The sequence below is a fragment of the Pseudoalteromonas sp. TB64 genome, from assembly GCF_000498095.1.
Lineage (GTDB): Bacteria > Pseudomonadota > Gammaproteobacteria > Enterobacterales > Alteromonadaceae > Pseudoalteromonas.
Map to the genome: position 1 here is coordinate 1 of NZ_AUTQ01000222.1, position 52,671 is coordinate 52,671.

Here is a 52,671-nt window from a genome sequence, read left to right on the forward strand (position 1 = left end):
AAAGAAAGTGAACGGTCTGTCAGCCATGAATGCATTTATCTGTATATCTGGGAAGATAAAAAAGCAGGTGGTGAGTTATACCTACATCTGCGCCGACACGGTAAGAAATATCACAAGCGCAGTCATGGTAAAACAAACCGAGGGCAAATAAAAAATCGCGTTAGCATTGAAGAACGTCCACAAATAGTTGATGAGAAAGGTCGTATCGGAGATTGGGAAATAGATACCGTTATAGGTAAAGGTCATCGAGGCGCCCTTGTTACCATTGTAGAGCGGGTCACCCAATTCACTGTATCAACTCAGGTGGCAGGCAAAACAGCACAAGCCGTCACTGCGGCGACGATAGAACTATTAAGGCCATATAGGTCAGCGCTTCATAGCATCACGGCTGACAATGGAAAAGAGTTCGCTTATCACGAGCAAATCACAGAGGCTTTAAGTGTACCTGTTTATTTTGCTCACCCTTATCACTCATGGGAGCGCGGATTGAATGAAAACACGAATGGATTACTACGCCAGTATTGGCCGAAGAGCACAGATTTTAAGACGGTAACACCAGCGCAAGTTATACCAGTACTTGAGCAACTTAATAATCGTCCGAGGAAGACACTAGGATTTGAAACGCCTGCAAAATTGATGCAGGATCACTTGGCGGCTAAAGCCGCCTAAACGTTATGCACTTCAGATTTGAATCCGCGTTACATATTTTTGTACTAATACAAAAAATAGCGGCACAAAGAAAATAACTAGCAAGGTCGCTGACAGCATTCCTCCCATAACAGATGTACCAATGGCATGTCTTGCATTAGCTCCTGCGCCGGTACTAATAACCAACGGTAATACGCCTAAAATAAAGGCCATTGAGGTCATAATAATCGGGCGTAAACGCATCCGACATGCTTGTATTGCAGCGTCCATTACATTTGCCCCTTTATCCATTAGCTCTTTTGCAAATTCGACAATTAAAATCGCATTTTTTGCAGATAACCCAATGGTGGTTAATAACCCGACCTGAAAATAGACATCATTTTCCAAGCCTCTAAAGTAAGTAGCAACTAAAGCCCCTAATACGCCCAGCGGAACAATTAAGATAACGGATATAGGAATACTCCAGCTTTCATACAATGCCGCTAAACATAAAAACACCATGAGTATTGATACACCATAAAGGATAGGAGCTTGATTTCCTGCTTCTAACTCCTGATACGACGTCCCCGTCCAACTAACAGTTGTATCTTGGCTTATCTGACTTGAAATTTTCTCGATTGCAGCCATTGCATCACCGGTACTGTAACCAGGTGCTGCTTCTCCCACTATTTCAAATGCTGTATTACCTTTATATCTGATTAATTGTGGTGAACCTTCTTCCCAATGAGATGAACTAAACGCATTAATAGGAACCATGTCGCCATCACCATTTCTTACATACCAGGCGTTAACATCATCAGGTGTCATGCGGTACTGCGCTTGCGCTTGAATATATACTTTTTTAGAACGCCCTCGGTCAATAAAGTTATTCACATACGACGATCCCCACGCAATGGATAACGTATTATTAATGTCGTCAAAACCGATACCCAGAGCTTTGGCTTTTTCGTAGTCAATATCGAGCACAAACTGTGCATTATCTTCAAGCCCATTAGCTCGTACTTTTTGTAATGCAGGGTCTTTATTTGCTTCTTCAAGTAACTGATTACGAATCTTTAATAGCTTTTCATGACCAATACCTGTCATATCTTCTAAATAAAAATCAAAGCCGGTTGCATTGCCAAGCTGGCGAATTGGCGGTGGATTAACCGCAAATACAGACCCTTTTTTGTAATCTTTAAAATGCGCCATAGTACGCTCAATAATTGCATCAACACTGTGCTCTGTATCAGTTCGTTCTGACCAATCTTTTAGGCCTATTAAAGCCATTGCTGCGTTTTGGCCCTTACCTGAAAAGTTAAAGCCTGATACCCCAAAAACAGTATCTACAGTCTCTTTTTCATTTTCTTGGTAGTAACGTGTTATGTCTTTCATCACTTCTGCTGTTTGCTTTAGCGTAGACCCATTTGGTAGTTGCACCATTACCGTAAAATTACCTTGATCTTCATCGGGTAAAAATGAGCTAGGTAATGATTGGTAAATAAAGCCACACGCTACTAATAGCAAAGCGTAAACAGATAATGAACGAAGTGGACGCTTTAATACCTTCCCTACCGATACGTTATAGTAGCCAGCTAACGTATCAAATCCTTTGTTGAAGGTTTTAAATACCCAGTATTCTTTGTGCTCATTCTTTGTTGTTGGTGCTTTAAGTAACGTAGCGCACAGCACTGGCGTTAAAATAAGAGCCACAATAACCGACAGCACCATTGCAGAAACAATCGTTACAGAAAACTGACGGTAAATAGCCCCTGTTGAGCCATCCATTAATGCCATAGGAATAAATACCACCGCTAACACTGTGGTAATACCCACTAAAGCACCTGTAATTTGGGTCATTGATTTACGTGTTGCGTCTTTTGCTGATAAACCTTCTTCGTGCATTAAACGCTCTACGTTTTCAACAACAACAATTGCATCATCAACAAGTAAACCTATGGCAAGTACTAGCCCGAACATGGTTAACGTATTTAAGCTAAATCCAGCGAGTGACATAACACCAAACGTACCAAGTAATACTACGGGTACTGCAATGGTAGGAATAAGTGTTGCGCGAAAGTTTTGTAAAAATAACAACATAACAAAAAACACTAAAACAATGGCTTCTATTAGGGTGTACACAACCTCTTCAATTGATAACTTAATGAACGGTGTTGTATCCATCGCTTTTGCTACTTTTAAGCCACTAGGAAAGCTTTTTGAAAGCTCTTCAAGTTTGGCATCAACGTTTGCTTGTGTATCAAGCGTGTTTGCGCCGGATGCAAGCGTTACACCAATACCCGATGTACCTTGCCCATTAAAGATAGGAATAACACTAAAGTCTTCACTCGAAAGCTCTATTTTAGCCACGTCTTGTAGGCGTACTTGCGAGCCATCGGCATTTACTCTCAAAAGAATATTTTTAAATCCGTCAACGCTTGTTAATAAGCTTTGCGCTTTAATAGTGGCATTAAATTGTTGCTCGTCTGTTGAGGGTGCCCCCCCTAATTGTCCCAATGTTACTTGTGAATTTTGCTTAGCAACTTCAGCGTAAACATCACTTGGGGTCATTTTTAAACTGTTAAGCTTGCCCGGATCTAACCAAATTCTCATCGCGTACGATGGGCCAAATACATTTACATCACCCACACCGCTCACACGACTAATCGGGTCTTTAACGTATGAATTTACGTAATCTTGAATATCGCCGGTACTCATGCTGTTATCAGGTGAATAAATAGCAATCATAGAAATAAAGCCTGAGGTGTTTTTACGTATAGATACACCTTGTGCTTGTACTTCTGATGGCAAACTATTTTCGACTTGTGATAAGCTATTTTGCACTTGAACTTGCGTGACACTGTCTTCAACTGCTTTTGCCGAAGCTCCAGGGTAAGAAGTGCTTATTTCAATTGCTGGTGGCGCAATTGTGGGATACTGGGCTATTGGCAATGAATTAATTGCAAAAATACCACTTAGCATGATCACAATAGCAATCACCCAAGCAAAAATAGGTCTATTAATAAAAAATGCAGACATATTAAACCTCAACTATTGGTCAGAAGTAGACGTTTGGTCAATCATCACAGCAGCACCATCTTTAAGCTTTAAAAAGCTATTAATGATCACTTTATCGCCGTCATTTAAACCTTGTTTTATTTCCCATTGGGTGCCTATTTCTTGGCCCAGTTCAACGTCTTTTTTAATCGCTTGATTATCTTCATTTACAACGTAAACATAAGGCGCACCGTTTTGGCTGCGAATAATAACGCTTTGCGGGAGTAACTTAATATTTTGCATTACCGGCCCCATAATTGTGGCTCGCACAAATATACCTGGCAGTAATTCTAAAGTGGGATTTGGCATAATTGCACGCAATGTTACGCTACTTGTTGATTGGTCAACCGTAATATCTAATGACTCAAGATAACCCTGTGTTGGATACGTACTGCCATCTTCAAGTTTAATTGTAACTGGAACTACGATATCGTCTTTTTTCTCTTGCCCTATAAGCTCTTTGCGTATTTTTTGCAGCGCTAATGATGACTGAGTCATATCAATATAAACTGAGTCAAATTGTTTAATAGTCGTTAAGTACGATGCTTGTTCTGCAGTTACCAGCGCCCCCTCTGATACAGTTGATATACCAATACGGCCTGAAATTGGCGCTTTAACTTGAGTATACGATAGTAAAATATTGTTATAATCTAAATTAGACTGAGCTACATTTACTTCTGCAGATGCTTGTTCATAACTTGCCTCTGCATCATCTAAATCTTGCTGGCTAACTACTTTATTTTTTGCCAATTCTTGATAACGAAGCAATGTTTTTTTAGCCACTTTTTGATCAGCTTGTGCTTTTTTGACACTCGCTTGTGCGTTATTTACATTTGCTAGGTAAACAGCCGGATCGATTTGATAAAGCACATCGCCTTCTTTTACTTCTTTACCGTCGGTAAATAATCGACTTTTAATAATGCCGCTTACTTGAGGACGTACCTCAGACTCTTTAATTGCAGATACACGACCAGGTAATTCAACCGACGGCTGATACGTAATCGACTTAAGCTCAATAACATCAACCTTAACAGCATCATTTTTATTATCTGGTAAGTTTTTAACCTCGCCACAGGCGCTTAGTGTTAAGACAATAATTAATAAGTTCGGTATTAAAAATAAGTTGCGAAATGCTTTCATCACTCTTTAATCTCTTTGCTTTAATTAGGAATACCTCATTATTGATACTAAAAGAGGGGCAAATATGGAGAAAAGATGGAGATTGTTTTATTTGATTCCGAAACCGCAAAATAAAATATAAACTAACGTTCATTTATAGGTTGTAGGTTAAAAGTTTATGCGCTTAACTATTTTTTCTAAGTTGTTTTTATCACTTTTTACTACCAGTTTGTTAATGGTAATTGGGATCTTACTATTTACCAATTACAGTTTTAATAAAGGATTTCAAAGCTATATAAACCAAACTGAGTTACAAAACCTATCAAAACTTACCAAGCCCATAGCAGAATTTTATGATGATAAAACAGGCTGGACACCCTTAACTTCAGACTTACAACATTGGAAGCAACTATTTACTAATATTGGTGAGCCACCGCCACCACGACCAATTATTAGTCTCGATATTAAACGCAGTTTTAAATATTCAAAAGAAGATGGTATTCGGCCTCCAAGCTATCGCGCTTTTGTACTTGATGTAAATGATAAATGGGTTATTGGCACGTTACCTCCAACTAACGATCCTACCTCTAATATTGCTAGAATTCCGATAATAAAAAACACAAAAATTATTGGTTGGTTAGCCATTGAGCAAACTAGTTATGTTGTTGGTCCATTGTCTGGCAGTTTTTATAATCAACAAAAACAAAACCTCTATTTAATAATAGGGTTAGCAAGTATATTTTCATTAATATGTGCTGTATTTTTAGTTCGTCATTTTTTAGCCCCATTAAAACAATTACACCAAGGTGCCCTTACATTAGCAAAAGGCGATTTTAATACCCAAATTGCAACCAAAGGCAAAGACGAAATTGCCGAGCTGGGCAACGCTTTTAACTCGCTTTCGATCAGTTTAAAACAACAAAAAAGTACCCGAGAACAGTGGATCACTGACATTTCTCATGAACTAAGAACCCCTATTGCCGTATTACGCAGTGAAATAGAAGCCATTCAAGATGGTATTCGTACACCTGAGCCTAAAAACATCGATTCAATGCACCAACAAGTTCTAAATTTGGGTAAGTTAGTAGAAGATTTATATGTACTTTCTAAATCCGAAGCCAATATCTATAGTATTAAATTAAAACCCACCAGCCTTAATGAATTAATAAGCAGCGTAATGTATAGCTTTGAAGCGCGTGCACAAGCAAAAGGATTAACATTAGAAAGTGACGACTTAATGCATCGTGAGGTAATTTTACTTTTAGATGAAGACTCAATTCGTCAATTACTCGTTAATATATTCGAAAATAGCATTCGTTATACCGACGGTCCTGGTGTGATTAAAGTAAGTATAAAAAATAAAAAAGAGACCGTTGAACTATGGATAGAAGACAGCTCGCCATCAGTACCCCTAGCTGAATTAGATAAGCTATTCGACCGCTTATACCGAGTTGATCAATCACGTAGCAGAGAGTTTGGTGGCTCCGGTTTAGGTTTATCTATTTGTAAAAATATTATTGAACAACATAATGGTAGTATTAGCGCAAAAGTTTCGTCATTAGGCGGTATAGCGATGATTATTAGCTTTAAAAAACAATATAATAAAGGTCACTAATATGAATTTTAAAGATAACACTCATACAGTACTGATTGTTGAAGATGAGCCTACACTTGGACAAATATTATCTGAATATTTACAGCAATCTGGATTTAATACGCACATAATTGCAGAAGGCTTAACCGTTATTGACTGGATTAAAGCGCATAAGCCAAACCTCGTGATATTAGATCTCATGCTACCTCATCGAGATGGACTAGATATATACAGAGAGCTTAGAACATTTAGTGATGTACCCGTCATTATGGCTACAGCAAAAGTAGAAGAAATTGATCGTTTACTCGGGTTGGAGTTAGGTGCTGATGATTATATTTGTAAGCCCTATAGTTCAAGAGAAGTCGTCGCCAGAGTTAAAAATATAGTCAGGCGAAATACCCCAAAATCACAAACTCAAAACTTAATAGTAAATGAAGACACGATGACTGCTCACTACTATCAAAAAGCATTACAACTTACGCCTGCAGAATTTAAGTTGCTTCACTTTTTATTTAATCATCAAGACAAAATATACAGCCGTAATCAGTTGATGGATAAAATATATCAAGACAGCCGCATTGTTACTGACAGAACAATAGACAGCCATATAAAAAACTTACGCCGAAAACTTCATTAAATAAATGATGAGTCCGAATGTATTAAATCTATTTATGGCATGGGCTATAAGTTTGAAAACTAAATTGAGCCCAGATGAGAGTGTTCAACAACGCCATAACGTTTTTACGATTAAACCTGATGTATTACATTATTTTGGAGTTTTAGTGTGAAAGTAGAGCAACCTTTTTTAGGTAAAGCCGGCACGTTATTGTTTTTAGTTATTGTGAGTGCCTTTCCGCCTTTAACTACCGATTTATATTTACCTGCCTTGCCAACTATGGTCGAAAAGTTAAGTACTAATCAGGCAATGGTTAACTTAACGCTTAGCGTTTACTTTGTAGCTTATGCTATTGGATTACTATTTTGGGGACCATTAAGCGAAAAGTTCGGCCGCAAACCAATATTAATGCTTGGCTTAGGTGTTTACGTTGTTGGTAGCTTGCTTTGTGCACTTGCGAATCAAGTTGAAATGCTTATTGGTGCTCGATTAGTGCAAGCCTTTGGTGGCAGCGCCGTAACTGTTGTAGCAACGGCTATTGTAAAAGATTTATACGATGGTCGAGAGCGAGAAAAAATAATAGCCACCATTATGTCGTTAGTGATTATAGCCCCTATGGTTGCACCTGTAATTGGCGCATTATTATTAAAAGTAGGCTCTTGGCATATGATGTTTTACACACTGGCTGGTTTTGGCACAATGTCGATGTTATTTGCTCTTTCTTATCGCGAATCGTTACAAACCAGATATACAGGCTCGATAATACAATCTTGGGGACGATTAGGCGTTGTTATAAAAAATCCTCATTTTCTTTCTTTACTCGCTATTTTTACTATTCCCCCCATGACACTAATGGCATTTTTAGCGGCTGGTTCGTATATTTATATTGATGGCTTTGGCTTATCGGAGCAAACTTTTAGTTATGCGTTTGCCGCTAATGCGTTTTGTGCATCGTTTGGTCCTAGTATTTATATGAAGCTTTCTCAAAAAATATCAGTGAAAAAAATAATTACTATCTGCTTTATATTACTCATGTTGTGCGGCGTACTTACTCTTACTTTTGGGCACCTTTCACCCTGGATTTTTGCAAGTATTGCAGCTCCCGCCACACTCATGGTTATTGTTACGCGCGTACCGGGTACTAATTTAATGCTAGATCAGCAAACTAGCGACACGGGCTCAGCTGTTGCGGTTATTCAATTTTGTTCAATGATTGCAGGAGCAACGGGCATGATGCTGGTATCAATTCGCCCAGATGAGCTTATAAGTGACTTAGGTATTATTCAGTTAAGTATCGGCACTATTACTTTGGTTTTATGGTTACTGGTAAAAAATAAATCGTACGTGATAAACAATCTATCTAAAACTTAAACAACCTGAATTCTGGTTAAGATAATTTCTAACATATTGAATCATAGTAATATTTTAATTTATTTCTTTTTAACCAAAAATCGCCGATGAAAAAAGGTGAATTTACGTGGCAATAACTAGCCTGTTGCAAGTAAATTCAACGCAGTTAGCGCTGGAAACAGCTGCTTGAAATAGATTTATTATCAACAGTTCAGGTTACATTCTATGTTGCAAAAAAACGCTCCATAAAGGAGCGTTATTTAAGCGAGTTCAACTAATGTTGGTTTAAGCTGATAGCGGTATATCTTGCACTACAGATGCTTTTTTCATACTGCCTTCTTGCTCTAAGCGAATATGCCAGCTAAACGCTTCTTCAAGTAAATGAGGGGTGTGCCCACCACGCTCACAAGCGCGCTCATAATAGTCTAACATCGCTTCGCGATATTCTGGGTGCACACAATGCTTAATAACTTGTACAGCACGCTCACGCGGTGCTAAACCGCGTAAATCAGCTAAACCTTGCTCAGTTACTAATATATCAACATCATGCTCGTTGTGATCAACATGGCTAACCATAGGCACTACGCTTGATATTGCGCCATCTTTAGCAATCGACTTAGTCACAAATATAGCTAAATGAGCATTACGAGCAAAATCACCAGAGCCGCCAATACCATTCATCATTCGTGTGCCACAAACATGCGTTGAATTTACGTTGCCATACATATCAAACTCAAGTGCGGTGTTTATTGCAATAATACCTAAACGGCGCACTATTTCAGGGTGGTTCGAAATTTCTTGAGGGCGTAACACTAGCTTGTCTTTGTATTGTTCTAAATTATTAAATACTTGCGCGTTACAACGCTCAGACAACACAATTGAGCTGCCCGATGCAAAACTAAGCTTACCTGCGTCAATTAGGTCAAACGTCGAATCTTGTAATACTTCAGAGTACATTGTTAGGTCTTTAAAGTCAGAGTCGAGTAATCCCATCATTACAGCATTTGCAATATTACCAATGCCTGCTTGTAGCGGACCTAAATTAGCTGGCAATTTATTTTGAGCCACTTCTTCTTTAAAAAAGCTAACTAAATGGCGCGCAATAGCGGCGGTGTCTTCATCAGGGTCGGTAACGGTAGAAAACGAATCACTTTGATTAGTAAAAACAATACCAACAATTTTTGCAGGATCGATAGGAATTGCAGTACTACCAATTCGGTCATCCACTTTAACTAACGGCATTGGTTGGCGAGTAGGACGATACGAAGGAATGTATATATCATGCAAACCTTCAAGATTCGGGTTATGCAGCATATTAATTTCAACGATGACTTCTTTGGCAAAAATAGCAAAACTCGCTGAATTACCAACCGATGTAGTAGGCACAATATGCCCTTCTTCGGTAATGGCAACGGCTTCAATNCAGCCACATCAGGCATGGTTAATTGATGGTTACGTAAATGCTCAACCGTTTCAGATAAATGCTGATCAATAAACATTACTTCACCGTTATTAATCGCTTTACGTAAAGTGCTGTCTACTTGAAAAGGCATGCGACGCGCTAAAATACCCGCTTCTGTTAGTAGCTTATCAAGATCATTACCGAGTGATGCGCCTGTCATTAAATTTATTTTTATTGGATTTTTTTTGACTTGCTCAATTAATGCTCTGGGTACTGCTTTAGCTTCTCCGGCACGAGTGAAACCACTCATCCCTACAGTCATTCCATCTTTAATAAATTGGCTTGCCTGCTCTGCTAACATTACTTTTTGATGCAGGCTACTATTACGAATACGTTCCAAGTGCATACTGAGCTCCTCTCTAAATTTGACGTTATTCTAAGCCTAACTTCGTACTACACAATCTAGACTTAAGTCGTATTTACTGAGCGAGGATGAGCAACATATTAAAAAGGGAGTTAATTTTACTATTTGTTAATATTATTACATACTTTTTGATGATGTTTTTAACAAAAATGACATAGCTATCTGTAAAGTAATCCATAAAATAAATAGAATTTACTAAAATAATGAAATATTTTTTGAAGGATAAATTTTATTAGTTTAAACACCCAAATGAGGAATTTGGGTGGCAGTCTTATCAGCCACATCTCGGCACACACGTCACAAACTGTGGCTGNCGGGCCTGACCAGGTTCGCCTGCTAGTGTTGCGAGAGGACCAATAAGACTACCATTGAGGGCCTTGGTTGGCGCGGGAAGGATTATCTCTACTTTTGCTCTGTTATTCAAGGGATAATCGAAAAAGAAAGTGCGATTGCATACTTCATATACAATCGCAGCGTATTTAGCTATTTTAGTGCGTATTAATTGCTCTCTAACTGCGCTTTTATGTTACGAAGAGCCGCTTTTACTTTTTTCATGTTTTCTGGACCCATGCGTAAAAGTTGTTTTTGAGCAGCCGGTAAATCTTCCCATTCTGAAAACGCATACTGAAAAGTTACCGAATCACGTAATAGCGGCAGTTCACCTTCTGGCTCTGGCGTATCAAGTAATAAATCGATTGCGTCTGTTAAAGTTTGATTAAACTCGTCATCACCGTAGCCAATCTCAGTGTATGCGCTATTAATAAGCGGTTTGTATTCATCGTACATACGCACGGCTTGTGCTGCACTCATACTCGTAAATATTTTTACGTACGGTGTGTAGCGCTCATAACTATTAGGATCAATTGTTAAAATATCACCTTCGGTTACGGTAAATTTCTCTTCTGGTTTGACTACTGGAGTGTGTTTTGCAGCAACTTTGCCTTTTGCTAGATTATCTATAAACACAACACCACGGCGAATTACATCGTCGGTTACCATTAAGCTCATTACTGAGTCACTCAGGTATTCATCCATTTTTGCTACAACAACTGAGTCGCTTTCATCAAGTGTTGGTAATGGTTTAACCTCTGGTACTGGCTCGGCAGGGCGCTGAGTAGGTACGGTCATTTCAGTCGGCTTTTCTGGGGTTACTGATGGTGCATCTACAACGGGATCATTTTCTGGTTTAATCTCCATCATCGGCTGCTCTTCAACAGTTTGCTCTACTTCGGTACGTGTTGAAGTCTCGTCGCTTGGTTTTAGCAATACAAAGGCTGCCGCACATGCTACTACTATTAAAATAATAACGGCAAAAAGAAGATTGTTATTAGGTGGACGTTTTTGAACATCTGACGCTTCTGGTTTATCTGACATACGAACTCCATAAAAATTAAAATGCGATATCACTTAGAGTACGCTAAGTGGATTAAATTCATTCTACAAATAATAAAAATTACATTAATACATAATATGTTAGCTAATTAAATTAAGCACTAAAGTACTCTGCTATTAATGTAAAAAGTATAAAAGTAGTTATCCTTTGATTCTTCTAGCTTAAAGACTTACAGTTGATAAATAAAGTAAAGACGTAGAACAGTTTAATCGCCAATATGAAAATCAAACAAGTTGACCCTCAAAAACCTAAAATAGCCTTGTTATTAACAGGCGGCGGCGCTCGCGCTGCTTATCAAGTGGGTGTGCTTAAAGCATTAGCCCACAGTATGCCAAGAACTGCCCCGCTGCCTTTTAGAGTAATAAATGGCACATCGGCTGGTGCAATTAATTCTGCAGCATTAGCATGCTATGCATCTTGTGCGCATTTAGCCGTGCGAAAGCTTGAATCTGTTTGGAAAAACTTTTCTACTTCAATGGTCTATAAAAGTGATTTTTTTAGTGTGTTTGGTCATATTGCTCGTAATATTTTAACGAGCTTTCAGTCAGAGCATATTAACCATCCACCAGCGAGTTTATTAAATAATCGCCCTTTGCGTGGTTTGTTAAACGAGATTTTAGATTTACATAGAATTGAGCGTAACTTACACCGTAACTATTTAGAGGCGCTTTCTATTACTGCATCTAGCTACACGACAGGTGATTCGGTAACGTTTTTTCAATCAAATACGCAAACATCTTGGCAGCGCGCTAAGCGTGAAGGTCGGGCGGCTCGTATTAATGTTGAACACTTAATGGCATCAAGTGCCATTCCTATGGTGTTCCCTAGTGTGAATATTCATAACCATTACTTTGGTGATGGCTCTGTGCATTTACTTTCACCTCTGAGTCCATCAATTCATTTGGGCGCTGAAAAAATCTTTATTATTGGGGTTGAGCAACCAAGAGAGCTGCATCCTCCAGGTTATTCTCCGCACTACCCTGGGTTATCGGCTGNGTGGGCGGGCATTTACTCGACAGTATATTTACCGACACTATGCTCTCTGATTTAGAGCGGTTAGAGCGTGTTAATCGCACATTGGGTTTACTCCCTGCACGCGATAAACATAAAGAACTTAAGCAAATTGAAAGCTTTGTTATAAATCCTTCGCAAAATTTCAACGCAATTGCTGCACAATATTACGACGATATGCCCTGGGCTATAAAAGTACTCTTAAGAACAATTGGTGTTAAAAAGCATTCGCAATCGAGTTTAACCAGCTATTTATTATTTGAAAAACGCTACACCCAGCATTTAATGCAAATTGGCTATGAAGACGGCATGGCGCAATTACCTAAAATGCGTGAATTTTTAGAGCTAGACTAGCTTCGTAAATTACTATTTAACCTGAACTCTGGTTAAGAGATTTCTTATCCACAGTGCAGGTTATTTAGGTAATTATTTAGGTAGTAATATAGGTAATAATTTAACTGTTTATTCTATCCCGTCGAGTAAAAAATGCTCTACCCGTTCAACTCGCCTTGGTTTACCTTGTAGCACTAAAACATCGTTAGCGAATAATCTGGTGTCCTCTGGTGGCGTATCTATCTCGTGCCCTTCTCTGCGCAATGCTTTTACGAGCACTCGTCGTTTAGCTAAATTTAATTCTTCAATTGTTTTGTTTACGGCAAATGCTTTGTCTGGCAAGGCAACTACATGTAAATATTCTAATCGGTCACTAGAGGTATCTTCGTTATCTTTAAAGTAGCCGGCATAAAAGCTTTGCATTAACGGATAGCGATTACGACGCTCTTTACTTACTCGGCGCACAATTCGGGTCATTGGCACACCCGACATAGACAATACATGCGATACCAACATTAAGCTTGCCTCTAACGACTCAGGTACGACCTCAGTTACGCCTAACTCTTTTAAATAATTAAGCTGGCTGTCGTCGCGTGTGCGAATAAGTATTTTAACGTTAGGCGCGAGTTGCTTTATTGCATCAATTACAACTTGAGCATGGTCAAACTCTGTAAAGGTAATAATAACTAAGCGCGCACGCTCTACTCCTGCACATTTTAAAATATCTTTTTGCTTAACATAGCCAAATATTACGGGCTCGCCTGCAGCTTTCCCTTCTTGTACAAGTATAGGATTACTTTCAATAGCGACGTAATCTATTGCCTCGGGCTTTAAAAATCGAGCAATGGTTTGCCCAACACGCGAAAAACCACAAATAACAACATGGTTACTATAAAGCGTACTGCTTTGAGGCTCACTCTCTATTGCCATACTAGGACGGTCGAGTATGCCTAAGCGGTTTAAAATAAATGGCGTTTTATCAATTAAAAATGGAGTTAACGCCATTGAAAGCACACCCAATGCAATTAAAAATGATGCCTGCTCTGAATTTAATAACTCATGCTGCCCAGCAAGTGCTATTAGTACGAAGCCAAACTCCCCCATTTGCCATAGCATGATGCCACAGGCAAGCGAGTCTTGATTTCGCTCATGCATCAGCCGTGCACTTATTGTAACCACGGCTATTTTTAATATGAGTAAACCAAGTAATGCACCAATAATAATTAAGCCATGATCCAACACAAATAAAATGTCGAGCTGCATGCCTACAGTTACAAAAAACAGCCCCATTAATATATCGCGAAATGGTCTTATATCAGCCTCTAACTGATGGCGATAACGGCTTTCTCCTAGCATCATACCGGCTAAAAAAGCGCCAAGTGCCATTGATAAACCGAACATGTATGTTAAAAACCCAGCAAATAAAGCCACTAATATAGTGGTAAGCATAAATAGCTCATCGGTACGCACTTGGGCTATTTCTTTAAAAACAATAGGCAGCACCCATTTGCCAATAGCCCAAAGTAGCATACATACAAACGCCCCTTTAGTTAACGCAAACGCTAAAGCCCAGCCAATACTTTGCGTACCACTTGATGCAAATAAAGGTAAAATGATAAGTAGAGGTACAACCGCAATATCTTGAAAAAGCAGCACACCAACGGCTAACTGCCCTCGTCGCTGATTAAGCTCACCCCTTTCTTTTAATAGCTTAACAACCACCGCAGTTGAAGAGAGCGCCATAATAGTGCCAATAGTAAAACTGGTAAGTAAGCTAAAATTTAAACAATATAAAATAATAATGAAGAGTAAGCTGGTTATACCCACCTGAAGTGAGCCCAATCCAAATACAAGATTACGCATTGCCATTAGCCGCGAAATCGAAAATTCTAACCCTAAACTAAATAATAAAAATACAATGCCAAGTTCAGCTACAAATTCTATTTCGTGCGTTTGCGCCAACCAGTCAATGCCATGACTACCCGCTAAAACCCCTGTCGCCAGGTAAGCTAAAATAGGTGGCAAACCTATACGCTTGAAAAACCATACAAAAAGTACGGCTGCGACTAACAAGCCAAAAATCTGAACATTAATGCTTTGCAAAAGTGACCTCATAATTTAATTAAAGCAAAGTACTGCCTTTTAAATACAGCAATTACCTATTTTAAAACCAATTTGAAATGTGGCATAAAAATCGCTTAGTAACTGCAAAGCAATACCCTCGGGGGAAGAATTTAATGGAAAATGTCCATATTTTGACACAACGTGTAACTGGTCGTGGTGATTTTTTGCCGTTTTCGGCTGAACCTACACGTACAAATGAGCCTGCGGCAACGCATGAGCTCGTTACAGAGTTACAAACTAGTTTAGTAATTGAAGATATTTTGGCTATATATGCAAAATTTGCAAAGCAATTAATAAATTTTTCAGGGTTGCAGTTCCAATCGACACTTGGCACAGCACAAACATCTGATAGCAACACAACAAGTACGCCATATCTTTATGATTTAACTATAGGAAAAGAACACCTAGGGCAGCTAATTTACTTTAGCCAATACCCACTATGTTCTGCAATTGAGAAAAAGCTTTGTGTTTTACATACTGCACTTGTTTATCCTCTTCGCAATGCGATGATGTATAGCCGAGTATTAAAGCTGGCTACAAAGGATGCATTAACAGGTTTAAATAACCGTAGTCAATTTAATGACATTCTATCGCAAAAGCTCGAAAATTGCCGCCGTTATCAACGCCCATTTAGTTTAATGCTACTTGATTTAGATAATTTTAAACAAGTGAATGACAATTACGGTCACAAAGTTGGCGACGACATGCTTAAAGTGTTTTCTGAAGTTTTGTGTACAAGTATTCGTGGCACCGATTCTGTATTTAGATTTGGTGGTGATGAATTTGCAATATTAATTGAAGATCCAGAGTTCACGACTAATAAAGCAGTCGCTGAGCGCATTATGCGCCTTGTTAGAACTTCAAGTATGATGTCGCAATACAAAGTAACAACCAGTATTGGTTTTACGTTGGCAAACAGCCCTGATTGCGAAAACGAAATATTCTCTAGAGCCGATAAAGGGTTGTATAGAGCAAAAGCGTCTGGCAGAAATTGCGCTAAAGCTTATTAACTAGTAAATTATATAGCCTAGCTTCCCCCGCTAGGCTTTTTTATAGATATAAATAAACGTATCAAACCGCCATTAATAGCTAATTAAAAATGATTCAATCTTAAATCTGATTATTTGGTATTAGACTTACCAAACATAATTTTATAAATTACTAGCGCAGCACAAAAGCCAAAAAAGAAACCACTGATTAAATTAAGTAAGGCTGTAATAGTGGCTAGTGGCGTTAACAAAACTAAAAGTAGCGGAACACTTACACCTAAAATAAAAAACAAACCACCTTTACCTAACCAGTATGATAACAAAAGTGCTGCTGATATAACTCCACCTGCAATTGCATAGCCTAAGGTTATAATATTTAGCTCAAGTAAAACATTTGCTATAACAGCAATAATAACTGTAATTAGCATACCCATAGGTGCTTTATTTACTAACGACAAACCAACATGAGGTTGTTTACTCATTTATATACACTCCCAATAAATACCATTTTCATCAATATGTTTTGCACTTATAAAGTATCCAACAACTTGAACTAATTCTTCGTTATAAAAAATAAGCGGCACATTACCGCGCAGCCAAGGCGCCACCTTTGTGTCTTTAAACCAATGTTTTAGAGTGTTACTTCCTGGTTTTTTTAATGGCTTTATACGCGCACTATTACAGTTAAAACGCACGGTTACCTGTTCATTAGAGTTTGGAGGTCTAATTCCCTTACTTTTTTTACCTGTTTGTTTTTTAAGTAAACGACCATCAGCTAGCTTTAGCTCATTTTGGTTAAGCTCTGTATCGCTTAATTGCTCTGTTGCAATAACAAAGTATAAATACCCTTGATGACGTCGTATTTGTCCACCAGTTAGCTCAATAAGTATTTGAGCGTCTTTTTTAGCATCTACTGCCTGATTAATTATTTGTTCAAGTTGCTTTTGCGATGGCATAACTTGCGTAAACAGCGACAACCATGCACGCACTACGTTAGTGATTCTAATCGGTGTGAATGCTCTAATAGCACTTATGTTTAAAGCACTTTGCTCATTAATACACAGTGCTAAATCGGCCTGAGTATATTGTTCTAGTAATTCTTGTTGTTGTTGTAATAAATGGATACTGCGTGCGGTGCATTGCTCAAAACCAGTAAATCGTTGTGCTAGTAGTGGCACAACTTGTGAGCGTAAAAAATTACGATCAAAGCTTTCATCGCTATTAGAGTCATCGGTTATATGATCAAGACTAAACTGCGCTGCAAAAGCTTCTATATCACTGCGTTTTACGTTTAACAGTGGTCTAAAACATACGCGCCCACTTTGTAGCAAACGCTCTTGGTGCATTGCGCCAAGCCCTTTTAAACCCGAGCCACGCTTTAAGCGCAGTAAAAAAGTTTCTACTTGGTCGTTTAAATGTTGTCCGAGTAAAATAATACTGTTTTGCGGGCTTAGCTCATCAAGTGCTTTGTAACGAGCATCTCGCGCTTGGGCTTCAAGGCTCGTGCGCGGTTGCTGCTCTATACTTACTTTAGCAACCTGAAAAGGCACGTTAATATCGGCACATACATTTTGACAAAAATTTTGCCAATCATCAGCATACTGACTCAAACCATGATGAACATAAATAGCGCAAACTTGAATAGCAGAATTATCTGCTTTAAGCGTATTCATTAAATGCAGCAATACCACAGAGTCAACACCACCAGATAACGCCACTGTGAAAACGGTTTTACCTTGCTCTATATAACTATTTAGTGATTTTTTTAGTTGCTGGTAAATTGCTGATGTATACATGTGTCCACACTTTAGGTGAGTTATACCAATTGTATTAAATAAGTAATGATTTAATAATTGGTAGTTATAAAGAACTCTGACTATTTTAAAGCAAAAAAGCCGCATAAGCGGCTTTTTTAACATTTAATGAGTTTAGCAGTAGCCAAACGACATCAAACGTTTGTAACGTTGATCAAGCATCTCTTCAAGCGTAAGTGCTTGTAAGTCTGCTAGATCACGTTTAAGGCGTACTTTTAAATTACGTGCCATTGCATCGTAATTGCGGTGCGCTCCACCTAGAGGTTCATCAACTAAGTTGCTGATTAAATCTAGTTCTTTAACTCGCTCTGCGGTTACACCCATTGCTTCTGCTGCAAGAGGTGCTTTATCGGCGCTTTTCCAAAGAATAGACGCACAACCTTCAGGCGAAATTACAGAGTAAGTACTGTACTGCAACATGTTAACTCTATCGCCAACACCAATTGCTAAAGCACCACCTGAACCGCCTTCACCAATAACCGTACATATTGTCGGCACTTTAAGTGTCGCCATTACTTTTAAGTTACGCGCGATTGCTTCAGATTGACCACGTTCTTCAGCGCCAACACCTGGGTATGCACCCGGTGTGTCGATAAAGGTCATGATTGGCATTTTAAAACGCTCAGCCATTTCCATTAAGCGTAAAGCTTTACGGTAACCTTCTGGCTTTGGCATACCAAAGTTGCGTTTAATTTTTTCAGCCGTATCGCGCCCTTTCTGCTGACCAATAATCATTACTGGTTCACCATCTAAACGCGCTATACCACCTAAAATAGCCGGATCGTTAGCAAAAGTACGATCACCAGCAAACTCATCAAACTCCGTGAAAATACGCTCGATATAATCTCGAGTATAAGGACGCAACGGGTGACGTGCCAACTGTGATACTTGCCAAGCGCCTAGTTCTGAGAATATTTTCTCTTTTAACTGGTCGCTTTTCTCTTTTAATTTACTGACTTCCTCTTCTAATCCAAGGTCTAATTCGCCAGCGCGGCTTACATTTTGTAATTCTTCAATTTTCGCTTCTAATTCTGCAATCGGAAGCTCAAAATCAAGATAATTGAGGCTCATGCTCTAAACTACCTAATTAGTTAAATTCCAGTTCTACATCTTGCGCCGCCATTAGTGATAACTTATGAATCAAGTCATCACTTGGCGTAACACACCATTCGATCCCAAGAGTTAATTGCGCCAACGCATCTGGGCGTTGGTAATAAACCTTGATCGGACACGTTCCCATTTTGTAGGGTTCGAGTACTTTTTGTAATTTATCGAAGAAACCTGCTTCGACTTGCACCATGTTCAGCGTCATTTTAATCGCTTTTATACGTTTTTCACGCGCTTGAACAATGGTGTTTATTTCTCTGGCGGTCATTGTAATACCACCAGAGAAGTTATCAAAGCTGACCTGTCCGGATATTACCAAGATATTGTTAACTTGGAGCATATCTTGGTACTTTTCAAACTCGTCTGAATACAAGCGTACATCAATGCGTGCACTCTTGTCATCTAAAGTTACTAAGGCCCAACGATTTCCTTTTTTATTAATTAATACCCTAGAGGCAATTACTAGGCCTGCAGCCGTTGCAAATACATCGCGATTAGTTGGTTGTAAATCAACTATTTTTCCGCTGGTATAATGTTTAAGCTCACGTCGGTACTGATTAATTGGATGGCCAGTTAAATATAAGCCTAAGGTTTCTTTTTCGCCATCTAACCATTCGTTATCGGTTAAACCAACTGCTTTAATAAATGCTTGTTCTACTTCATCAGATTCAGTTGCTAATAAGCCAAATAAATCACTTTGGCCTAATAATTCAGCTTTATTGTGCTGATCGGCCGCGCGCATAGCACTTTTTAAACTAGCTAGTAACGTAGCACGCCCCGATTGTGTTTTATCAGGACCTAGTTTATCAAGCGCGCCTGAATAAATAAGTTTTTCGGTTACACGTTTATTTAAGCGTTTTAAATCAACACGAGCACAAAAATCAAATAGGTCTTTAAATGGACCCCCTTTTGCGCGAGCTTCTAAAATAGCATCTACCGGTGCTTCACCCACGCCTTTAATAGCACCAATTCCGTAAACTATTTCGCCATCAAGGTTTACTGTAAACTTAAACTCACCTGCATTTACGTCTGGCGGTAATAAGGTGAGCTTCATGTTTTCACATTCATCCACCAAAATAACGATTTTGTCGGTGTTATCCATATCTGCCGACATTACTGCTGCCATAAACTCAGCCGGATAATGAGTTTTCATCCACAGTGTTTGATACGAAACGAGCGCATACGCTGCCGAGTGAGATTTGTTAAAGCCGTAACCTGCGAATTTTTCTACCAGATCGAAGATTTTTATCGCTAGTTCGCCGTCAATGCCATTATTTCTTGCACCATCTTCAAACGTTGAACGCTGCTTAGCCATTTCTTCGGGTTTTTTCTTACCCATTGCACGGCGAAGCATGTCGGCGCCACCAAGCGTATAACCTGCTAAAACTTGGGCTATTTGCATTACTTGTTCTTGATACAAAATAATGCCGTAAGTAGGCTCCAAAATAGGTTTTAAGCTTTCGTGCTGATACTGCGCATCTGGGTATGAGATTTCTTCGCGACCTAGTTTCCGGTCGATAAAGTTATCTACCATGCCTGATTGCAGCGGACCTGGGCGGAACAAAGCAACCAATGCAATCATATCTTCAAAGCTATCGGGCTTTAAGCGCCGTACTAAATCTTTCATACCGCGCGACTCTAGCTGGAATACAGCAGTCGTTTCGGCGCGAAGTAGTAACTCAATACTCTTTTTATCATCTAGCGGAATGGTATTTATATCGACTAGATTTTTACCTTGGCGCTTCATGCGCACATTGGTCATATCGACCGCCCACTGCAATATAGTCAGTGTGCGTAAACCCAAGAAATCGAACTTAACTAAGCCTGCGGTTTCTACGTCATTTTTATCAAATTGCGTTACCGGAAACTTACCTTCATCATCGCAATAAAGTGCAGCAAAGTCGGTAATAGTGGTTGGCGATATAACAACACCACCCGCATGTTTACCAGCGTTACGTGTACACCCCTCTAAAATGCGACACATGTCGATTAAATCTTTTACTTCGTTGTCGCCATCGTAGGCTTCTTGCAAGCGTGGTTCTATATCAAACGCTTTAGCAAGTGTCATCCCAGGATCCCCTGGAATCATTTTAGAAATACGATCGACAAACCCATAAGGATGCCCAAGCACTCGCCCTACATCGCGTATTACCGCTTTTGCAGCCATGGTACCAAAGGTAATAATTTGCGATACGGCGTTACGCCCATACAAAGCCGACACGTGATCAATTACTTCGTCACGTCTATCCATACAAAAATCGACGTCGAAATCGGGCATTGATACACGTTCTGGATTCAAAAATCGCTCAAAAAGCAAATCGAATTCAAGCGGATCCAAATCGGTAATTTTAAGTGCGTACGCAACTAACGAACCCGCACCTGAACCACGACCAGGTCCAACAGGAATATTGTTATCTTTACTCCACTGAATAAACTCCATTACGATTAAGAAGTAACCGGGGAATCCCATTTGGTTAATTACGCCAAGCTCTATATCAAGTCGCTCATCGTATTCAACGCGTTTTACTTTTCTATCTTCTTCATCGGGGAATAAAAACTGCAGTCGCTCTTCAAGACCATCTTCTGACACTTTAACTAAAAACTCATCAATCTTAAGTGAGCCAGTTGGGTAATCAGGTAAAAAGTAAGTCCCTAGCTGAACAGTTACATTACAACGTTTAGCTATTTCTACCGTGTTTTGTAAAGCCTCCGGTATATCACTAAACAACTCAGCCATTTGCTCTGATGTTTTTAGGTATTGTTCTTCAGAGAATCGTTTAGGTCTGCGTTTATCGTCAAGCGTGTAACCATCAAAAATAGCAACGCGAATTTCGTGCGCTTCAAAGTTTTCAGGTTTTAAAAACACCACTTCGTTGGTCGCTACAACAGGTAACTGCTCTTTTGTAGCAAGCTCTACCGCCATGTGTAAGTAGTCTTCTTCAAGCGGTCGATTGGTGCGAACAAGCTCAAGGTAGTAGTTGTCGCTAAAATGCTGCTTGTAAAAGCTAACAACCGATTCAATAACACTTGGGTTATTTTTTAGTAATGCCTTTCCTAAGTCACCGTCTTTAGCACCCGAGAGAATAATTAAGCCCGTTTTATGTTCCACCAGCCATTCTCGGTCAATAACGGGCCGATGAAATACATGCCCACGTTGATACGCTTTAGATATTAATAAGGTGATATTTTTATAGCCATCATTGTCTTTTGCCAATATGGTTAGACGACTTGGCTCATCAGGAAATTCTGGGCTGCGAACCCAAAAGTCAGCACCCACTATAGGTTTAATACCGGCGTTATGCGTAGCACCATAAAAGCGCACTAAACCACAAAAGTTCATTTGATCGGTAATCGCAATGGCTGGCATTTGCAGCTCTTGCGCTTTAGCAACTATCGGCTTTGTTTTAGCAAGGCCGTCAACCATCGAAAAGTCAGAGTGAACCCTTAAATGAACAAAATCAGGAGCAGCCATGCTNACCCTCACCATTGGCTTGCGCTAAAACACGCTGCACAGGTTTAAAGCTTTTACGGTGCTCGTCAATAGCGCCGTACTGCTCAAGCGCTGCAAAATGTGCTTTAGTTGGATACCCTTTATGCCCTGCAAAGCCGTATTCTGGGTGGCGTTTATCAAGCTCAATCATTTCGTCATCGCGCGCTACTTTAGCTAAAATAGACGCGGCTGAAATTTCAGCTACTAAGCTATCGCCTTTAACAATAGCTTGCGCTGGCATAGTGAGTTTTGGCAAACGATTACCATCTATAAATACAAATTCAGGTTGTGTGCTTAATGCCTCTACTGCGCGAGTCATGGCGAGCATAGTTGCGTGTAATATGTTTAACTCATCAATTTCTGTTGGATTGCAGCGGCCATACGCATAGCACAATGCTTTTTCTTTTATTTCAATCGCAAGCGCTTGGCGTTTTTTATCCGTTAGTTTTTTAGAGTCCGCTAAGCCAGCAATCGGTTTAGTGGGGTCTAAAATGACTGCTGCAGTAACTACATCACCCACAAGTGGACCGCGCCCGACTTCGTCTACACCAGCAATTAAGGCTACATTTGGTCTATCAATTTGCATTTATTAACTCCGCCACAGCATTCGCTGCTTGTTCGCTGGCATTTAATCTAATTTCTTCGTGAATAGCTAAAAAGCGCGCTTTTAGCTCAATGTTATCTGTGTTTAGCATAGGGGTAAGCGCGTTCGTTAAATTAGTTACGTTGCACTCGCTTTGTAAAAACTCAGGTACTAATTCTTCGTCGGCTAATAAATTAGGCAGCGAAAAATATTTTATATTAAACGTAAATAAGGTTTTAAAAATCCAATAACTCAAAGGTTTTATTTTATAACCCACGACCATCGGTTTTTTATAAAGCATGCCTTCAAGTGTTGCTGTGCCCGAGGCTAATAAAATGGCGTCGGCGGCTTGCATGGCTAATTTTGATTGCCCATCAAGCAAGTTAACATTAAGGTCAGGCGCAGTGGCATTTAAAATAGCAGTAAACTGCGCTCTGCGTTTTTCGTTAACTAATGGCACTACAATTTTAAGGTTTGGGTTTTGCGCTTGCAGCTTTGCAGCTGTTTTAATATAAGTTTCGCTTAATAAGCCAACTTCAGAGCCTCGACTACCCGGTAGTAAGGCAAGCACTTTATCATCAAGGCTTAAGCCTAACTCTTCACGCGCTTTACTGTCATCGTGCTCAAGTGCTATATCGTCAGCTAAGGTGTGCCCTACAAATGTACACGGCACTTGGTGCTTATCGTAAAATTCTTTTTCAAAAGGCAATAATGCAAGCACTAAGTTAGTAGCAGCACTAATTGTATGAATGCGCTTTTCTCGCCAAGCCCAAACAGACGGGCTTACATACTGTACTGTTTTAATACCGGCATCTTTGAGTGGTTTTTCTATTCGTAAATTAAAATCAGGGGCATCTATACCAATGTACACATCAGGTGGGTTATCAATAAAGTGTTGCACTAGTTGTTTACGAATTTTAAGCAAACGCGGTAAACGACCAAGTACTTCTACAAGCCCCATTACAGAAAGCTCATCCATATCGAACAACGTTTTACAGCCCTGAGCTTGCATTTTAGGTCCTGCTATTCCTTCAAAAATAGCATCTGGGTATTGTTTTTTAAGTGATTTAATTAAGCCTTCACCTAAAATATCGCCCGACAGTTCACCTGCCACAATGCCTATTCGTAGTTGTTTTTGAGCTTTATTCATTTGATTTTATTTCACAAGTAAACCATGCGTTCATACGTATTAGTTTACCGTGTTTTAGTGTTTCAATAAACGCCTAAAAATAGTCGTTCTATTGTGCGCTAAATAATTCTGATCATTGTATATTTATAATACTGATGTAGCATGAATAAGACATTCGCTTTTACTAATATATGTATTGACAAAAATTGCACAAAAGTAAATAATATTACAAACTTTCAGTAATTACTGAAAGTTCATTAAACTTTAACGTTGCCAATTGCTATATTGCCCTGTTAATCCGTCACTCTCAAGGAGCCAATAATGATAGATGAAACCTTTGTGGATCTATCGCGATTACAGTTCGCTGTTACCGCTCTCTTTCATTTCTTGTTTGTACCTCTAACTATAGGTATGACCTGGATCTTAGTTATCATGGAAACGGTTTATGTTATGACCGGTCGCGAAATTTATCGTGATATGACTAAGTTTTGGGGAAAATTATTTGGTATTAACTTTGCGATAGGTGTGGCGACAGGCCTTACCATGGAATTTGAGTTTGGTACTAACTGGTCTTATTACTCGCATTATGTGGGTGATGTTTTTGGGGCTCCCCTCGCTATTGAAGGCTTAATGGCATTCTTTTTAGAATCAACCTTTGTAGGTATGTTCTTTTTAGGTTGGGACAGGCTTTCAAAACGCCAACATTTAGGCGCGACGTTTTTAATGGCAATTGGTACCAACATGTCGGCGCTGTGGATTTTAATCGCTAATGGTTGGATGCAAAACCCAGTAGGTGCTGAGTTTAACTATCAAACAATGCGTATGGAAATGACCAGCTTTGCAGAGCTTGTGTTTAACCCTGTTGCACAAGTTAAATTTATTCATACTGTATCGGCAGGTTATGTAGCAGCGTCTATGTTTGTGCTTGGTATTAGTAGTTGGTATATATTAAAAGGTCGTGATTTAGCATTTGCTAAGCGCTCGTTCTCAGTTGCGTCTGCTTTTGGTTTAGCCTCTGTTTTATGTGTAATTTTACTCGGTGACGAATCAGGTTACGAAGTAGGTGAAGTTCAAAAAGTAAAACTAGCTACAATTGAAGCCGAGTGGCACACCGAAGAAGCGCCTGCTGCTTTTACCGCGTTTGGCTTTCCTGATTCAGAAGAGCAAGTTACTCATGCAGCAGTTAAAATACCCTATGCACTTGGATTAATTGCTACACGCTCACTTGATGAGCAAGTAATTGGTATTTCTGATTTAGAAAAACAACATGAAGTGCGTATTCGTAACGGTATGATTGCTTATGAGTACTTAACAAAGCTCAGAAACGGTGAAGACACACCAGAAAATGTTGCTAAATTTAACTCTATTAAAGACGATTTAGGTTATGGCTTGTTACTCAAACGCTACACACCAGATGTTGTAGATGCCACTGAAGAGCAAATTCAAAAAGCAGTTAAAGATTCATTCCCTAAAGTGGGTCCTATGTTTTGGTCGTTTAGGATTATGGTTGCCTGTGGTATGGCAATGCTAGCGGTATTTATACTTGCCTTTTACTACAATGCTCAACGCGTTATCGAACACAAACGTTGGTTATTATGGGCTGTAGTATTAAGTATTCCACTGCCTTGGATAGCTATTGAATTTGGCTGGATTGTAGCTGAGTATGGCCGTCAACCTTGGGCTATATCAGAAATACTGCCGACCTTTTTAGCTACGTCGTCACTAACTATAAACGACATATTAATTAGTTTAACTGGGTTTATTATTTTTTATACTGGTTTAGCCATTGTTGAAGGTTGGCTGATGATCCGTTTTGTTAAGCTAGGTCCAAGCTCGCTGCATACTGGTAAGTATCATTTTGAATTACCTAATAACACCGCTGAAGATAAAGGAGACCAGTTATGATTTTTGATTATGAAACATTAAAAATGCTTTGGTGGTTGATCATTGGCGTGCTGCTTATTGGCTTTGCGATTACCGATGGCATGGATATGGGTGTAGCTATGTTGCTACGCCTTGTAGGTAAAACAGATTCAGAACGTCGTACAGTAATTAATACCATTGGTCCACACTGGGATGGTAACCAAGTATGGTTTATTACCGCAGGCGGCGCGTTATTTGCAGCGTGGCCTATGGTTTATGCAGCTGCATTTTCGGGGTTTTACTTCGCGATGATGTTAGTACTATTTGCTCTATTTTTTAGACCACTTGGGTTTGATTACCGCAGCAAAGTAGACTCAAAACGCTGGCGTAATAACTGGGATTGGGGTCTGCTTGCAGGCAGCGCAATTCCGGCTTTAGTCTTTGGTGTTGCTTTTGGTAACTTATTTTTAGGCGTACCATTTAATATTGATAACTTAATGCGTGTTAGCTACCAAGGTTCATTTTTTGGTTTACTTAACCCGTTTGGTTTACTTGCTGGTTTAGTGAGTATCACTATGCTGATTGCTCATGCTGGTATGTGGTTACAGCTTCGTACAGCTGATGCAGTAGCAGATCGATCGGGGCAATATGGTCGTTATTCACTGATTGTATTTATTATACTGTTTGCAGGCGCTGGTTTTTGGGTTGCTAATTTAACGGGTTACCAAATTGTATCTATGCCTGATACACAAAGCCATGCAGACCCATTAGCTAAAGTAGTAACAACAGCCCAAGGCGCGTGGCTTAGCAATTACAGTGAACGCCCATGGACTATGACCTTTCCTATTTTAGCGTTTGTAATGGCACTAAGTGCGCTATTGTTTTCTAAATTGAACAAACCAGCACTAGGGCTTATTTCTACAAGTCTTATGCTAATAGGTGTAATTATGACGGCGGGTGTATCACTATTCCCATTCATTATGCCATCAAGTAATAACCCTAATATTAGTTTAACAATTTGGGATGCTGTATCGAGCCATAAAACACTCAATATAATGTTTGTTGCTGTGTGTATTTTTGTACCACTTATTTTAACTTATACCACGTGGTGTTACGTAAAAATGTGGCGCAGAGTAACGGTAGAAGAAATAGAAAACAACTCTCATGGTAGCTATTAAGGAGACTAAACGATGTGGTATTTTGCCTGGATTTTAGGTGTACTTTTAGCCTGCACATTAGGTGTAATAAACGTAATGTGGTATGAGTTTCATCAAAATAAAGACAGCATTGCTGATGACGAACAAGTTATGCATGATTTATTAAACGATGCTAACAACACAAAAGATGACGACTAACCCCCGACCAGATCGCGCGCAGCAGCAATCTCTGCGCGCTTTTTTAAAGCGACAAAGTAAACCTGCGGCAATGTGGCTAAAGTTAAGCATTGCCTTGGGGACTTTTAACGCGCTACTTATGATTGCAGGTGCTTATTTACTGGCTCAAGCTATTCACAACGTTATGTTTGAAGGTAATAACTTAGCCCAAGTTACTCATTTATTGTGGCCGTTAGCAGGTATTATTTTACTTCGTGCTGTATTTTTGGCGTTAAGTGAGCGCTTAAGTGCATTTGCAGCACTTAAAATAAAATCGGCTATGCGTCAAACTCTCTTAAATAAGTTGGCCTTATTAGGTCCTAGTTATATAGAACAACATGGTCAAGGTGCTACTCTTAACACGCTGCATAATGGCGTAGAGGCACTACATGATTATTACGCTAAGTATTTACCGGGTGTTGCTTACAGCGCACTTATTCCGTTGGCAATACTGATTGTTATTTTTCCGACAGATTACAAAGCCGGATTAATATTTTTATTAACCGCTCCACTCATCCCCTTTTTTATGATTTTAGTCGGCTCTAAAGCCGAAGCACTTAATCAAAAACGCTGGAAACAACTCGCGGTATTAGGAAATTACTTTTTTGACCGAGTACAAGGGTTAACACAACTCAAGTTATTTAACGCCACTCAAATAGAGCTTAAACAAATAGCCAAAATATCTGATGACTTTAGACACGCCACACTTGATGTTTTAAAAATCGCATTTTTGTCATCTTTCGCTCTTGAATTTTTAGCGACTATTAGTGTTGCATTAGTGGCTGTAATTATTGGTTTTAGATTGTTTTTTGGCACACTCGATTTTGCTACTGGCTTTGTTGTATTGTTACTAGCGCCTGAGTTTTATTTACCACTACGCCAATTAGGCAGCCATTACCATGCACGCTTGCAAGGTATTAGTGCCGCTGCAGATATGCTAATTATTTTGAATGCGCCATTACCAAACGATGAAGAAATGGCAGTTAGTACACCGATAAATAATTTAGCCTTAAACACAACTAATTCAATAAGTATTACCGACCTTAATTTTATATATCCCGACAGTAACGAAGGTATTAAAAATATTAATTTAACATTGCCAAATAAGGGTCTAGTTGCCTTAGTAGGTGCAAGTGGTTCGGGTAAAAGCACCTTATTTGATTGCTTATTAGGTTTTCATCCTGAGGTTATTAATCATATAAGCATTAATGAGAACACACTTAACTCGTCGCAAATAAACCAGTTACAAAATAATATTGCGTGGATACCTCAAAAAGCGACTTTATTTTACGACAGCATTGCCGCTAATATTAAATTAGCAAAACCTAGTGCAACCCAGCAAGAGCTTGAACACGCAGCGCAGCAAGCCGGTGCCCTTGAGTTTATAAATGCCCTGCCCGATGGCTTTAATACACTTATTGGTGAGCAAGGTGAAGGACTTTCTGGCGGTCAAAAGCAGCGTATCGCGCTCGCCCGTGCATTTATAAAGCAAGCGCCAGTATTGGTGCTTGATGAGCCCACAGCGCACCTTGATAGCCAAACAGAGCAACTTATTCAAAATGCTATTAATGAATATGCTAAAAACAATTTAGTATTAGTAATTGCTCACAGACTTAATACCGTACAGCATGCCAATAACATAATTGTTATGCGCGACGGAGAAATAATAGAGCAAGGTAATTTTAATGAGCTCACAAACAAAAATGGTGAGTTTACTAATTTATTAAAAACAGCCCAACAAGGAGTAGCGCATGACTAACTTTATTCGCTTATTAAAGCTTTGTGCTCCTCATTATAAGGCAATGTTACTTGGTACATTTTTAGCCACAATTACCGTGCTTGCCAATATAGGTTTACTGGCTATATCTGGCTGGTTTTTAGCTTCTATGGCTGCAGCGGGTATTGCAGGCGTACAAATGAATTACTTTACCCCAGCAGGTACTATTCGATTTTTAGCTATTGTGCGCACAGCATCACGTTATGCAGAGCGATTAGTAACCCATAACGCTACTTTTTTATTACTAAGTGAAATACGCGTTAATGTATTTTCTACACTCAGTAAATTAAATAATGTTGATTTAGCAATGAGCCGCAGTGCGGACTTAGTAAATCGCTTACAAAACGACGTAGATGCCCTTGATAAATTTTACCTAAACATTTTATTGCCAATGCTGGTGGCGCTGTTGAGTGTACCAATCATTATGTTATTTATGTCGGCTTATAATGCCAACGTAGCGCTAATTTGCTTTATTGGCATTGTGTTAATTGGTGTGGTTTTACCTGCATTACTCAGCGCTAAACTTAATAAAAATAGCCATAAAGAAACTCAGCTCAGTGCACAGCTTCGCTCTGAGTTGTCAGACACACTAACAGGACTCAGAGAGCTTAGTATTTATCAAGCGCGTTCGCAGCAACTTAATAAATGCGACGAATTAAGTGAGCAATATAACCAGCAGTTATTTATTCGTCATAAAGCACTGGCAAACACCGATGGTTTAAGCTTATTGATTGTGCAACTCGCAATGCTGGGTAGCATCGTTACTATAGTACCTATGGTCTACACCAATACGATGGCTAATGTTGAACTAGCAATGCTCAGCCTTTTTGTTCTAGCGAGCTTTGAAAGTGTACTGCAACTCCCTAATGCTTTTATAGAATTACCAAATGTTTTAAAGGCAGCTGATCGATTATTTACGCTCGAAGATAAAGCAGCAAATTCATCTGTTAAAAATAGCGAAACTCTTACACAAAATATTGATACAAAAGGTAGCGCGTTAATACTTAAAAATATTCACTATCAATACGGCGATCAAAAAGCGTTAAACGATGTAAGCTTTGAGCTAAAAGCACAACAAAAAGTAGCCATTGTTGGAAGAAGTGGCNCGCTTGTAAATTTACTTACGGGTTTATGGCCGTTACAGCAAGGGAGTATTACTTTAAGTAATAACGGTGATCCTGTTAATTTACATTCATTAAGTAACGATACCCGTGCAAACGTTATTAATATTTTGGCGCAACAACATCATATTTTTGATGGTACGTTGAGTGAAAACCTTCGATATGCACATCCCAATGCAACTAAAGAGCAGATGGTCGAAGCACTAACACTTGCACAACTTGAACCTTGGTTTAACGATTTAAAAGCCGGTTTAAAAACACGACTAGGCACTGGCGGGCGCAATGTATCGCAAGGTCAATCTAGGCGCATAGCAATAGCTCAAGCTTTATTACAAAACCCTGCTATTTTAGTGCTTGATGAACCCACCGAAGGGCTCGACAATCAATCTAAACAAAGTGTAATGCACGCTATGATGCAGGTAATGAATAAAACGAGTGTGTTAACCATTACCCACGACCCTGCATTACTAGAGCAAATGGATAATATAATTTGGCTTGAAGACGGTAAAGTAGTTGCACAGGAGCTACATAAAAACTTGCTGAGTAATTATGCAGATTATGTATCGCTTACAACGCGCTTTTAGTCACTTAAAACAACCATTGATACATCAATAACGCCGACTTTAGGGTCGGCTATTTTTTTAAACATATCACGTGATAGGTCAATAATTCGACCGCGCACATACGGACCTCTGTCGTTAATTCTTACTACTACCGATTTATTATTCGCTAAGTTAGTTACTCTTACCCTAGTTCCAAAATCAAGTTTTAGATGAGCTGCAGTAGCGGCTTGTTGGCTAAAACGCTCTCCATTTGCGGTTGTTCTGCCGTGGTATTTATTAGCATAAAAAGAAGCTTTCCCTACTTGAGTAAGCTCTCCAGAAGACGATTTAATAATTGGCTGGCTACTACAAGCAGCTAAAATTGAAAAACAAATAACAGTAAAGATTAACTTAGGTAAACGCATAGGATAGCTTTTATTATACAAATTAGGCGCATGTTAACCTGAGTAGACTGAGTATTGACTGAATCACTCCTAAATTTTAAGCAATAAAAAACCACCATCGATGTTATATCTGAGGTGGTTTTTTTATATCGAATTTGTATTAAGTGAAAGGCGTTATCTTAAAATACCGCGCTCTGAACTTTGAACAAAATCAATCATCAATTTAACAGCTGGGTACTTTGCAGCATCTTCGCTAAGTGACTTAATTGCCTCGTCAACACCTAAACTTTTACGATAAAAAGTTTTATAAGCACGACGTACAGCCATAATTTCATCACTTTCAAAGCCTCGGCGTTTCATGCCTTCAGTATTAATTGCAACTGGACCTGCTGGTATGCCAATAGTAGTAACAAACGGTGGTACATCTTTATTGATAGCAGAGTACATACCAACAAATGCATGCGCACCCACTTTACAAAACTGATGCACGCCAGAGTTACCCGCTAAAATAACCCAGTCACCTATATGTACATGACCCGCTACACTCGCATTATTAGCAAAAATAACGTTATCGCCTATTACTGCATCATGTGCAACATGGGTATAAGCCATAAATAAGTTATTACTGCCAATTTTAGTAACACCTTGATCCTGAGTTGTACCACGGTGAATTGTAGCGCATTCACGAATAACGTTATTATCGCCAATGATTAACGTAGTTGGCTCGTTGTTGTATTTTTTGTCTTGGCAGGCTTCACCTACAGACGCAAACTGAAAAATATGGTTACCAGAACCAATTGTAGACGGTCCTTTAACAACAACGTGAGATTCAATAATACAGTTATCACCGATAACAACATCATTGCCAATATAACTATAAGGACCAACTGAGACATTGTTACCCAGTTTAGCGCCTGGTTCGATTATTGCTGTTGAATGAATCACTATTAAAACTCTCTTCTAGCACACATAATTTCGGCACTACATACTACTTTGCCGTCGACTTTTGCTTCTGCAGAAAACTTCCAGATGTTACGGCGTTCCTTTAAAAACTCAACATGTAGATGCAGTGTATCACCAGGTATTACTGGTTTTTTAAAACGTGCATTATCAACAGCAGCAAACAAATAAAGCTCATTTTCGCTGCGATTTTCAACCGTTTTAAAACCAAGTAAACCCGTGGCTTGTGCCATCGCTTCTAATATTAACACACCAGGGAAGATTGGCTGATTTGGAAAGTGCCCAGTAAAAATAGGTTCGTTTATAGAAACATTTTTAATAGCATGTAGCGATTTTCCCGGTGTAAAATCGATAACACGATCAATTAATAGCATCGGGTAACGGTGTGGTAATAAAGCTAAAATTTCTTGAATATCAAGGCTATTTAATTCGTTTGCCAAAATAGCATCCTTATTAGTGTTCAACGTTGTGACTTAGCCAATGCTTCAAGCGCTTTAAGACGAGACTTCATATCTGAAAGGTTACGCAAGTGAGCAATTGATTTACGCCATTCTTTGTTAGTTGTATGGGGTATGCCAGATGAGTAAATATCTGGTTCGGTGATCGACTTAGTCACCATGCACATTCCTGTAATTATAGCACCATCGCATATAGAAATGTGACCATTAATTGCAACCATGCCGGCAATCTGACAATTTTTACCAATGGTCGTACTTCCTGCAACTACGCTGCAACCAGCAATTGCAGTGCCTGAATTGACTTCAACGTTGTGCGCTATTTGGCACTGATTATCAATAATAACGTTGCTATGAATAATCGTATCGTCAAGTGCACCACGGTCTATAGTCGTACTAGCACCAATTTCAACTTTGTCGCCAATAGTTACAGAGCCAAGTTGAGGAATTTTAATCCACTGACCGCGCTCGTTAGCATAACCAAAACCATCACTACCAATAACACTGTTTGCTTGAAACAAACAATCAGAGCCAATTTCAACATCATGATAAATAGTTACACTCGGCCAAAGCTTAGTGCCAGAACCTATTTTAACACGTTCACCAATAAAACTGTTCGGACCAATTTGTGCGTTGTCACCAATAACAGCATCAGCTTCAACAACAACATTTGCACCAATAGCCGCACTCTTGCTTACAAGTGCAGTAGGGTGAATAACAGCACTAGAATGAATGCCCGTTGATGCAGAACGCGGTGTAGTATCCATTAACTGGGCTAACTTAGCGTAAGTAACGTACGGGTTTGCAACAATGATTTTATTGCCATTAAAGTAAGGAGCATCGGCTACGCCTAAAATAACAGCACTGGCCTGAGTTGTTTCTAGCTGAGGACGGTATTTCTTGTTCGCTAAAAATGCAATATGCCCAGAACGGGCATTTGCAAGAGTAGCTATTTTTTTTATTTCTAAAGCGCCATCACCTTGAAGTTCGGCGCTTAGAAGTTCCGCAATTTGCGAAAGCGTATAATTTTGCATAGATTGATTATTTCTTGCTAACAGCTGCTACTACTTTAGATGAAAGATCAGTTACTTCTTTAGGGTTAAAGTAAATAGTTGTATCTTTTACTTTAACTTCATCAAAGTCGCCATCTTTAGCTATATCTTCAATAGTTTTAATAATTAAACCCTGAACTTTAGCTAGCTCTTGGTTTTGACGTGTTTTAATTTCTTGCTCTAAAGGACGACCTTGTTCAGCAAGATTTTTTTGCATGCCTTGAATTTTATCGCGTAATGTATCTTTTTGAGCTTGGCTCATTGTTGTACTTTCGCGTTTAAATTTTTCAGCTTCAAAGCGAATATCACCTTGTAGCTTTTCAAGCTCTTGGCGACGCTCAGCAAATTCAGTTTGTAATGACTGCTCAATTTTAGCCATTTGAGGAATTTGCTTATAGATTTCTTGCATATCTACAATGCCAACTTTGTGTGCAAATGCACTCGTAGAAGTACCCATAACTAATGTTGCTAAAACAGCTACTGCCGTTGATTTAAATAATTTTTTCACAAAAAACTCCTTTAGAAAGTGTTACTAATATTAAAGCTGATAGTTTTCGTATCGTCATCTTCTTGTTTTTGCAATGGATAAGCAAAACTAATCAGCATAGGACCCATTGGAGAGATCCATTGTAATGATAAACCGGTCGACACCCTAAAACGTGTTGGATCTGAGTAATCGTCTAATTTAGCACGCTCATCAACGCCTAAGTTTTGAAAACGGTCTACGCTAAATTCTGTATCCCATACGTTTGCAGCATCAACAAAGAAGCTCGTACGTACAGAACTTGTATTTTCTTCATCTAAGAACGGTGTAGGAACAATTAGCTCCATACCTGCAACCGCTTTAGCATTACCACCAATACGACCTTGAGGTACTAATATATCAAACTCAGACGCACCACCTATACTACCCGTACTTGAACCATCTGCATTAGGTGTACCATCGATAGACGAAGGTATGCGCGATATTGCTTGCGGTAATATTGTATTACGGTCAAAGCCACGTAATTCCATTTCAGTAATTCGGAAGAACTCTTGGAATGGTAATGTTTGTTCATAACCATTTGTTGAGCCATAGCCATTACCATAACCAAGCGCAGCACGCGTTGAGAACACCCAACGATGGTCATTCGAAATTGGCCAGTAGAAGCGCGAATCATAATTCAGTTTAAAGTACTTAAGGTCTGAATTAGGCGTTGTTGCTGTTAAGTTTAAAGTTTGACGCGAACCTGCAGTTGGGAATAAACCTCGGTTAACAGTAACACGCGACCAACCTACACTTAACTCATATTTAGTAAAGTCAAAACCAGCATCAGGATTTTCAGGGTCTAAGAAGGTTTCTCGAAGTACTCGTGTTTGCTCGTACTCTGCAATATCAGAAAGCTCTTCTTGTATCCAACGTACCCCAAAGTTAACACGATTAATCGCATCAATTGGGAAACCTATGTTTGTACCAATACCATAACTTTTCGATTTATAATCAACAAGGCTAAACGCACTAGCATCGTAATTACTATAAAATATGCTACTACCTTGCGATACACCGTCTGGTGTAAAGTACGGGTCAGTGTATGACAAACTTACACGTTCAGAACCCTTTGAAGTATTAATATTAAAGCCAATTTGGTTACCAGTACCTAAAAAGTTAGATTCTGTTACACCAATATTGAATTGTAAACCTTGGTATGAGCCATATGCTAAGCCCGCGTTAAAGCTACCAGCTGATTGCTCTTTTACTGTAAAATCAACATCAACTTGGTCATCAACACCTGGTACAGGAATAACGTTAAAATCAACTTTTTCCATGTACGCTAAACGCTGAATTTGAAGTTTTGAACGCTCAAGGTTTTGATTAGATAACCATGCACCTTCAAGCTGAGTCATTTCACGACGCAACACTTCATCAGACGTATTTTGGTTACCACCAACAATAATACGGCGTACATAAACGCGTTTACCTGGATTAACCGACAACGTTAATTGTACTTCTTGATTCTCGTCGTCAATTTCAGGGATGGTACGTACTTCAGCATTAGCATAACCAAAACGTGCTAAGTAACTCTTAATAAACTCTTCAGAGGAAGTAACCACTGAGCCGTTATAAAGCTCACCTGCTCTAAGTGGAATAACACTCTTAATTAAATCTTCACGACCAAGTAAGTCACCAATAAAGTCAAAACCTTTAACTTTATATTTAACGCCTTCCGTTAAGTTAGCTGTAACGTAAACAGACTCACGCTCAGGGCTTACTGATACTTGTGTAGAATCGATATTAAAACGTAAATAACCACGGTCTAAATAAAAGCTGCGGATTTTTTCTAAATCGCCTTCAATGGTTTGCTTTTGGTAGCGGTCGCTACCCATAAACTGCCACCAAGGTAAATCTTGCTGTGACTCAGCCAGTTTTAGCAAATCTTCATTAGAAAAAAGCTCATTACCTACCAAGTTAATTTGGCGGATAGATGCAGCATCACCTTCATCAAACTCTAACTTAAGTTTAACGCGGTTACGTGGTAATTTTGTAATGCTAATTTCAACTTTAGCATTGTATTTACCAATACTGTGAAAGAACTCAATTAACCCTTTTTCGATATTATCGATAACGGTTTTATCAAGCGGTTCACCTTGGCGAATATCTTGTTGCTCAAGTGATTCATTAAGCTGCTCGTCTTTAATGTCTTTATTGCCTTCAAACTCAATAAAGCTAATTGTTGGACGTTCAGTTACTTTAAAAACAACGTTATTGCCATCGCGAAGCGCTTTGATATTGTCAAAGTGACCTGAGCGGTAGAGTGATTTTATTGTTTTTGAAATCGTATAATCATCAACATTGTCGCCCACATTGATCGGAATATGCGTTAACGCAGCACCAAGTGCTACACGCTGTAAGCCTTCAACTTTAAGATCTTCAACAATAAAGGAGTTCTGGCCTAGGGCTGCAAAACTTGCACCCAATAAACTTGTTACTGCCAAATGTTTTTTTATAGCCATTTTATTATCTTTATCCTATACAACTGTATTACCGCTTAACATCCAAAATTAGAGATGCTTTACAATCGTGTTCTAATTAGTAATTTGTCACGCTGCAACTACAAACGCGATACATCATTGAACAAAGCGAAACATGTTAGAAAAATGAGTAACAAGGCACCCACTTTAAAACCAAACTCTTGTGTCTTTTCAGAGACTGGCTTTTTACGAAAAAGTTCAATTATGTAATACATTAAGTGTCCACCATCAAGCACTGGCAAAGGTAATAAATTAAATACACCTAAGTTAACACTGATTAGCGCTAAGAAGCTTAAAAAGGCGACTAAGCCATAGCTTACGCTAGTTCCAGCGCCGACTGCAATGCCCACCGGACCACTTAAATTTTTAACCGAAACCTGACCTGTAATTAAATTCCCTATCATGTCAAAACTAAGAGCAATTAATCGCCAAGTTTCTTTAGTGCCACGCACAATACTATCCAACGGACCGTAATGCCTAGTCTCAACAAAGCCTTCTGGCCACTGCTCTACAACGGGAGCAACGCCTAAAAAGCCACGCTCAGTACCGTCATCTGCTAATTGCCCTTTTGGGGTCACGGTAATGGTTTTTATAGTATCTTGTCTTTTTACACTAAATTGTAAAGATTTGTTAGCCGACGTGGTAATAAGATTAACTAATTGCTGCCAACTGCTTATTGTTTCGCCATTTACAGACAAAATAGTATCGTTAACCTGTAAATTTGCTTGTTCTGCTGCTGAATCTTTAGTCACTGCCGCAATAGTTAATGTTGCTTGAGGTCTAAATGGAACGATACCTAATGAGCTTAATGGGGGTACATCTTGTTGATCAAGCTTCCAGCCATCTAAATTAAGTATTTTAACGCGTGGTTGCAGGTTTTCATCACGAACAATAACCTCTACGCTTTCCTCGCCTAAGCTCGACATTAATGCAAATGTAGCATCTTGCCATGTTGTAATTTCGTCATCGCCAATTTTAATAATATGCTGGCTTGGCATTATACCCGCCTGCTCTGCTCGGCTTCCCTCTGTTACGCTTCCTACAACGGGTTTAACCGATTGCACACCCACCATATACATTACAGCAAGTGCAAAAATAGCGAATAAAAAGTTAGCCATAGGACCCGCAGCTACAATAGCTATTCGTGCCTGAACAGATTTTGCATTAAACGATAAATGACGTTGATTTGCCGGTACTTCGTCAACACGCTCATCAAGCATTTTCACATATCCGCCTAATGGAATAGCGGCAATTACATATTCGGTTTTATATTTGTCATGCCATTTTAAAAGTGGTTTGCCAAAGCCAATAGAAAAACGCAGTACTTTGACACCCATTTTGCGTGCAACCCAAAAATGGCCGAATTCATGGACTGTAACTAAAATACCAAGCGCTAAAATAAATGAGCCTAGGTTCCAAAAAAAATCAAACATATTAATGCACCACTTTTGTAATAAACTGCGAAGCGCTTAAGCGAGCTAACCGGTCGCACTCTAAAATTTCGTCTAAGCTTTGTACATTGGTGTACGTAGCCGCTTCGAGAGTCTGTGCATTTATTTTATATATATCGGTAAAACCAATTTCACCTTTTAAAAATGCATTAACCGCTATCTCGTTTGCGGCATTCACCGTTGTTGTTGCTCCTTGCCCTGCACTACACGCTTCAATAGCGAGTTGCAAATTAGGGTAACGAGAAAAGTCAGGCTTGGTAAACGAAAAATTAGAAATATCAGAAAAATTTAGAGGCTTAACGCCTGCATTTATACGCTCAGGGTAAGCAAGTGCATGGGCAATAGGCGTGCGCATATCAGGATTTCCCATTTGCGCTAAAATAGAACCATCATGGTACTGCACCATTGAGTGGATAATACTTTGCGGATGGATAACCACATCAATATCGCTAGCATCGCAATTAAACAGCCATTTAGCTTCAATAAATTCCAAGCCCTTATTCATCATGGTTGCCGAATCGACAGATATTTTTTGCCCCATAGACCAATTAGGATGCGCAACAGCTTCACTAACTGTTACATCTTTGAGTGTATTTACATCACGCGTTAAAAATGGACCGCCAGAACCTGTAAGTAAAATTTTACTTACTCCGTGGTTTTGTAGCTTTTGATCGCCGTTACCATTTTGTAATGAACTAGGTAGGCATTGAAAAATAGCATTATGTTCGCTATCAATTGGCAGTAGTGTTGCCTTGTGTTGTTTAACTTTATCAATAAACAACTGACCCGACATAACCAGGGATTCTTTATTAGCAAGCAGTACTTTTTTACCGNNNNTACTGCACTCAATGTAGGCAGTAAGCCCGCAGCACCAACAATTGCTGACATAACAATATCAACATCTGGATGAGCACATAAGTCGCTCATTGCTTGTTCACCGTGCATAACCAGTGTTTGGCACTGAGTATTAGCTAAATGACTAGATAACTGCTCAGCAGCTTGCTGCGTTGCCATAATCGCATAAAGCGGTTCATGCTCAATGCACAACTCAGCCATTTTTTTTGCATTCAGCCCTGCGACCAACACAAAAACATCAAATAATTCTTTGTTTCGTGATACAACATCAAGCGTACTTAAACCTATCGATCCTGTAGCACCTAAAATAACCAATAATTGCTTTTGGCTCATAAACTCAGAGTCCACGCGTAACACATAACAAACATAGGTGCCGCCGCCGTTAGGCTATCAATTCTATCTAAAATACCGCCATGACCAGGTAAGCAGCTGCCGCTATCTTTTAAGCCAGCTTCGCGCTTAAACATACTTTCTAACAAGTCACCAACCGCAGAAAACAACGCGATAAATGCAGTCATAATTGCATAAATTGGCCAAACATATAAATCTACTTCAGTGAAGTAACAAAACGCCAATACAAATATTATTGATGCGGCTACACCACCGGCTAATCCTTCAATTGTTTTGTTTGGACTCACTTTAGGCATTAACTTATGTTTACCAAAGCTTTTACCTGTAAAGTAAGCACCCACATCAGCGCTCCACACAATTCCTAAAACAACTAAAATAAGTACAGAACCAAAATGAGTAGACTCCATGTACTGAGCACTGCGTAATGTATTTAGTGCAAGCCATAGTGGTACAAGCGTAAGTAAACCGGCAATGCCACGCATTACCAAACCTTCATTCCACGCTTTTGCCATTGCTGGGTAACGCCATATTAAATAACTAGCAACAATCCACCAAGCAAACGCAAGTGTAAATAAATAATTCGCATCACCAACTAGCTTACCGTTTTGCCATAAAGCTTCAATTGGCCAGTGTAAATTAAGCAGCGCTAATAAAGCGGCAACTAAAAGTACAAACGATCCTCTTTTGAGCTTGTTACACAAACCCATGAATGCAGACCATTCCCATGCACCCAATAATACTATTGCACCAGCAAAATAACTAAATAACGTAAGCGGTGTATAAAAAACCAAAGCTAATGCTAATGGAGCTAGCACTAGTGAGGTTAAAATTCGTTGTTTTAACAAAATTGTGACCCTTATTCTATTTAGGTTTGAGCGAGTAATTGTTTTATTTGTTCGCCCGTACAACCAAAACGTCGCTCTCTGGCAACGTAACACGCAATAGCCTCAGCAAATGCTGCTTCATTAAAGTCAGGCCAAAGTGTTTCGGTAAAGTAAAGTTCAGCGTAAGCCGTTTGCCATAGTAAAAAGTTACTAATACGAACATCGCCACCTGTGCGAATAAGTAAATCAGGTTCAGCCTGATCTGCCATGCTTATATGTTGTGCTAAACGCTCTTCGGTAATATCTTCTGCGTTAAGTAAACCTTGTGCTACTTGCAACGCTAATTGCTTTGCAGCATTGGCAATATCCCAACGTCCACCATAATTGGCTGCAACATTTAAACGCAACCCGGTGTTATTTTCAGTCAGTTCTTGTGCAGCATATACTTTGCTACGTAAACTTTCAGAAAATCGTGATAAGTCTCCAATAATGGTCAGTTTTACATTGTTTTTGTGAAGCTTTTTTACTTCTTTTGTTAAAACAAACAAAAAAAGCTCCATTAAAGTATTTACTTCGTCTTCAGGGCGGCGCCAGTTTTCACTACTAAAAGCAAATAAGGTTAAAGATTGTATTCCTAACTTAGTACAAAACTGAACAGATTGACGCACAGCGTCCACGCCTTTTTTATGCCCATATACACGAGGTCTTTTTCTAGCTTGTGCCCAACGTCCATTACCATCCATGATGATAGCAACATGTTTGGGTAAACATTGCTGTGAAATTGTATCAGCGTCTAGAGCCATAAATATCGAGTATTCCATAAAAAAACGCCGCCTAGTATACCCCAGACGGCGTTTCAAAACTAATAATTTTAGTTGCTTAGATTTCCATCAATTCAGTTTCTTTCGCTGCTAAATGAGTATCCATATCTTTGATAAATTTATCTGTAAGCTTTTGAATTGCATCTTCTGCTTGACGCGCTTCATCTTCAGAAATTTCTTTATCTTTTAGTAACGCTTTAAAATCACCGTTTGCATCACGACGAATATTACGAACAGCAACACGACCGCCCTCAACTTCAGCGCGTACAATTTTAATTAAATCTTTACGACGTTCCTCTGTAAGTGGAGGAAGTGGTACACGAATAACAGTACCTGCCGACATAGGGTTTAAACCTAAATCAGACGCCATAATTGCTTTTTCAACAGCTTGCGCTAATGACTTATCGAAAACACCAATAGCAAGTGTACGAGAGTCTTCAATCGTTACGTTTGCAACTTGGTTTAAAGGTGTTGGCGCGCCGTAGTAAGACACCATAATACCGTCTAATATCGCTGGGTGAGCACGACCAGTACGAATTTTAGATAGCTGGCTGCCTAGTGCTGTTACACTCTTTTGCATGCGCTCTTGCGCATCTTTTTGAATATCGTTAATCACGGTTCAATCCTAATCTATTTGATTATTTCATCTGAGGCTTGTGAAGAAATAAGGGTTCCTTCTTCTTCACCCATAATAACACGCTTAAGCGCGCCTGATTTATTCATGTTAAATACGCTTAGTGGCATTTTATGATCGCGTGCCAAAGTAAACGCAGCTAAATCCATAACTTTTAATTCTTTATCAATAACTTCATTGTAGCTTAAGTGGGTATAAAGCGTTGCATCTGGATTTTTAACAGGGTCATCACTGTAAACACCATCAACTTTAGTTGCTTTAATTACGGTATCGGCTTCAATTTCAATACCGCGTAAACACGCAGCAGAATCGGTAGTGAAGAACGGATTACCCGTGCCCGCTGCAAAAATAACAACGCGACCTGTTTTTAACAAGCTAATTGCTTCAGCCCAATTGTATGCATCACATACACCATTTAATGGGATAGCCGACATTAAACGACAATTTACAAATGCACGGTGTAATGCATCACGCATTGCCAAACCATTCATAACGGTTGCAAGCATGCCCATATGATCGCCAACTACGCGATTCATACCCGCTTCGGCAAGAGAGCCGCCGCGTAAAAAGTTACCACCACCGATCACTAAACCCACTTCTACGTCGAGTTCTACCAGCTCCTTGATCTCTTGAGCCATACGATCTAAAACTTTTGGATCGATGCCAAAGCCTGCGTCTCCCATTAAAGCTTCACCGCTTAATTTGAGAAGAACACGTCTAAAAATAGGTTTGCGATTGATAATCATAGTATTGGGGCCAACTTTTATTGAATTATGGATAAAAAATAACCGCGCTTATGTTAAACATAAAAGCGCGGTTATTTTAAAGAATTTCTAGCTGCGAAGCAAAACCAAATAGTACTTTAATTGCATCTAATTTCCTTTTGCTTCACAAATAGTAATCTTACTTAGCTTTAGCAGCAGCAATTTGAGCAGCAACTTCAGCAGCAAAATCTTCTTCTTTCTTCTCGATACCTTCACCAACTTCTACACGTACGAAGCTAGTAACTGTTGCGTTTTTCTCTTTAAGAATATCGCCAACAGATTTTTTAGGTTCCATGATGAAAGCTTGACCAGTAAGAGAAACCTCACCAGTGAATTTCTTCATACGACCAACAACCATCTTCTCAGCGATTTCAGCAGGCTTGCCTTCATTCATCGCGATTTCGATTTGTACTTGTTTTTCTTTAGCAACAACATCAGCTGGAACATCTGAAGGTGTTAGGTATTCAGGGCTAGATGCAGCAACGTGCATTGCAACGTGCTTAAGTGTTTCTTCATCAGCAACACCCGCAACAACAACACCGATACGATCGCCATGACGGTACTCAACTAGGTTTTCACCTGTTACGTACTGTAAACGACGTACATTGATGTTTTCGCCAATTTTAGTAACTAGCTCAACACGGTCTTCTTCAAACTTAGCTTGTAAGTCTTCGATAGAGATTGTGTCAGCAATTGCAGCGTCAGCAACTTTATTAGCAAATGCTAAGAAGCTTACGTCTTTTGCAACGAAATCTGTTTGACAGTTAACTTCTACTAGTACTGCAACACCCGCATTTTGCTTGATGATGATAGTACCTTCAGCAGCAATGTTACCTGCTTTTTTAGCAGCTTTAGCAGCGCCACTTTTACGCATGTTTTCAATCGCTAACTCGATGTCGCCATCAGTCTCAGTTAACGCTTTTTTACAATCCATCATGCCAGCGCCTGTGCGCTCGCGTAATTCTTTAACTAGGGCAGTAGTTACAGCCATTAGTAAATCCTCAAATCTGAATTCTGGTTTAGATAAGCGGGTTACCCGCTCTACAAGAATAGCAAGCCTTCACCTTAAAAAGATGAAGACTTGATGACAGCTAATTACTCAGCTTCTACGAAGTCGTCTTTCTCAGCTTGAGCAACGATGTTATTCTCGCGGCCTTCAGTGATAGCAGTGGCAACAGCACTTGTGTAAAGGCTTACTGCACGGATAGCATCATCATTACCAGGAACGATGAAATCAACGCCGTCTGGATTAGAGTTAGTATCAACGATTGCAACAACTGGAATACCTAGGTTGTTAGCTTCACGGATAGCAATGTGCTCGTGGTCTGCATCAATAACGAAAAGCGCGTCTGGAAGACCGCCCATGTTTTTGATACCACCAAGGCTTTTTTCAAGCTTTTCCATTTCGCGGTTAAGCATTAACGTTTCTTTCTTAGTTAATTTCTCGAAAGTACCGTCTTGGCTTTGTGCTTCAAGGTCTTTAAGACGCTTGATTGATTGACGAACTGTTTTCCAGTTAGTCAACATGCCACCTAACCAACGGTGGTTAACGTAAAACTGATCGCTAGCGATAGCTGATTCTTTTACTGCTTCGCTTGCTGCGCGCTTAGTACCAACGAAAAGAACTTTACCTTTGTTTGAAGCAGCACCAGTTAAAAACTTAAGTGCGTTATTGAACATTGGTACTGTTTGCTCAAGGTTGATGATATGTACACGGTTACGTGTGCCGAAGATGAAAGGTTTCATCTTAGGGTTCCAGTAACGAGCTTGGTGACCAAAGTGAACACCAGCTTGAAGCATATCGCGCATTGAAACGTTTGCCATTTTATAGATCCTCTATAGTTGTTAGGGTTAGGCCTCCACATATCCCATAGCACCAACACCGAAGTATTTAAACTTCAAATGCACCCAAGTGTATGTGACGATACGTGTGTGTGTTAAAATCAAATTGTGTTTGCCTTAAATACAAAAAATCATTTAAGAATTTATTTGTAAAAAGACGGCGCGCTTTATACCATATTAAAATTAAATACTCAACATCGCGTGCAAAAATTATGCAGCGATAAATATTCAAAACTCAATTTTGGAGCCTCAATGAGCGCTATTATCAAGACCCCTGAAGAAATAGAGAAAATGCGCGTAGCTGGGCGCTTAGCGGCAGATGTACTTGAAATGATCGGCCCACATGTAGTGCCTGGTGTTACCACTGATGAACTAAATACACTTTGTCATGATTTTATTGTTAATGTGCAAGAAGCAGTCCCTGCTCCATTAAATTATCATGGCTTTCCAAAATCGGTTTGTACATCAGTAAACCATGTTATTTGTCATGGAATCCCAAACGATAAACCATTAAAAGATGGTGACAGCGTTAATATTGATGTAACCGTAATTAAAGATGGTTACCACGGCGACACATCAAAAATGTTCCACGTTGGTACACCAAATATTCAAGGCAAACGTCTTTCAGAAGTAACACAAGAAAGCTTATACCTTGCCATTAAAATGGTTAAACCAGGTGCACGCCTAGGTGATATTGGCGAAGCTATTCAAAAATATGTTGAAGGTTTTAACTACTCAATCGTACGTGAATACTGTGGTCATGGTATTGGCGCTGGCTTTCATGAAGAGCCACAAGTAATGCATTACGGTAGAGCAGGTACTGGCGAAGTATTAAAAGCAGGTATGTGTTTAACTATTGAGCCTATGGTTAATGCGGGTAAACGCCAATGTAAACTACTTAAAGATGACTGGACTGTGGTAACACGTGACCGTAGTTTGTCTGCACAGTGGGAACATACATTATTAGTGACTGAAAATGGTGTTGAAATTTTAACGCTACGATCAGATGATACAATCGACAGGATCATAGAACACTAATAATAAGGGCATGTGACTTTTTAGATTTAACGAATTGTAACGCTAAAAAGTTAACACGCCCAATAACAGGAGCTCGCCCAGGTGGCATTACCCAACAAAGTAAAAAAGTTGCTTAGCGATGCTGAACAACTGAGTGATTATCGCGATTGTTCTAGCTATTTTTATAAATGGTTACATAACGAATTTTCTAAACAACCGGTTGGGAATTTAATTAATGCCCGGGCTGAGTTTATTGACCGCCTACTTATCAAACTGTTTCATGTTTACGATTTAGCTCATGAATCTGATTTAGCATTAATTGCGGTAGGCGGATATGGGCGCGGAGAACTGCACCCCTACTCCGACATCGACTTTTTGTTACTTGTTACACAGCAACCAAGTGAAGAAGTGTGTGAAAAAATAGGTCAGTTTGTCACTATGTTATGGGATCTCAATTTAGAGATAGGTCATAGCGTACATACAATAGATCAAGCAATTGAAAAAAAGCGTGACGATGTCACCTTTGCCACCAGCTTACTCGAAAGTCGCCTTATATTTGGTAATCACATTGAGTTTGAAAAACTCAAAATGCATATTATCGAAACACCAGTATGGCGCTCTGGTGAATTTTTTACTGCTAAAGTTCAAGAGCAAAACTTACGTCACAGAAAGTGCCACGGCACCGCGTATAATCTTGAGCCAAACATTAAAGAAAACCCAGGTGGTCTGCGCGACTTGCAAACCATTATTTGGGTAGCAAAAAAGCACTTTAGAACAGAAACTCTGCAAGAGTTAATAAGCCACGGCTACTTAACTCACGAAGAGTTTCAAGAGCTCTCAGAGTGTCTAGAAAACCTATGGAACATTCGCTTTGCACTGCATTTAGCCGCAGGACGAGCCGAAAACCGCTTATTGTTTGATCATCAACCCCAAGCCGCTGAAATTTTAGGTTTTGGTAGCGACGGCAAAGCGTCTGTTGAACGTATGATGAAACGCTTATTTAGAATAATGAGCCGCGTACGAGAACTAAACCAAATGCTACTTTCATACTTTGAACAAAGTATAATGCCCGAAAGTAGTGAAAATATGGTGATAGAACTCGACAGAAACTTTGAACAAGTTGGTCATCAAATAAGAGTTAAAGATCCGTCAGTATTTTTTAGACGTGACCAACTCTTTGTATTATTTGAGCACATAGCCGACAACCCAGCAATAACGCATATTTACCCAAGTACTATTCGAACTATTCGCCAAGTACGCCGTCGTTTATTGGGCGATTTACAAGATTACGCAGCGTGTCGTGAAGCTTTTTTACGTCTTGTTAAACACCCTAACGGCATGGGTCGCGCGTTTACGTTAATGCATAAACACGGCATGCTTGCTGCCTATTTGCCGCAATGGCGAAATATATTTGGGCAAATGCAATTTGATTTATTTCATGCCTATACTGTTGATGAGCACACCCACAAGCTAATTAAAAATATATACCAATATTTTAATAAAACAGGTATCAGCGAATTTCCTATTTGTAGTGAAATTGTCACTCGAATGGATAAACCTGAGCTGCTTTATTTAGCCGGTATTTTTCATGATATAGCCAAAGGGCGTGGCGGCGATCACTCAGAGCTCGGCGCGGTCGATGCTATAGCTTTTGCTAAATTACATGGTTTTTCATCGGCTGATGCTAAGCTAGTTGCATGGCTTGTAAGTAACCATTTACTTATGTCGGTTACTGCGCAGCGTAAAGACATTAACGACCCTGCTGTAATAAAAGACTTTGCAACACGCATAAAAACAGAGCGCCAACTCGACTACCTATATTGTTTAACCGTTGCCGATATACGCGCAACAAACGATAACCTATGGAACGATTGGAAAAACACCCTACTGCGTGAGCTTTACTTGCATACGCAACGCGCATTGCGATTAGGGCTCGAAAACCCGATGGATCAACGCGACCAAATTCGTGATAAAAAACACCAAGCAAAACAGCGCCTTATTAACTTAGGCTATGCTGAGGAAAAAATTGATTTAATTTGGAGTCGTTTTAAAGCAAATTACTACACCGCTTTTAGCGAACAACAAATATCGTGGCAAAGTGAGCATTTATTAAATAGCCCCGACTTAAGCCAGCCTAGTGTTGTTGTATCAAATAGAGCAATGCACGGCGGTACACAAGTGTTTGTATACAGCCCATATTCTAGCGTATTGTTTGCGCGTTTGGTGAGTGTAATTGGCTCTAAAAAAGCGCAAATACAGCATGCGCAGGTGCTTACCACCAAAGATGGCTACGTACTATTTAGCTTTGTAATACTGGAAGTTAATGGCGAGCCTATTGCAAGTGGGCGTGCGCAATCGATTAAACGCGGATTAGAGCAAGCGCTTAGCGACCCTCGTAGAAAAATACGCTTTAAAAAGAACCGCTCACAGCGCTTTAAAGACTTTAATATTAAACCTAAAATTATACTGCGACCACATGCACGTAAAGACCGCAGCTTAATAGAAATTCAAGCCGTCGATATACAAGGTTTATTGACCAAAATAGCCGAAGTTTTCCAAGCGCATTTACTACACATTCACGCTGCCCGTATTACCACGGTAGGTGAACGTGCTGAGGATTTCTTTGTTGTATCAAATAACGAATACCAAGCACTGACTGATGAAGAGCAAGCAAAGATTCATCAGGCATTACGTAAAAAATTCAACGCCGAAACAGAATAGAGGACACACATGTCAGATTTAAAAACGATGATCGAAAACGCATGGGACAACCGCGATAGCATTAGCCCAAGCACAGTATCAAGCGACGTAAAACAAGCTATTATCGACGCACTAGATTTACTTGACAGCGGCGCAGCACGCGTTGCTGAAAAAATATCAGGTGAATGGGTTGTACACCAATGGCTTAAAAAAGCAGTATTACTGTCGTTTCGTATTCGCGACAACCAACCAATGAACGACGGCGTAAACCAGTTTTACGACAAAGTACCACTTAAATTTAGCGACTACACGCCAGAGCAGTTTCAGCAAGGCGGTATGCGCGTAGTGCCAAACGCAGTAGCGCGTAAAGGCAGCTTTGTAGGTAAAAACGTAGTACTTATGCCATCGTACGTAAACATTGGCGCATACGTTGACGATGGCACCATGGTTGATACATGGGCGACTGTAGGCTCGTGTGCACAAATTGGTAAGAACGTACATTTATCAGGTGGCGTAGGCATAGGCGGCGTTTTAGAGCCTTTACAAGCTAACCCTACAATCATTGAAGACAACTGCTTTATTGGCGCACGTTCTGAAATTGTGGAAGGCGTAATTGTTGAAGAAGGCGCGGTAATTTCAATGGGCGTTTACATCAGCCAAAGCACCCGTATTTATGACCGCGAAACAGGCGAAATTCACTACGGTCGTGTACCAGCAGGCGCAGTAGTTGTACCAGGCGCACTACCTTCAAAAGATGGCACTCACAGCCTTTACGCTGCAATCATCGTGAAGAAAGTAGATAAGCAAACACGTGAAAAAGTAGGCATCAACGCCCTACTACGCTCAATTGATGAGTAATCGTCGGTTGAGTTGAGGGAAACGAAACCCAACGATACTTTAAAGTTAAGTGTTTTAGCTAAACTTTAATTGTATATAGAAAGCTCTAAGCCTTTGGGTTTGGAGCTTTTTTGTTTATGGCAATAAACTCTCAATCAAGTAGCATTATTTTTGTCTTAATAAATAACGTATTAACTGGATCTTCTATCTTAAAGTCATACATGTAGTCTGTTTCTTTATTAAATCTTTTTAAGTAATAATTAGCTAATGGATCATAGCGATTCTCATGCAGCCAACTGTAAAACTTCCCTAACTCATAACTTAGCTTTCGACTGAGATCTGACTTGGGTTCAAGAAGCCCATCATTATCCAAATCTATAATATTCATTAATTGAAGGTTTATTTTTATTTCATCAATTAATGGCTCTAGTGACTTTCTATAATTGGTAGCTTTAATTTCTAGATTTGTCTCTAAAGGTTCTGCTTCGTAAACCATAATTAAATTATCAATAACATCATTATAATAATCATTGTTTAACCTTATCTCAGACTCGTTTTTTAAAATATATAACTGTTCTAAATTGGATGATTTAGTCTCTATAGGTTGCCTAGTTAAATTCAGCTTAAAATCGTTAAATAATTTTGTTATTGCTTGAGATAAAACATCTAGATAGTCATACCTCTTAAGAAGAAAGCAAAACAGCTCGTTAGAGTTAAGAACCATAACTAAATCACTCTCACCCACTTTATTACTATATAAATTAACAGTAAGTTCACCATTCTCCATGTGGTTATCGTAAGGCCAACTAGCAAATCTTTTACAATCTGTATGATTTAAGTTTACTGGATGCGCGCCAAATGAGGCTCTTATCGATTTGAAATAACTGTTATCATCCTCGTCAAATAAACGATTTGTGAAACATTCTTTTTCACCAGAGAAAGGTAAAGTCTTTGGGTTTATAAACACTCGGTGTAGTTGGGTTATTGATTCTGAAACAAGATCTATCGCAGAAATTAAAGAAAACATCTGCATAACACGCATATCAATATTTTCCTCTAATCCTGGAGGATATTGTAAATACCTAATCGATACAGTGATCCAATCCATACAAGAACAAATTATATTCCATTGATTTTTATCATTTTTGTTATTATAAGACTTATAAACAAAACTTGAATTGGAATTTACTAGATCTCTAAAGTCAGAAATCTTGTCATCCTTGATCACCTTTATCATTAAATTTTCACTCTGAAGCTCGTTATTAACTCTAAAATATCACTAAAAATATAAACGTATAAAGAAAAAAGGAATGTTTTAATCTAGGTCGAAAGAAAGTATTGGTGGTAAAAAAAGCACCGAGGTAAATAAGTTCATTAAAGATTCGTTGGGTTTCGTTTCACTCTACCCAACCTACGCTAATAACCACTCCAAAACCAAAAAAGCACTTATAAAAATAAGTGCCTTTGTTGGTTTGCTCAATTAGGGTGGTTTACAGCGCGTTAAATACGTCGTCTGTTTTAGCTGCGCAAATAAAATCGTTTTTGTGTAGGCCTTTAATTGAATGGCTCCACCATGTAACTGTTACTTTGCCCCACTCGGTTAATAAACCAGGGTGATGACCTTCGTCCTCAGCCATGTCACCGACTTTGTTAGTAAACGCGATAGCTTGTTTAAAGTTTTTAAATTTATAAACACGCTCAAGCTGCATAATGCCGTCGCGTACTTCTGGAACCCAGTCTGGGATTTTAGTAATTAATTGCGCTAACTCTTCGTCAGATACTTTTGGCGCATCTACGTGGCAGGCTTCGCATTTTTGTGCACTTAATGAAGTCATTCTAAATCCTTACTTTTAGCTTTTTAGCATTAATGTTTAACTGGCTAATTTTTCTTTTGGTGGAAATTTTGGGTCGTGCAAGCCAAGCTCTTTAGCTCGCTCAACCAAAGTCATAACATCCATTTGCGATATATCAAACAGATCATGAATCGAATTTATGGTGTAGTACTGTGGTTGCATAATATCAATACGGTACGGAGTACGCAGTACATCAAGCACATTCATTGGGCTGATTACTGGTGTATTTGAGTACACGTATTGTGTCTCCCCTGGGCTTGATAAAATACCGCCGCCGTAAATACGCAAGCCATCTTCGGTTTGCATTAAACCAAACTCAACTGTAAACCAGTAAACGCGTGCAAGGTATACACGGTCTTTCTTTTGCGCTGCGTAAGCTAACTGCCCGTATTTATGCGTAAACTCAGCAAAGTCTGGGTTACTTAACATTGCACAGTGACCAAATATTTCATGAAAAATATCTGGTTCTTGCAGGTAGTCAAATTCTTCACGGCTTCGAATAAACGTTGCAATAGGAAACTGCTTATTAGCAAGTAATCTAAAAAACTCATCAAAGTCGATAAGCGCTGGAACAGGGGTTACTTGCCAACCGGTAGTTGCTAGCAACACTTCGTTCAACTCGCTTAATTGCGGAATGCGATCGTGTGGCAGGTTAATTACTTTTAAACCTTCCATGTACTCGTTACACGCTTTGCCTTCTATGCATTTAAGTTGACGTGCTACGAGTTCAGACCAAATTTTATTTTCTTCATCACTCCAATGTATAACCCCATTTTCGTCTGGTGTTTTGGAGGTGTATTTACTTGCTTTAGCCATAAGTACCTTCTTGGGGTTAACCTTAAATCGGTGTAAGTGTGATACTTAAAATCAATCAAATATCGAATGACCCCATACTATGCAAAAGTGAAGAGAAGTTTAATAGGTAGGCTAACATCTGTAATTGGCACGATCACAACATTCGTAAATATAAATTTACACCAGTGACCACAATAAAATACAGACCTTTAAATAAAGGTCTACAGAAGCAAAAACACTGTACACATTTAAATACAGCTATTGAATTTGAGTGAAAGCATGGTCTAAATCATCAATAATATCGTTAACATTTTCAAGCCCAACTGATAGACGGATCAAGCCATCACTTATTCCTGCTGCAGCTCGCTCTTCGGGAGTATAAGGTGAGTGAGTCATTGAAGCTGGATGCTGAATAAGAGTTTCAGCATCACCTAAACTTACTGCTAAAGTACAAAGTTTCATACTATCAATAAACTGCGCGCCGTCTTGTAACGTGCCTTTTATTTCAAATGCAATAACACCACCAGCGGCTTTCATTTGATTACCAATAAACTTATGACCAGGATGCGATTTAAGCCCTGGATAATATACGGTGCTCACTTGTGGATGTGCTTCTAGATATTCGGCAATAATTTGTGCGCTTTGACAATGGCGCTCTATTCTTATAGCAAGGGTTTTTAAACCTCGGTTAATTAACCATGCGTCATGTGGGCTAATAGTTGCGCCAATATCTTTTAATACGGTCATTTTAATAAGCGTTATATGCTCAAGCGAGCCACATACAATACCCGCTACTACATCGCCGTGCCCGTTTAAGTACTTAGTTGCACTGTGCACTATTATATCAATGCCGTATTTTTTAGGCGATTGCAGTAAAGGCGTTAAAAAGGTGTTGTCGACCACACTAATTAAGTTGTGCTGCTTTGCTACACTGCAAATAAGTGCTAAATCGATTACTGCCATGGTGGGGTTAATGGGTGTTTCTACAAATATCATTTTTGAATTAGGTTTAATTGCTGCGCGTAATTCGGCTTCGTTAGTCATATCAACAAAAGTGACTTCGATTCCCCAGCGCGGCAACATATGCGAGAAAAACGCGAAGGTACATCCATATAAAGCACTTGAAGCAACAAGGTGATCTCCTTGCGATAAAAAGCTTAATACCGACGCAGACACTGCCCCCATTCCGGTTGCGGTTGCAGCTGCGGC

The 52,671-nt window shown here is 39.3% G+C and carries 40 protein-coding genes, 1 other RNA gene and 3 pseudogenes; 14 read left to right on the forward strand and 30 right to left on the reverse strand.

The window, feature by feature from the left end:
* Window positions 1-669 (forward strand): IS30 family transposase (locus L647_RS0118610; protein ID WP_024610111.1); only part of this gene is annotated, 669 nt, incomplete at its 5' end.
* A gap of 12 nt (window positions 670-681) precedes the next feature.
* Here L647_RS0118610 and L647_RS0118615 read toward each other — a convergent pair.
* Window positions 682-3,666 carry an efflux RND transporter permease subunit gene (locus L647_RS0118615; RefSeq protein ID WP_024612377.1) on the reverse strand — a complete coding sequence of 995 codons (2,985 nt, stop codon included), beginning with the start codon at window positions 3,664-3,666 and terminating at the stop codon, window positions 682-684.
* 12 nt (window positions 3,667-3,678) lie between these two features.
* On the reverse strand, window positions 3,679-4,824 hold the full coding sequence (locus tag L647_RS0118620) for an efflux RND transporter periplasmic adaptor subunit (RefSeq protein ID WP_024612378.1): 1,146 nt from the start codon (window positions 4,822-4,824) through the stop codon (window positions 3,679-3,681).
* Window positions 4,825-4,981: 157 nt separating this feature from the next.
* On the opposite strand from L647_RS0118620, the gene L647_RS0118625 reads away from it, so the two are divergent.
* The 3 genes from L647_RS0118625 (at window position 4,982) to L647_RS0118635 (ending at window position 8,384) form a co-directional block, all read left to right on the forward strand.
* Window positions 4,982-6,418, forward strand: coding sequence for an ATP-binding protein (locus L647_RS0118625; RefSeq protein WP_024612379.1), 1,437 nt, complete (start codon window positions 4,982-4,984; stop codon window positions 6,416-6,418).
* 1 nt (window position 6,419) lies between these two features.
* Window positions 6,420-7,034: a response regulator gene (locus L647_RS01000000124555; protein WP_076917064.1), complete on the forward strand. Its 615-nt coding sequence runs from the start codon at window positions 6,420-6,422 to the stop codon at window positions 7,032-7,034.
* Window positions 7,035-7,181: 147 nt separating this feature from the next.
* Window positions 7,182-8,384: a multidrug effflux MFS transporter gene (locus tag L647_RS0118635; RefSeq protein WP_024612380.1), complete on the forward strand. Its 1,203-nt coding sequence runs from the start codon at window positions 7,182-7,184 to the stop codon at window positions 8,382-8,384.
* Window positions 8,385-8,648: 264 nt separating this feature from the next.
* Here L647_RS0118635 and L647_RS01000000124560 read toward each other — a convergent pair.
* From L647_RS01000000124560 to L647_RS0118645, 3 genes and pseudogenes are all read right to left on the reverse strand, one after another.
* Window positions 8,649-10,171, reverse strand: a pseudogene (locus tag L647_RS01000000124560) (acetyl-CoA hydrolase/transferase family protein).
* A 287-nt stretch (window positions 10,172-10,458) separates the two neighbouring features.
* Window positions 10,459-10,548: signal recognition particle sRNA small type (ffs, locus tag L647_RS1000000125440), an RNA gene on the reverse strand.
* Window positions 10,549-10,687: 139 nt separating this feature from the next.
* The gene (locus L647_RS0118645) at window positions 10,688-11,563 is read right to left on the reverse strand and encodes a DUF3014 domain-containing protein (protein ID WP_024612381.1); all 876 of its coding nucleotides are present in this window, start codon (window positions 11,561-11,563) and stop codon (window positions 10,688-10,690) included.
* A gap of 236 nt (window positions 11,564-11,799) precedes the next feature.
* Between L647_RS0118645 and L647_RS01000000124565 the strand changes: the two are divergent.
* A pseudogene (locus tag L647_RS01000000124565) lies at window positions 11,800-12,947 on the forward strand (patatin-like phospholipase family protein).
* Between the two features lie 108 nt (window positions 12,948-13,055).
* Here the strand turns inward: L647_RS01000000124565 and L647_RS0118655 are convergent.
* Window positions 13,056-15,029 carry a monovalent cation:proton antiporter-2 (CPA2) family protein gene (locus L647_RS0118655; protein ID WP_024612382.1) on the reverse strand — a complete coding sequence of 658 codons (1,974 nt, stop codon included), beginning with the start codon at window positions 15,027-15,029 and terminating at the stop codon, window positions 13,056-13,058.
* Between the two features lie 134 nt (window positions 15,030-15,163).
* Here L647_RS0118655 and L647_RS0118660 point away from each other — a divergent pair, with 134 nt between their 5' ends.
* Window positions 15,164-16,060, forward strand: a complete 897-nt coding sequence (locus tag L647_RS0118660; RefSeq protein ID WP_024612383.1) for a GGDEF domain-containing protein — start codon at window positions 15,164-15,166, stop codon at window positions 16,058-16,060.
* A 110-nt stretch (window positions 16,061-16,170) separates the two neighbouring features.
* On the opposite strand, the gene L647_RS0118665 is transcribed toward L647_RS0118660, so the two are convergent.
* From L647_RS0118665 to lpxB, 6 genes are all read right to left on the reverse strand, one after another.
* Entirely contained in the window at window positions 16,171-16,521 is a 351-nt protein-coding gene (locus L647_RS0118665) for a hypothetical protein (protein ID WP_024612384.1), read from the reverse strand.
* Window positions 16,522-17,835 (reverse strand): tRNA lysidine(34) synthetase TilS, encoded by a 1,314-nt coding sequence (gene tilS, locus L647_RS0118670; protein WP_024612385.1) that lies wholly within the window; start codon window positions 17,833-17,835, stop codon window positions 16,522-16,524.
* Window positions 17,836-17,967: 132 nt separating this feature from the next.
* On the reverse strand, window positions 17,968-18,924 hold the full coding sequence (gene accA / locus L647_RS0118675; RefSeq protein WP_024612386.1) for an acetyl-CoA carboxylase carboxyl transferase subunit alpha: 957 nt from the start codon (window positions 18,922-18,924) through the stop codon (window positions 17,968-17,970).
* Window positions 18,925-18,940: 16 nt separating this feature from the next.
* Window positions 18,941-22,432 (reverse strand): DNA polymerase III subunit alpha, encoded by a 3,492-nt coding sequence (gene dnaE / locus L647_RS0118680; RefSeq protein WP_024612387.1) that lies wholly within the window; start codon window positions 22,430-22,432, stop codon window positions 18,941-18,943.
* Window positions 22,419-23,036, reverse strand: coding sequence for a ribonuclease HII (rnhB, locus tag L647_RS0118685; RefSeq protein WP_024612388.1), 618 nt, complete (start codon window positions 23,034-23,036; stop codon window positions 22,419-22,421). Before rnhB ends, dnaE begins: the two co-directional genes overlap by 14 nt.
* Window positions 23,026-24,183, reverse strand: a complete 1,158-nt coding sequence (gene lpxB / locus L647_RS0118690) for a lipid-A-disaccharide synthase (RefSeq protein WP_024612389.1) — start codon at window positions 24,181-24,183, stop codon at window positions 23,026-23,028. Before lpxB ends, rnhB begins: the two co-directional genes overlap by 11 nt.
* 300 nt (window positions 24,184-24,483) lie before the next feature.
* Here lpxB and L647_RS0118695 point away from each other — a divergent pair, with 300 nt between their 5' ends.
* Genes L647_RS0118695 through cydC form a run of 5 tightly spaced genes read left to right on the forward strand, consistent with a single transcriptional unit; the run spans window position 24,484 to window position 30,880 of the window.
* A complete protein-coding gene (locus L647_RS0118695; protein WP_024612390.1) occupies window positions 24,484-26,067 on the forward strand; it encodes a cytochrome ubiquinol oxidase subunit I in 1,584 nt (527 codons plus the stop codon).
* Window positions 26,064-27,203 (forward strand): cytochrome d ubiquinol oxidase subunit II, encoded by a 1,140-nt coding sequence (gene cydB, locus L647_RS0118700; RefSeq protein WP_024612391.1) that lies wholly within the window; start codon window positions 26,064-26,066, stop codon window positions 27,201-27,203. The genes L647_RS0118695 and cydB overlap by 4 nt, the downstream gene beginning before the upstream one ends.
* A 12-nt stretch (window positions 27,204-27,215) precedes the next feature.
* Window positions 27,216-27,380: a cytochrome bd-I oxidase subunit CydX gene (gene cydX, locus L647_RS0118705; protein WP_024612392.1), complete on the forward strand. Its 165-nt coding sequence runs from the start codon at window positions 27,216-27,218 to the stop codon at window positions 27,378-27,380.
* The gene (gene cydD, locus L647_RS0118710) at window positions 27,370-29,157 is read left to right on the forward strand and encodes a thiol reductant ABC exporter subunit CydD (protein ID WP_024612393.1); all 1,788 of its coding nucleotides are present in this window, start codon (window positions 27,370-27,372) and stop codon (window positions 29,155-29,157) included. The genes cydX and cydD overlap by 11 nt, the downstream gene beginning before the upstream one ends.
* Complete coding sequence (gene cydC / locus L647_RS0118715) at window positions 29,150-30,880, forward strand: thiol reductant ABC exporter subunit CydC (RefSeq protein ID WP_024612394.1); 1,731 nt, start codon at window positions 29,150-29,152, stop codon at window positions 30,878-30,880. The genes cydD and cydC overlap by 8 nt, the downstream gene beginning before the upstream one ends.
* Here cydC and L647_RS0118720 read toward each other — a convergent pair.
* The 14 genes and pseudogenes from L647_RS0118720 to rpsB form a co-directional block, all read right to left on the reverse strand.
* Window positions 30,877-31,263, reverse strand: coding sequence for a septal ring lytic transglycosylase RlpA family protein (locus tag L647_RS0118720; RefSeq protein WP_024612395.1), 387 nt, complete (start codon window positions 31,261-31,263; stop codon window positions 30,877-30,879). The genes cydC and L647_RS0118720 overlap by 4 nt on opposite strands.
* A gap of 153 nt (window positions 31,264-31,416) precedes the next feature.
* Window positions 31,417-32,187, reverse strand: coding sequence for an acyl-ACP--UDP-N-acetylglucosamine O-acyltransferase (lpxA, locus tag L647_RS0118725; RefSeq protein WP_024612396.1), 771 nt, complete (start codon window positions 32,185-32,187; stop codon window positions 31,417-31,419).
* Between the two features lie 2 nt (window positions 32,188-32,189).
* Entirely contained in the window at window positions 32,190-32,642 is a 453-nt protein-coding gene (gene fabZ / locus L647_RS0118730; RefSeq protein ID WP_024612397.1) for a 3-hydroxyacyl-ACP dehydratase FabZ, read from the reverse strand.
* Window positions 32,643-32,662: 20 nt separating this feature from the next.
* Complete coding sequence (gene lpxD, locus L647_RS0118735; protein ID WP_024612398.1) at window positions 32,663-33,691, reverse strand: UDP-3-O-(3-hydroxymyristoyl)glucosamine N-acyltransferase; 1,029 nt, start codon at window positions 33,689-33,691, stop codon at window positions 32,663-32,665.
* Window positions 33,692-33,698: 7 nt separating this feature from the next.
* Window positions 33,699-34,217, reverse strand: a complete 519-nt coding sequence (locus L647_RS0118740) for an OmpH family outer membrane protein (protein WP_024612399.1) — start codon at window positions 34,215-34,217, stop codon at window positions 33,699-33,701.
* A gap of 11 nt (window positions 34,218-34,228) precedes the next feature.
* Complete coding sequence (gene bamA, locus L647_RS0118745) at window positions 34,229-36,700, reverse strand: outer membrane protein assembly factor BamA (protein ID WP_024612400.1); 2,472 nt, start codon at window positions 36,698-36,700, stop codon at window positions 34,229-34,231.
* A 98-nt stretch (window positions 36,701-36,798) separates the two neighbouring features.
* Window positions 36,799-38,151 (reverse strand): sigma E protease regulator RseP, encoded by a 1,353-nt coding sequence (rseP, locus tag L647_RS0118750; protein ID WP_024612401.1) that lies wholly within the window; start codon window positions 38,149-38,151, stop codon window positions 36,799-36,801.
* A 1-nt stretch (window position 38,152) separates the two neighbouring features.
* Window positions 38,153-39,357: pseudogene (gene ispC / locus L647_RS01000000124570) on the reverse strand (1-deoxy-D-xylulose-5-phosphate reductoisomerase).
* Complete coding sequence (locus tag L647_RS0118760; RefSeq protein WP_024612402.1) at window positions 39,354-40,220, reverse strand: phosphatidate cytidylyltransferase; 867 nt, start codon at window positions 40,218-40,220, stop codon at window positions 39,354-39,356. Before L647_RS0118760 ends, ispC begins: the two are co-directional and overlap by 4 nt.
* A 20-nt stretch (window positions 40,221-40,240) precedes the next feature.
* Window positions 40,241-41,020 carry an isoprenyl transferase gene (locus L647_RS0118765; RefSeq protein ID WP_024612403.1) on the reverse strand — a complete coding sequence of 260 codons (780 nt, stop codon included), beginning with the start codon at window positions 41,018-41,020 and terminating at the stop codon, window positions 40,241-40,243.
* Window positions 41,021-41,078: 58 nt separating this feature from the next.
* Window positions 41,079-41,636, reverse strand: a complete 558-nt coding sequence (gene frr, locus L647_RS0118770; RefSeq protein ID WP_024612404.1) for a ribosome recycling factor — start codon at window positions 41,634-41,636, stop codon at window positions 41,079-41,081.
* Between the two features lie 14 nt (window positions 41,637-41,650).
* Window positions 41,651-42,400 (reverse strand): UMP kinase, encoded by a 750-nt coding sequence (gene pyrH / locus L647_RS0118775; protein WP_008168615.1) that lies wholly within the window; start codon window positions 42,398-42,400, stop codon window positions 41,651-41,653.
* Between the two features lie 157 nt (window positions 42,401-42,557).
* Window positions 42,558-43,409: a translation elongation factor Ts gene (gene tsf / locus L647_RS0118780; RefSeq protein WP_024612405.1), complete on the reverse strand. Its 852-nt coding sequence runs from the start codon at window positions 43,407-43,409 to the stop codon at window positions 42,558-42,560.
* 104 nt (window positions 43,410-43,513) lie between these two features.
* Window positions 43,514-44,242, reverse strand: coding sequence for a 30S ribosomal protein S2 (gene rpsB, locus L647_RS0118785; protein ID WP_024612406.1), 729 nt, complete (start codon window positions 44,240-44,242; stop codon window positions 43,514-43,516).
* A 270-nt stretch (window positions 44,243-44,512) separates the two neighbouring features.
* On the opposite strand from rpsB, the gene map reads away from it, so the two are divergent.
* The 3 genes from map to dapD all read left to right on the forward strand — a co-directional run bounded on the left by map (window position 44,513) and on the right by dapD (window position 48,835).
* Entirely contained in the window at window positions 44,513-45,298 is a 786-nt protein-coding gene (gene map / locus L647_RS0118795) for a type I methionyl aminopeptidase (RefSeq protein ID WP_024612408.1), read from the forward strand.
* Between the two features lie 81 nt (window positions 45,299-45,379).
* Entirely contained in the window at window positions 45,380-47,998 is a 2,619-nt protein-coding gene (gene glnD, locus L647_RS0118800) for a [protein-PII] uridylyltransferase (RefSeq protein ID WP_024612409.1), read from the forward strand.
* A gap of 9 nt (window positions 47,999-48,007) precedes the next feature.
* A complete protein-coding gene (gene dapD / locus L647_RS0118805; protein ID WP_002958324.1) occupies window positions 48,008-48,835 on the forward strand; it encodes a 2,3,4,5-tetrahydropyridine-2,6-dicarboxylate N-succinyltransferase in 828 nt (275 codons plus the stop codon).
* A gap of 130 nt (window positions 48,836-48,965) precedes the next feature.
* On the opposite strand, the gene L647_RS0118810 is transcribed toward dapD, so the two are convergent.
* From L647_RS0118810 to L647_RS0118825, 4 genes are all read right to left on the reverse strand, one after another.
* On the reverse strand, window positions 48,966-50,051 hold the full coding sequence (locus L647_RS0118810; protein ID WP_024612410.1) for a hypothetical protein: 1,086 nt from the start codon (window positions 50,049-50,051) through the stop codon (window positions 48,966-48,968).
* Between the two features lie 253 nt (window positions 50,052-50,304).
* Complete coding sequence (locus tag L647_RS0118815; RefSeq protein ID WP_024612411.1) at window positions 50,305-50,649, reverse strand: 4a-hydroxytetrahydrobiopterin dehydratase; 345 nt, start codon at window positions 50,647-50,649, stop codon at window positions 50,305-50,307.
* Between the two features lie 36 nt (window positions 50,650-50,685).
* Window positions 50,686-51,483, reverse strand: a complete 798-nt coding sequence (phhA, locus tag L647_RS0118820; protein WP_024612412.1) for a phenylalanine 4-monooxygenase — start codon at window positions 51,481-51,483, stop codon at window positions 50,686-50,688.
* Window positions 51,484-51,720: 237 nt separating this feature from the next.
* Window positions 51,721-52,671 (reverse strand): aminotransferase class I/II-fold pyridoxal phosphate-dependent enzyme (locus tag L647_RS0118825; RefSeq protein ID WP_024612413.1); only part of this gene is annotated, 951 nt, incomplete at its 5' end.

What these genes read in the sequence shown, in the direction of transcription:
- lpxB (WP_024612389.1), bottom strand. Translation starts at nt 24,183, where the DNA reads ATGAATAAAGCTCAAAAACAACTACGAATAGGCATTGTGGCAGGTGAA.
- L647_RS0118625 (WP_024612379.1), top strand. Translation starts at nt 4,982, where the DNA reads ATGCGCTTAACTATTTTTTCTAAGTTGTTTTTATCACTTTTTACTACC.
- L647_RS0118815 (WP_024612411.1), bottom strand. Translation starts at nt 50,649, where the DNA reads ATGACTTCATTAAGTGCACAAAAATGCGAAGCCTGCCACGTAGATGCG.
- L647_RS01000000124555 (WP_076917064.1), top strand. Translation starts at nt 6,420, where the DNA reads ATGAATTTTAAAGATAACACTCATACAGTACTGATTGTTGAAGATGAG.
- rseP (WP_024612401.1), bottom strand. Translation starts at nt 38,151, where the DNA reads ATGTTTGATTTTTTTTGGAACCTAGGCTCATTTATTTTAGCGCTTGGT.
- L647_RS0118695 (WP_024612390.1), top strand. Translation starts at nt 24,484, where the DNA reads ATGATAGATGAAACCTTTGTGGATCTATCGCGATTACAGTTCGCTGTT.
- tilS (WP_024612385.1), bottom strand. Translation starts at nt 17,835, where the DNA reads ATGTATACATCAGCAATTTACCAGCAACTAAAAAAATCACTAAATAGT.
- cydX (WP_024612392.1), top strand. Translation starts at nt 27,216, where the DNA reads ATGTGGTATTTTGCCTGGATTTTAGGTGTACTTTTAGCCTGCACATTA.
- L647_RS0118665 (WP_024612384.1), bottom strand. Translation starts at nt 16,521, where the DNA reads ATGAGTAAACAACCTCATGTTGGTTTGTCGTTAGTAAATAAAGCACCT.
- L647_RS0118810 (WP_024612410.1), bottom strand. Translation starts at nt 50,051, where the DNA reads ATGATAAAGGTGATCAAGGATGACAAGATTTCTGACTTTAGAGATCTA.
- pyrH (WP_008168615.1), bottom strand. Translation starts at nt 42,400, where the DNA reads ATGATTATCAATCGCAAACCTATTTTTAGACGTGTTCTTCTCAAATTA.
- dnaE (WP_024612387.1), bottom strand. Translation starts at nt 22,432, where the DNA reads ATGGCTGCTCCTGATTTTGTTCATTTAAGGGTTCACTCTGACTTTTCG.
- cydB (WP_024612391.1), top strand. Translation starts at nt 26,064, where the DNA reads ATGATTTTTGATTATGAAACATTAAAAATGCTTTGGTGGTTGATCATT.
- dapD (WP_002958324.1), top strand. Translation starts at nt 48,008, where the DNA reads ATGTCAGATTTAAAAACGATGATCGAAAACGCATGGGACAACCGCGAT.
- L647_RS0118645 (WP_024612381.1), bottom strand. Translation starts at nt 11,563, where the DNA reads ATGTCAGATAAACCAGAAGCGTCAGATGTTCAAAAACGTCCACCTAAT.
- accA (WP_024612386.1), bottom strand. Translation starts at nt 18,924, where the DNA reads ATGAGCCTCAATTATCTTGATTTTGAGCTTCCGATTGCAGAATTAGAA.
- L647_RS0118620 (WP_024612378.1), bottom strand. Translation starts at nt 4,824, where the DNA reads ATGAAAGCATTTCGCAACTTATTTTTAATACCGAACTTATTAATTATT.
- phhA (WP_024612412.1), bottom strand. Translation starts at nt 51,483, where the DNA reads ATGGCTAAAGCAAGTAAATACACCTCCAAAACACCAGACGAAAATGGG.
- cydD (WP_024612393.1), top strand. Translation starts at nt 27,370, where the DNA reads ATGACGACTAACCCCCGACCAGATCGCGCGCAGCAGCAATCTCTGCGC.
- rpsB (WP_024612406.1), bottom strand. Translation starts at nt 44,242, where the DNA reads ATGGCAAACGTTTCAATGCGCGATATGCTTCAAGCTGGTGTTCACTTT.
- map (WP_024612408.1), top strand. Translation starts at nt 44,513, where the DNA reads ATGAGCGCTATTATCAAGACCCCTGAAGAAATAGAGAAAATGCGCGTA.
- L647_RS0118765 (WP_024612403.1), bottom strand. Translation starts at nt 41,020, where the DNA reads ATGGAATACTCGATATTTATGGCTCTAGACGCTGATACAATTTCACAG.
- tsf (WP_024612405.1), bottom strand. Translation starts at nt 43,409, where the DNA reads ATGGCTGTAACTACTGCCCTAGTTAAAGAATTACGCGAGCGCACAGGC.
- L647_RS0118660 (WP_024612383.1), top strand. Translation starts at nt 15,164, where the DNA reads ATGGAAAATGTCCATATTTTGACACAACGTGTAACTGGTCGTGGTGAT.
- L647_RS0118615 (WP_024612377.1), bottom strand. Translation starts at nt 3,666, where the DNA reads ATGTCTGCATTTTTTATTAATAGACCTATTTTTGCTTGGGTGATTGCT.
- lpxD (WP_024612398.1), bottom strand. Translation starts at nt 33,691, where the DNA reads ATGCAAAATTATACGCTTTCGCAAATTGCGGAACTTCTAAGCGCCGAA.
- bamA (WP_024612400.1), bottom strand. Translation starts at nt 36,700, where the DNA reads ATGGCTATAAAAAAACATTTGGCAGTAACAAGTTTATTGGGTGCAAGT.
- L647_RS0118720 (WP_024612395.1), bottom strand. Translation starts at nt 31,263, where the DNA reads ATGCGTTTACCTAAGTTAATCTTTACTGTTATTTGTTTTTCAATTTTA.